General features: G+C 49.4%; 56 protein-coding genes and 1 pseudogene. 19 read left to right on the top strand and 38 right to left on the bottom strand.

Annotation, left to right across the window (positions count from 1 at the left end; genetic code table 11):
• Window positions 1-249 precede the first annotated feature (249 nt).
• Window positions 250-2,796, top strand: a complete 2,547-nt coding sequence (locus tag B157_RS0117510; RefSeq protein ID WP_020604610.1) for a histidine kinase dimerization/phosphoacceptor domain -containing protein — start codon at window positions 250-252, stop codon at window positions 2,794-2,796.
• A 137-nt stretch (window positions 2,797-2,933) separates the two neighbouring features.
• Here B157_RS0117510 and B157_RS35580 read toward each other — a convergent pair whose 3' ends face one another.
• From B157_RS35580 to B157_RS0117430, 15 genes are all read right to left on the bottom strand, one after another.
• On the bottom strand, window positions 2,934-3,164 hold the full coding sequence (locus B157_RS35580; RefSeq protein ID WP_211225006.1) for a hypothetical protein: 231 nt from the start codon (window positions 3,162-3,164) through the stop codon (window positions 2,934-2,936).
• A 144-nt stretch (window positions 3,165-3,308) separates the two neighbouring features.
• Window positions 3,309-4,160: an SDR family oxidoreductase gene (locus B157_RS0117495; protein WP_020604608.1), complete on the bottom strand. Its 852-nt coding sequence runs from the start codon at window positions 4,158-4,160 to the stop codon at window positions 3,309-3,311.
• A 13-nt stretch (window positions 4,161-4,173) separates the two neighbouring features.
• Window positions 4,174-4,722 carry a YceI family protein gene (locus B157_RS0117490; protein WP_020604607.1) on the bottom strand — a complete coding sequence of 183 codons (549 nt, stop codon included), beginning with the start codon at window positions 4,720-4,722 and terminating at the stop codon, window positions 4,174-4,176.
• Between the two features lie 26 nt (window positions 4,723-4,748).
• Complete coding sequence (locus B157_RS35575; RefSeq protein ID WP_281168482.1) at window positions 4,749-5,156, bottom strand: cupin domain-containing protein; 408 nt, start codon at window positions 5,154-5,156, stop codon at window positions 4,749-4,751.
• 11 nt (window positions 5,157-5,167) lie between these two features.
• Window positions 5,168-6,586: a YncE family protein gene (locus B157_RS0117480; protein WP_020604605.1), complete on the bottom strand. Its 1,419-nt coding sequence runs from the start codon at window positions 6,584-6,586 to the stop codon at window positions 5,168-5,170.
• 7 nt (window positions 6,587-6,593) lie between these two features.
• The gene (locus B157_RS0117475; RefSeq protein WP_084761833.1) at window positions 6,594-7,229 is read right to left on the bottom strand and encodes a DUF305 domain-containing protein; all 636 of its coding nucleotides are present in this window, start codon (window positions 7,227-7,229) and stop codon (window positions 6,594-6,596) included.
• A gap of 27 nt (window positions 7,230-7,256) precedes the next feature.
• Complete coding sequence (locus B157_RS35570) at window positions 7,257-7,589, bottom strand: DUF302 domain-containing protein (protein ID WP_063881397.1); 333 nt, start codon at window positions 7,587-7,589, stop codon at window positions 7,257-7,259.
• 146 nt (window positions 7,590-7,735) lie between these two features.
• A complete protein-coding gene (locus B157_RS0117465; RefSeq protein ID WP_020604602.1) occupies window positions 7,736-8,737 on the bottom strand; it encodes a type I glyceraldehyde-3-phosphate dehydrogenase in 1,002 nt (333 codons plus the stop codon).
• 75 nt (window positions 8,738-8,812) lie between these two features.
• On the bottom strand, window positions 8,813-9,604 hold the full coding sequence (locus tag B157_RS0117460) for an alpha/beta hydrolase (protein ID WP_020604601.1): 792 nt from the start codon (window positions 9,602-9,604) through the stop codon (window positions 8,813-8,815).
• Window positions 9,605-9,652: 48 nt separating this feature from the next.
• Window positions 9,653-10,066 carry a DUF6130 family protein gene (locus B157_RS0117455; protein WP_020604600.1) on the bottom strand — a complete coding sequence of 138 codons (414 nt, stop codon included), beginning with the start codon at window positions 10,064-10,066 and terminating at the stop codon, window positions 9,653-9,655.
• A 195-nt stretch (window positions 10,067-10,261) separates the two neighbouring features.
• Window positions 10,262-11,191: an SDR family NAD(P)-dependent oxidoreductase gene (locus B157_RS0117450; protein ID WP_020604599.1), complete on the bottom strand. Its 930-nt coding sequence runs from the start codon at window positions 11,189-11,191 to the stop codon at window positions 10,262-10,264.
• A gap of 124 nt (window positions 11,192-11,315) precedes the next feature.
• Window positions 11,316-12,326 (bottom strand): alpha/beta hydrolase, encoded by a 1,011-nt coding sequence (locus B157_RS0117445; RefSeq protein WP_020604598.1) that lies wholly within the window; start codon window positions 12,324-12,326, stop codon window positions 11,316-11,318.
• Between the two features lie 71 nt (window positions 12,327-12,397).
• Window positions 12,398-12,790: a DUF983 domain-containing protein gene (locus tag B157_RS37125; protein WP_041952161.1), complete on the bottom strand. Its 393-nt coding sequence runs from the start codon at window positions 12,788-12,790 to the stop codon at window positions 12,398-12,400.
• A 41-nt stretch (window positions 12,791-12,831) separates the two neighbouring features.
• Entirely contained in the window at window positions 12,832-14,190 is a 1,359-nt protein-coding gene (locus tag B157_RS0117435; RefSeq protein WP_020604596.1) for an FAD-dependent oxidoreductase, read from the bottom strand.
• A 62-nt stretch (window positions 14,191-14,252) separates the two neighbouring features.
• Window positions 14,253-14,828, bottom strand: coding sequence for a DsbA family protein (locus B157_RS0117430; RefSeq protein ID WP_020604595.1), 576 nt, complete (start codon window positions 14,826-14,828; stop codon window positions 14,253-14,255).
• 699 nt (window positions 14,829-15,527) lie between these two features.
• On the opposite strand from B157_RS0117430, the gene B157_RS35560 reads away from it, so the two are divergent.
• The 3 genes from B157_RS35560 (at window position 15,528) to B157_RS0117410 (ending at window position 22,804) form a co-directional block, all read left to right on the top strand.
• Window positions 15,528-17,996, top strand: coding sequence for a histidine kinase dimerization/phosphoacceptor domain -containing protein (locus tag B157_RS35560; RefSeq protein WP_169521753.1), 2,469 nt, complete (start codon window positions 15,528-15,530; stop codon window positions 17,994-17,996).
• Between the two features lie 544 nt (window positions 17,997-18,540).
• Window positions 18,541-20,841, top strand: coding sequence for a tetratricopeptide repeat-containing sensor histidine kinase (locus B157_RS36870; protein WP_020604592.1), 2,301 nt, complete (start codon window positions 18,541-18,543; stop codon window positions 20,839-20,841).
• Window positions 20,831-22,804: a sigma 54-interacting transcriptional regulator gene (locus B157_RS0117410; RefSeq protein WP_020604591.1), complete on the top strand. Its 1,974-nt coding sequence runs from the start codon at window positions 20,831-20,833 to the stop codon at window positions 22,802-22,804. The genes B157_RS36870 and B157_RS0117410 overlap by 11 nt, the downstream gene beginning before the upstream one ends.
• Before the next feature lie 54 nt (window positions 22,805-22,858).
• On the opposite strand, the gene B157_RS0117405 is transcribed toward B157_RS0117410, so the two are convergent.
• Both B157_RS0117405 and B157_RS0117400 read right to left on the bottom strand, forming a co-directional pair.
• On the bottom strand, window positions 22,859-23,278 hold the full coding sequence (locus tag B157_RS0117405) for a response regulator (protein WP_020604590.1): 420 nt from the start codon (window positions 23,276-23,278) through the stop codon (window positions 22,859-22,861).
• Between the two features lie 43 nt (window positions 23,279-23,321).
• Window positions 23,322-23,942 carry a pyridoxamine 5'-phosphate oxidase family protein gene (locus tag B157_RS0117400; protein WP_020604589.1) on the bottom strand — a complete coding sequence of 207 codons (621 nt, stop codon included), beginning with the start codon at window positions 23,940-23,942 and terminating at the stop codon, window positions 23,322-23,324.
• Between the two features lie 550 nt (window positions 23,943-24,492).
• Here B157_RS0117400 and B157_RS0117390 point away from each other — a divergent pair.
• Entirely contained in the window at window positions 24,493-24,966 is a 474-nt protein-coding gene (locus tag B157_RS0117390; RefSeq protein WP_020604587.1) for a nuclear transport factor 2 family protein, read from the top strand.
• Window positions 24,967-25,024: 58 nt separating this feature from the next.
• Window positions 25,025-25,609, top strand: a complete 585-nt coding sequence (locus B157_RS0117385; protein WP_020604586.1) for a DsbA family protein — start codon at window positions 25,025-25,027, stop codon at window positions 25,607-25,609.
• A 288-nt stretch (window positions 25,610-25,897) separates the two neighbouring features.
• Here B157_RS0117385 and B157_RS37510 read toward each other — a convergent pair whose 3' ends face one another.
• Together B157_RS37510 and B157_RS0117380 are read right to left on the bottom strand one after the other, a co-directional pair.
• Window positions 25,898-26,368, bottom strand: a complete 471-nt coding sequence (locus tag B157_RS37510; RefSeq protein ID WP_084761831.1) for an RES family NAD+ phosphorylase — start codon at window positions 26,366-26,368, stop codon at window positions 25,898-25,900.
• Between the two features lie 8 nt (window positions 26,369-26,376).
• Window positions 26,377-26,790, bottom strand: coding sequence for an antitoxin Xre-like helix-turn-helix domain-containing protein (locus tag B157_RS0117380; protein WP_020604585.1), 414 nt, complete (start codon window positions 26,788-26,790; stop codon window positions 26,377-26,379).
• Between the two features lie 366 nt (window positions 26,791-27,156).
• Between B157_RS0117380 and B157_RS40535 the strand changes: the two genes are divergently transcribed.
• Together B157_RS40535 and B157_RS0117370 are read left to right on the top strand one after the other, a co-directional pair.
• Window positions 27,157-27,330 (top strand): DUF5996 family protein, encoded by a 174-nt coding sequence (locus tag B157_RS40535; protein ID WP_425423206.1) that lies wholly within the window; start codon window positions 27,157-27,159, stop codon window positions 27,328-27,330.
• A 126-nt stretch (window positions 27,331-27,456) separates the two neighbouring features.
• Entirely contained in the window at window positions 27,457-28,149 is a 693-nt protein-coding gene (locus B157_RS0117370) for an SDR family NAD(P)-dependent oxidoreductase (protein ID WP_020604584.1), read from the top strand.
• Window positions 28,150-28,247: 98 nt separating this feature from the next.
• On the opposite strand, the gene B157_RS0117365 is transcribed toward B157_RS0117370, so the two are convergent.
• Window positions 28,248-28,649, bottom strand: a complete 402-nt coding sequence (locus tag B157_RS0117365; protein WP_020604583.1) for a response regulator — start codon at window positions 28,647-28,649, stop codon at window positions 28,248-28,250.
• Between the two features lie 608 nt (window positions 28,650-29,257).
• Between B157_RS0117365 and B157_RS0117360 the strand changes: the two genes are divergently transcribed.
• Window positions 29,258-31,321, top strand: coding sequence for a sigma 54-interacting transcriptional regulator (locus B157_RS0117360; protein ID WP_041952160.1), 2,064 nt, complete (start codon window positions 29,258-29,260; stop codon window positions 31,319-31,321).
• Window positions 31,322-31,357: 36 nt separating this feature from the next.
• Here the strand turns inward: B157_RS0117360 and B157_RS35550 are convergent, their stop codons facing one another.
• The gene (locus tag B157_RS35550; RefSeq protein ID WP_020604581.1) at window positions 31,358-31,927 is read right to left on the bottom strand and encodes a DsbA family protein; all 570 of its coding nucleotides are present in this window, start codon (window positions 31,925-31,927) and stop codon (window positions 31,358-31,360) included.
• Window positions 31,928-31,959: 32 nt separating this feature from the next.
• The gene (locus B157_RS0117350) at window positions 31,960-32,568 is read right to left on the bottom strand and encodes a nuclear transport factor 2 family protein (RefSeq protein ID WP_245565118.1); all 609 of its coding nucleotides are present in this window, start codon (window positions 32,566-32,568) and stop codon (window positions 31,960-31,962) included.
• Between the two features lie 398 nt (window positions 32,569-32,966).
• Between B157_RS0117350 and B157_RS0117345 the strand changes: the two genes are divergently transcribed.
• Both B157_RS0117345 and B157_RS0117340 read left to right on the top strand, forming a co-directional pair.
• The gene (locus B157_RS0117345) at window positions 32,967-35,225 is read left to right on the top strand and encodes a histidine kinase dimerization/phosphoacceptor domain -containing protein (RefSeq protein WP_169521751.1); all 2,259 of its coding nucleotides are present in this window, start codon (window positions 32,967-32,969) and stop codon (window positions 35,223-35,225) included.
• A gap of 21 nt (window positions 35,226-35,246) precedes the next feature.
• Window positions 35,247-35,516, top strand: coding sequence for a hypothetical protein (locus tag B157_RS0117340; protein WP_020604578.1), 270 nt, complete (start codon window positions 35,247-35,249; stop codon window positions 35,514-35,516).
• Between the two features lie 199 nt (window positions 35,517-35,715).
• On the opposite strand, the gene B157_RS0117335 is transcribed toward B157_RS0117340, so the two are convergent.
• The 3 genes from B157_RS0117335 to B157_RS0117325 form a co-directional block, all read right to left on the bottom strand.
• A complete protein-coding gene (locus B157_RS0117335; protein ID WP_020604577.1) occupies window positions 35,716-36,501 on the bottom strand; it encodes an alpha/beta fold hydrolase in 786 nt (261 codons plus the stop codon).
• A 147-nt stretch (window positions 36,502-36,648) separates the two neighbouring features.
• Window positions 36,649-37,437 carry an alpha/beta hydrolase gene (locus B157_RS0117330; RefSeq protein ID WP_020604576.1) on the bottom strand — a complete coding sequence of 263 codons (789 nt, stop codon included), beginning with the start codon at window positions 37,435-37,437 and terminating at the stop codon, window positions 36,649-36,651.
• A gap of 93 nt (window positions 37,438-37,530) precedes the next feature.
• Complete coding sequence (locus B157_RS0117325) at window positions 37,531-38,334, bottom strand: alpha/beta fold hydrolase (RefSeq protein ID WP_020604575.1); 804 nt, start codon at window positions 38,332-38,334, stop codon at window positions 37,531-37,533.
• A 572-nt stretch (window positions 38,335-38,906) separates the two neighbouring features.
• Here B157_RS0117325 and B157_RS35545 point away from each other — a divergent pair.
• On the top strand, window positions 38,907-40,700 hold the full coding sequence (locus B157_RS35545) for a tetratricopeptide repeat-containing sensor histidine kinase (RefSeq protein WP_169521749.1): 1,794 nt from the start codon (window positions 38,907-38,909) through the stop codon (window positions 40,698-40,700).
• Between the two features lie 248 nt (window positions 40,701-40,948).
• Here the strand turns inward: B157_RS35545 and B157_RS0117315 are convergent, their stop codons facing one another.
• The 5 genes from B157_RS0117315 to B157_RS0117295 all read right to left on the bottom strand — a co-directional run bounded on the left by B157_RS0117315 (window position 40,949) and on the right by B157_RS0117295 (window position 43,425).
• A complete protein-coding gene (locus B157_RS0117315; RefSeq protein WP_020604573.1) occupies window positions 40,949-41,170 on the bottom strand; it encodes a cupin domain-containing protein in 222 nt (73 codons plus the stop codon).
• Complete coding sequence (locus tag B157_RS0117310) at window positions 41,163-41,558, bottom strand: group III truncated hemoglobin (protein ID WP_020604572.1); 396 nt, start codon at window positions 41,556-41,558, stop codon at window positions 41,163-41,165. The genes B157_RS0117315 and B157_RS0117310 overlap by 8 nt, the downstream gene beginning before the upstream one ends.
• Window positions 41,559-41,647: 89 nt before the next feature.
• Window positions 41,648-42,085: a carboxymuconolactone decarboxylase family protein gene (locus B157_RS0117305; RefSeq protein WP_020604571.1), complete on the bottom strand. Its 438-nt coding sequence runs from the start codon at window positions 42,083-42,085 to the stop codon at window positions 41,648-41,650.
• Between the two features lie 95 nt (window positions 42,086-42,180).
• Complete coding sequence (locus tag B157_RS0117300; protein ID WP_020604570.1) at window positions 42,181-42,459, bottom strand: hypothetical protein; 279 nt, start codon at window positions 42,457-42,459, stop codon at window positions 42,181-42,183.
• Between the two features lie 21 nt (window positions 42,460-42,480).
• On the bottom strand, window positions 42,481-43,425 hold the full coding sequence (locus B157_RS0117295) for a catalase family peroxidase (protein WP_211225005.1): 945 nt from the start codon (window positions 43,423-43,425) through the stop codon (window positions 42,481-42,483).
• Window positions 43,426-43,900: 475 nt separating this feature from the next.
• Between B157_RS0117295 and B157_RS35540 the strand changes: the two are divergent.
• From B157_RS35540 to B157_RS0117275, 4 genes and pseudogenes are all read left to right on the top strand, one after another.
• Window positions 43,901-44,161 (top strand): annotated as a pseudogene (locus tag B157_RS35540) (hexameric tyrosine-coordinated heme protein).
• An 85-nt stretch (window positions 44,162-44,246) separates the two neighbouring features.
• Entirely contained in the window at window positions 44,247-44,858 is a 612-nt protein-coding gene (gene wrbA, locus B157_RS0117285; RefSeq protein WP_020604567.1) for an NAD(P)H:quinone oxidoreductase, read from the top strand.
• A gap of 18 nt (window positions 44,859-44,876) precedes the next feature.
• Complete coding sequence (locus B157_RS0117280; protein WP_020604566.1) at window positions 44,877-46,334, top strand: aldehyde dehydrogenase family protein; 1,458 nt, start codon at window positions 44,877-44,879, stop codon at window positions 46,332-46,334.
• Between the two features lie 83 nt (window positions 46,335-46,417).
• Window positions 46,418-46,813: a Rid family hydrolase gene (locus tag B157_RS0117275; protein WP_020604565.1), complete on the top strand. Its 396-nt coding sequence runs from the start codon at window positions 46,418-46,420 to the stop codon at window positions 46,811-46,813.
• Window positions 46,814-47,060: 247 nt separating this feature from the next.
• Here B157_RS0117275 and B157_RS0117270 read toward each other — a convergent pair whose 3' ends face one another.
• From B157_RS0117270 to B157_RS39040, 4 genes are all read right to left on the bottom strand, one after another.
• Window positions 47,061-48,368 (bottom strand): NAD(P)/FAD-dependent oxidoreductase, encoded by a 1,308-nt coding sequence (locus B157_RS0117270; RefSeq protein WP_020604564.1) that lies wholly within the window; start codon window positions 48,366-48,368, stop codon window positions 47,061-47,063.
• A gap of 599 nt (window positions 48,369-48,967) precedes the next feature.
• A complete protein-coding gene (locus B157_RS0117265) occupies window positions 48,968-49,549 on the bottom strand; it encodes an IS630 family transposase (RefSeq protein ID WP_020604563.1) in 582 nt (193 codons plus the stop codon).
• On the bottom strand, window positions 49,546-49,953 hold the full coding sequence (locus tag B157_RS35535) for a helix-turn-helix domain-containing protein (RefSeq protein WP_020604562.1): 408 nt from the start codon (window positions 49,951-49,953) through the stop codon (window positions 49,546-49,548). Before B157_RS35535 ends, B157_RS0117265 begins: the two co-directional genes overlap by 4 nt.
• Complete coding sequence (locus B157_RS39040) at window positions 49,954-50,124, bottom strand: hypothetical protein (RefSeq protein ID WP_020604561.1); 171 nt, start codon at window positions 50,122-50,124, stop codon at window positions 49,954-49,956.
• Window positions 50,125-50,572: 448 nt separating this feature from the next.
• Here B157_RS39040 and B157_RS0117250 point away from each other — a divergent pair, with 448 nt between their 5' ends.
• The 3 genes from B157_RS0117250 to B157_RS0117240 all read left to right on the top strand — a co-directional run bounded on the left by B157_RS0117250 (window position 50,573) and on the right by B157_RS0117240 (window position 53,553).
• On the top strand, window positions 50,573-51,289 hold the full coding sequence (locus tag B157_RS0117250; RefSeq protein ID WP_020604560.1) for a ferritin-like domain-containing protein: 717 nt from the start codon (window positions 50,573-50,575) through the stop codon (window positions 51,287-51,289).
• Between the two features lie 14 nt (window positions 51,290-51,303).
• Window positions 51,304-52,047 (top strand): ferritin-like domain-containing protein, encoded by a 744-nt coding sequence (locus tag B157_RS0117245; RefSeq protein ID WP_020604559.1) that lies wholly within the window; start codon window positions 51,304-51,306, stop codon window positions 52,045-52,047.
• A 147-nt stretch (window positions 52,048-52,194) separates the two neighbouring features.
• Window positions 52,195-53,553, top strand: a complete 1,359-nt coding sequence (locus B157_RS0117240; RefSeq protein ID WP_026308767.1) for a neutral/alkaline non-lysosomal ceramidase N-terminal domain-containing protein — start codon at window positions 52,195-52,197, stop codon at window positions 53,551-53,553.
• Between the two features lie 39 nt (window positions 53,554-53,592).
• Here the strand turns inward: B157_RS0117240 and B157_RS0117235 are convergent, their stop codons facing one another.
• The 4 genes from B157_RS0117235 to B157_RS35530 all read right to left on the bottom strand — a co-directional run.
• Entirely contained in the window at window positions 53,593-54,303 is a 711-nt protein-coding gene (locus B157_RS0117235; protein WP_020604557.1) for a 2-phosphosulfolactate phosphatase, read from the bottom strand.
• A gap of 92 nt (window positions 54,304-54,395) precedes the next feature.
• Window positions 54,396-55,487: a glycine cleavage system aminomethyltransferase GcvT gene (gene gcvT / locus B157_RS0117230; protein WP_020604556.1), complete on the bottom strand. Its 1,092-nt coding sequence runs from the start codon at window positions 55,485-55,487 to the stop codon at window positions 54,396-54,398.
• Window positions 55,488-55,558: 71 nt separating this feature from the next.
• Window positions 55,559-57,010 (bottom strand): TonB family protein, encoded by a 1,452-nt coding sequence (locus B157_RS0117225; protein WP_020604555.1) that lies wholly within the window; start codon window positions 57,008-57,010, stop codon window positions 55,559-55,561.
• Window positions 57,011-57,064: 54 nt separating this feature from the next.
• Window positions 57,065-57,257, bottom strand: a 193-nt coding sequence (locus B157_RS35530) for an ISAzo13-like element transposase-related protein (RefSeq protein ID WP_026309141.1), incomplete at its 5' end; no start/stop codon positions are given.

Here is a 57,257-nt window from a genome sequence, read left to right as displayed (position 1 = left end):
GATCAACCAATTGAATTCCGAGTATCCACAAAAGCCTTGTGACGGCAATTATTGTTGAATTAAGCCTTTATGAATGACCGATTCACTAGCTGGCATTTGACATAGTTGCTTTGCTGGGTCATTATTTGTGAAGGCAACTATTTGTTTGTGAATTAATTACCTTTATACTGATGAATTTTCTTATAGAATGGGCCTTAAGTAATCCATTTACTTTAGCCTTTATAAGATGTCTACCTAGCCCCGCCTACCATGCGATTCGTTTTCTCGTTCTTTTTTGGGTTGTTGGTCGGCAGCTTCCCGGCCTGGCCTTTAAATGGCCAGGCCCTCGCTGTGGCTCAGGTTAAGGCCGATAGCCTGCGGCTCATCCTGCGGACCGGGAATGCTGATACCGATCGGGTGGTGACAATGCTACGGTTGAGCGATCACTACCAGCGCCGGACCTTGAATTATGCCTATAACCTGGACACCGCTCTGACACTGGCCAATCAGGCCCATACCCTGAGCCAGCAACTCCAGTATGACAAAGGCCAGCAGGAAGCCAACTTTCAATGGGGCAAGATTTACATCAAGCAGGAGAAATCGGGTAAAGCGAAGAGCCTGCTTCCAGCCGTGAGTGGGCTAACCCGCATCAGGTTATTACTGGAACTAGGCAAGAACAAGCTCCGTCCCACTTTTTCCAAGGAAGCTAGTCTCGACAGTGCCCTGTGGTATTTTAGTCAGGCCGAAGGGCTTAGCGACCGTTTAAGCAACCAAACTTGGCGGCAGGAAAGCCAGCTACTTACGGGGGTTGCTTATGTGTTGAAAGGCGAATGTGAGCAGGGTAGGTCTTCCTTTATGCGGGTGATCCAGGCACGCCAGCGGGTGGGTGACCGGGCGGGCGAGCTACGAGCCTGGCTGCGGTGGGCAGCTACTTTAAGTAGTGAATGGAATTGCTATAACAGCTTAGACACCCTGAGTCGAGCCTTTGTCCTGGCTCATCAGCTTGGCGACAAGCCCAGGGAGGCCTTTCTGTGGTTAATGGTTGGAATGAAACACTCGATTGAAGGCAACCAGAAGCGGGCGGAGCAGGAAGGGCTGAAGGCCCTGGCCATCCAGAAAGCCATTAGCTATCCGACCTTCAACCGGGCTTTCCACGCGCTGTTGGAAGAAAACGAGTACCTGCAACATGTGTTTCTTGTCAAACTCTTAAATGCCAACGGGGTGTTAGCCCATATACTGGAAACAACTTCCAGGGTGTCTGAAGAGGTATTCTACAAATTGGAGGTGATCAAGGATCTGGAGCGCAATGGGTTGCGTGAAGACTTGGACTGGCCCTATTTCTGGCTTGGAAACAGCTACTACGAACTGGGGCAGTATGCTAAGGGAGTAGCTTACTACCAGCTATCCTTAGCCGTGAGTCATCGGAAGGGAAAAGTGGCTGTTTACGCAGGAATGATTCGACGGATGGCCGAATCGCTAACAAAAGAGGGCAAGATACACCAGGCCCTACAGTTGGTGACTAACTTTACCCACGAACACCCTCCCCTTGATAAAATAGGTAAAATAAATATTGCGGCCGCCTTTGGGCAGTGTTATGCAACCCTCAAACAAAACAAACTGGCTGAACAGTATTACCTGGAAGCTGCTGCCTGGAATGAAAAAACAGAAGGGACATTTATTGCCTGGCTACAACTTAGTAAGTTTTACTTGGCTACGAATCAATACGCTAAAGCAATTCCGTATCTTAAGCGAGTAGCAACTTATGCTGGAGCATTACCAGCTTCTGAAAAATTGCAACTGATGCAATTGCAATTCAAAGTGGATTCGGCACAGACTAACTACCCCGCTGCCCTCCACAACTACCAGCGCTACACCGCTCTAAAAGACTCCCTTCTCAACGAGACCACCCACAAACTGATGGCTGAACTCGATGTCCGCTATCAGACCCGTCAGAGAGAGCAGGCTCTCAAACTCCGCCAGAAAGACATCGCCCTGTTGACCCAGCAGAGCAAAATTCAACAAACCCAACGCAATGCTCTGATCGGAGGCACTTTGTTACTTATCTCCCTATTGGGGCTTAGCTTTAACCGCTACCGGTTGAAACAACGCAGTAACCAACGCCTGCAAGAGCAACAGGAACAGATCCACCACAAAAACCAGGCCTTGCAGCGGGTGCTGGAGGAGAAGGAGCGGCTGCTCAAGGAGATTCACCACCGGGTCAAAAACAACCTTCAGATCGTGATGAGTTTGCTTAACTCCCAGGCCGATTCGCTGCATGACCCTTCGGCCCTGTCGGCCATCCAGCAGAGCCAGCACCGGGTGCAGGCCATGGCCCTGATCCACCAGAAGCTCTACCAGAGTGAGGGCATCGCCCGCATCCCCATGGCATCGTACATCCGGGAGATGGCTGCCTACCTCCACGAGTCCTATGAGCTGCCCCAACCCATCGGCTTTGACCTACAGGTGGAATCTATCGAACTGGACGTTATCCAGGCGGTGCCGTTGGGCTTAATCATTAACGAGGCCATCACCAACGCCCTCAAGTACGCCTTTCCCGATGGGCGGGCCGGAACGGTACAGGTGGGCTTATGTAAACTAAGCAGGGGAGAGTATGAGCTGGTCATTGCGGATGACGGGGTGGGCTTACCGGCTGACTTCGCCCCCGCCCGGAGCCGGTCACTGGGCATGACGCTGATGTATGGCTTCAGTGAACAACTGGGGGGCCAGCTTCACATCAACGGGCAACCGGGGTTGAGCATTCGCCTGCGGTTTCATGATGAAAGGGATACCGTCAGCTTAGGTATAGGTACCCCCTGATAAAATCTACTGATGGCCCAGTAAGTGGCTTATACCAGTCGGCGTGAACGGATAGTGAGATGAACCACTACTTTATTGCCTGCGCAACTTTGCCAATAGTTCCGTGGAAAAGGTATCCTCAGAAGCCCCGTAACCGGTTACCAGAATCCCTTTGACACCCGATTTAGATTGGATAGCGTACACGCTTCATCGGCCGGGTCAGTGTCGCCTTCGTACCGATAGACATCCACAATGTCGAACTCATCAGGGCTAAACCTATCCGTGGGGCAAACTATTCTGCTTTCTTCCAGCCGAAAATCTGTAGTAAAGCCTTCCACCCGTAATGCTTCAATGGCGGTTGACACGGTATCATAATGAAGCTGTCCCATTGGTATGTTTTGGTTAATTCCGTTTGATAACCTGAATGGCCATCACCGGTTTTACCCCGTCGATCCGTTGTCGCAGCCGGCCAGTTTGCCAGGTTACTACAAATGAGCGACGGGGTGAATCGGGTGAGGGTACCTTTTTTTGGACTAAACAATATACTTGGCCCGCCATTTGGCTTTGAAGTCTGCCCGAGCCTTGATGAAGTCTATGTCTGTTCCTTCGGCAATAGCATCCAGAGGAAACCGAAGCGGGCGAGTTCCATCTGGCATGGCAATTAATTCGAGAATACCATCCGCTATGGTTTGTGGGTTCATATTGTGTTCCTGCATTTTGCCGAACAATCCTGCTCCAAGTACCTTGAACATTTCGCCCGCAATGGGTTCGTATGCCTCGGAAACTTCGATTCTGTCGGCATTAGTGCCCGGTTTTACGGCCATTTCCGTTGGATACACGCCGGATTGTATGGTTACGTTTTCTATGGCAAATTGCTTCAGTTCGTCCTGAAGTGCTTCCGTAATGGTTTCTACACTGAATTTTGTGGCAAAATAAAGCCCCATAAAGGGCAGCGCATGGGCACTTGCTCCAGAGGTAAGATTGATTACCAGGCCGCTCCTTGCTTGACGCATAGACGGCAATACAGCCTGATAGGTGCGGATAACGCCATAAAAGTTAACCTCAAACATCTGACGCATCTGGTCAATACTGTACGCTTCCACCAAGCCGAAGCCGGTTATTCCTGCATTGTTCACCAAAACGTCTATACTGCCGTGTCTGGCCAATGTCTGTTCAAACGCAGTGGCAACGGATTCGTCATCGGCTACATCAATCTCTACCACATCCACATTTGCCAGAGCCGCCAGTTCCCGGGCAACTGCTTCATTTTTCCCGTTGGTCCCCCGCATTCCCGCAATGACAGTATGCCCGGCCTGGGCGAGGGTGATGGTAGTCAGTTTGCCAAACCCTGTACTCGTTCCTGTAATAAAGACAGTCTTGCTCATCGTTTTGTGGTTTCTAATTCTGTTTAGCTACCTGAATGTTCATCACAAGTTTAACCTCGTCGCTCACGACAACACCCCCGGCTTCCGTCACCCCATCCCAACTCAGGCCAAACTCCTTGCGTTTGATGGTTCCGGTAACCTCAAATCCGGCCTTCGTATTTCCGTAAAAATCCTGCATCTGTCCACCGTATTCAGCCTTTAACGAGACCGGCTTTGTTACGCCATGCAGGGTTAACCGACCGTTCAGGATGTAGGTATCGGCACCGGTTCGGGTCATGCCGGTTGACTCAAACGTTAAGACCGGAAACTGCGCGGCATCGAAGAATTCAGCGGATTTCAGGTGTTCATCCCGTTGGGTATTGCCCGTACTGATACTGTCTATCTCCGCCGAAAAGGTGATTTTCGCATCGTCGAAATCGTCACCGTCCATGTCCAGTTTGCCTTCGTATCGGCCGAACAGCCCTGTTACGGTTGAAACCATCAGGTGCTTTACTTTAAACTGCACTTCGGAATGGGTGGGGTCAATGACCCAGGTCGTAGCTACTGACGTACTTGCTTCCATTTGTCGATAATCGTTTAGTTGTTTGTTTATACTATTTTCATCGCTGGCCGGGTGCCGGGCGGACCCCAAAGCACGTCGCCGATTTCTTCGGATAGTTTCAGGAACAGGCTCATTTCATTCGATTGGTCAGGTGGAATGCTGTCGAAGCTACCGGGCGTACCGACGCTCCGAATTAGTTCCGCAAAGCCACTGGGTGAAGCGACTGTGATGGCCCGGTTATCTCCCTCACCCGACCCCACAACCATATGCTGCGTGTTTATTGGGATGAAGACAGAACCACCAGGCGATAATGTAGCCACACCAGTATCTGTGTAAATAGTGAATTCACCTTCCAGGACGTAGATCAATTCCGAATATTTGGTATGAAGGTGCAGAGGGGATTCTGCACCAGCCGAAAAGCATAAGGCACCAAACATCAGTCCCGATTTCTCCAAACGAGCCAATTTCAAAACGACTCAGACGGGTTGTCCAATAAAATAACCTGCTTTGTTCTGTTGTCTGTTAGAATTACGTGCCGGTAAGGCTGTTTGTCTCGGTCAGTAGCTAGCGATTTAATTAGGCCCGTCGACTGGCCGTTGTACTTTCCGTGGCTATCCGTTTCGAATCGATTAATCTCATAATCAGACCTAAACGGAGGAACAACTGATTTTGAGAGGGCTAATGTATAAGACGCATTAGGGTGTAAGAAGGTGAAGTTTTGCTCGATTAGATCGGTGAGGCCAATACTACGCACGGAAAGTCTACCGTGTGCGTTACCTCGGTGATTTAGTCCCGTTAATACAATCACCTGGGTCGAAGCCGAATCACCTAAAGCACTTAACCAAACTATATTTTTAGGATCTGACACGGCCCGGTCAGCATAAACAACGGCTTGTGGACTTTGACCGATCTGGACAGGCCGCATAGGTTTCATCGTTTGCAGGTTAATTCTCTGAACCTGATCGCCATACTCCAGCCCGATGTACATTATTTTCCCATCGGCCGAGGGCCAGATACCGTGCGGTAAGGCACCAACCTGTATGGTATTTGTTAGTTTAAAATTTTGCCCGACATCAAATACCTTTACTTTATTTTCTCCCCCAACAGTGACCATCATCAGCAGTTTCTGATTCACGTTACTAAATGTTACGTGATTGGTGATTGGCCCCGTATTGAGTACATGAGTTACCGACATTGCTGCCGTATTAATCACAGTAACCTTACCAACATCCTTATGCGTCATGGCTATCCATTTACCGTCGGGACTGGTATAAATATTGGGTGAGAATGGGCTGGTGACCGGTATTCTTTTTATAATTCTGTAAGTTTCGGTATTGACAATATCTACTTCAGGCGTAAAGCTAGAGCAAACGTAAGCCTGCTTGCCGTCGGAGGTAAACGCAACCATACCAGGCCCATCAGCGACCGGAACCCGCCTTACTTCGGCCATCTTCGCGACATCAATCACGCTCACGTATGACTCCCCACGTACCGATACCCAGATTTGTTTGCTATCTGGCGTAAAGGTTGGCTCATGGGGCGAGCGGCCTACATAAATGGTCTTCAGTACCTGATTCGTCTCGGTAGAAACCAGCGTTACAGAATTGGAACCAATAGATATGACTACTAGCATTTTTTTCTGAGGCAAATACCGAAGGCCATGAACCAACGTCTGACCTTTGTAAAGGGGAGAGAAAATAGTAGGGAAAGGTTTACCTAGTCGAATTTCTCCCAGAAATCGATTATGCTGAGGGTCAACTACCGAAACCGTATTTGAAATTTGATTGGCAGCGTAGACACGATCATGTGAATACGGGCTTTGTCCAGCGGCAAAAAGGGAAGAAAAAACCAGCGCAATTGTAAAAGAACTTATTGCTTTTTTCATGAGTGTACTATTTCAAATAGGAAACCATTTGTTCAATTTCAATTTGCTGCGACGTAATGAGCTGGCTTGCAAAAGCACGTATGCACCGATCCTTCGTAACGTTGAGTACTGCTCTAGCCATATCGACAGCGGCCTGGTGATGCGGCTTCATGACGCTTGCAAACGCATAATCTGTATTGCGGAGCTTATCCGAGCCAGGCATCGTTGCCATCATGTGGTTCATTGCGGTATCCATGTCCCGCTGAAAACCAACTGTTGACTTCGAGATATCCGTTGATTTCTGCTTTTGCCATAATCTCATTTGCTGCACTTCGCTGGCTTGTTCAATAAGAATACTTTTTGCCAACTGGATCATACTAAAATCACGACCATGCTGAACTTCATACATGGCCATTGCCATCGCACACTCATGATGCGGTATCATTTTTTGCAAAAAGATGATACCTGCCGATTCATCTCCAGGAGCGTTGGCCATGTTAATCATCATTGTATCCATCGCAGCAAGAAACATATTGCGGTCTCCAGTTGGAATTTTAATCCCACAAACTGGTACGGCCTCTTCCTGTTGCGGGGAGGAAACTACGCTTGGAACTTCACTGATCATCACTAAGAGCAGTGCCAGAAATAAAGTAGTTGGTTTCATACCGAGTTAGACTGAAAGAGAAAATCGTTACTTATCCAAGACTTTACTAACCAGCTCATCAAGGCGTAGAAATGGGATAAACTTTGGTGAAAGTCCATAACGACCACCTATATACGTACTGTCATTGTAGGCTATCCAAACGTTAGCCTGATGATCTTCCCAGGCAATAAGTTTCAACGGCAGGTCGAGCGCGGTTACTGGTATACTGGACATAACTGGCCCACCCGCCTTTGGATTCCCGAACAGGATGAATGATAAAGGTAGTATTGTCTGCCCCACTTTTCTTAACTCGGCCTGCTGGTCAATGCGGACGTAGATCGTGATTCCATGTTGTTGCATGAAGGCCTGGAATCTATCCATTGTCTCGCTGACCGAGTAGAGGCTGGAACGAACAATGACTCCTTTTGGATTCGCTCCTGGTATATTTTCAGACGGTAACATAAGATGGAGACCAGATACAGTGATTTGCCAAATATAATCTCGTTTGTTCACTTGGGTTGAATTGACTAAATCCGTTCGGCCATGTAGGCGGCTACGTCGGCAAGCCGGTTCGAGAATCCCCATTCGTTATCATACCAGGAAGCGACCGATAAAATGTTGCCTTCTTTGGCCGTCAGGGGCAAATCAATGATGGCGGAATGGGAGTCATACACAATTCGGGACGAGGCCCATTCGCCCTCCAGCACGTCCATTACTCCCGTCAACGGCCCTTCGGCGGCTGCCAGACGAAAAGCATCATTCACCTGCTGTACCGTACATTCCTTGTCCGTAACCAGATTTAGCTCGGCAATACTACCCGTGCGGGTCGTTATGCGATAAGCCTTTCCTGTTACCTGAAGATCGGGCCAGATAAATTTCAACGCCTTGGCCGCTCCCGACGAAGACGGAATAATATTCTCGGCAGCCGCCCACGAATCGCGCCGGTCTTTCATCGGCTGGTCGGTAAGTGACTGGGAGTTGGTGTACGAATGCACCGTTGTGAAGAGACCGTACTGAATTCCGAAATTTTCCAGCAGCACCTTGATGGGTGCGGCCAGCGCGTTAGTCGTGCAACTGCCCGTACTGACAATCCGATGACTGGCCGGGTTAAAGTTTTCCAGGTTTATTCCCTTCAGAAGCACCGCATCGCAATCCGCCAGCGTTTTACTGGGCGCGCTGATCAACACGTACTTAGCCCCCCGGTCGATGTGAGCCTGTGCGCCAGTGCGGGTGGTGGCGTGACCGGTGCAATCAACAACCAGGTCGACGCTGAGCGCGGCCCAATCGGGAATTTCCTTCAGTGCATTGACGTACAGAATCTCCCGGCTTCCAATGGTTATGTGCGCGTCATCGCCCGAAACCGGTTCGGACCAACGGCCGTAGTTGGTGTCCACGGCGAACAGGGCGGCCAGCGTTTGAGCATCTTTTATGTCGGAAATGGATACGGGGACGAATAAATTACGCTGAAGGCCAATACGCAGAAACTGTCTGCCAATCCGGCCAAATCCATGTAAGGCAATACGTGTCATAGTCTGATTTGATTAAGTAGTTTGATGCCCCCATCCGTGAAAGTTTTTACAGATGGGGAGGGTAAAAAAGGCTGCTTATCGCTTGCTAACCTGCGTAGGCAGTTTGCGGGCTGCATCAATGATAAAAGTAGCTACCTCTTTAGGATGCGACAGAATCGATACGTGGCCGCTGTTAAGCTCAAGTGTCGTCGCCTTTATTCGTTTGGCCTGATCCTGTTGCAAATTCACATTCACCATTCGGTCCTGTTTATCAATGATGACCCAGGAGGGTCTGGTTTTCCAGGCAGCCTCGGATACTTTATCGCTTAATGCTTTCTTGGCCCAGGGTCCTTGGGTGGTATAGACGTTTAGCCGCTCTATGAGCGATAAATCCGGGACAAAATCTTCATTCATCCCTTTTTTGCTGAGGTACAGGAAGCCCGAAGCATCCTCGCGGGTTTCGGCACCACCGGGCGAGTCTGGATAGCCTTTTACAACATCGACCACCGCCTGACCATCGTTGGGTATCAGGGCCGAGATGTACAAAAGTCCCGCTACTTTGGGGTCATTACCCGCTTCTGTAATGACCATACCCGCCCACGAATGGCCTACCAGCAATACTGGCCCCTCCATTCGGGCAATTGCTCGTTTGGTAGCCATTGCGTCATCTTTCAGGGACGTTAGTGGAAGTTCTACCGCGATAATGTTGAAGCCCTGAGCATCCAACATGGGAATCACTTTGCTCCAACTGAAACCATCAGCGTAAGCACCGTGAACTAAAACGACATTTTTGAGGCCAGCTGATTGACCCTGGGCCGAATTCCACGAGGAAACAGCCAAAAACAGAACGGTTAGTGCGCTCAGCGCAAGTTGATTGAAACGTAACATGATTTTAGAGATTTGGGTGAAACTGATAAATTGAGGTGATAGCCTGGCTCATTTTCGCTCAGGGACAATGAAGGTGACGGATTTAGCGTCAATGATTTTGTGGGTTGGATCGGCCAACTCAATCAGAAGCTTGTGTTGACCCGGCGGAAAACCATTCAGGGTAATTGGTTCGTTACTGGCATCGAGCCAGTGCCACGGACTATCATCGACCGTTACGTGCAGATGGCCAATACGCGGGGACACATCCAGTGCTGCCGGCCCGTAGACCGGTACAATGTGCAAATTCTCCGTGCGAAACTGGACAACTACCCGGCCCAGGGTTAGTGGTTCAGCCAATGGGTCGTCAACCACCAGTTTGGCGAGTGGTTCGGAGGCCAGGGGCACAACCGGGGCGGCCCCACGAATGGCTCGGGCCGTTGTTTTATTGGCTTGTGATGAGGTTGATTGAACTTGCGTTTTCATACGTTCAGGAGTAAAAATCCGTAGCTACGCCCGGTGTTAAGAATGGTTAATCGCAGGTCGATACCGACAATCTGAAACGATTGTTGTACGTCTTTGTCGTTTTGCGTGTAGTGCTTCCAAAAGAGTAATTTGCATACGATCCTCCACAGGTTGATGCGGTGTTGCTCCGCGACGAGTACATCAAAATGTTCAGGATTACCTGGCGCGCTGGTCAAGCAAATCCACAGAGACATCCCAAAGTCGGTTCGCATTCTCAAGGTCAAGAGCGTAGGCGGCTACGCCTTCGTAATTGCTGGGTCGGCTGGTAACGGTCATTGCCTCATTACAATTTTCGAAGTAATGCCCTCCAATTCCCTCCAGCAAAGGCGACGTTGCCAGCAGCACCGACGTAGCGGCTCCTTGTTGGGGTGTTTTTTGCAGCTCGGGGGGAGTAGCCAGTTTTCCTCCGTTATGCCGCTGAAGATTGGTAGCAATCGCCCCAGGATTCAACGCATTGGCAGTGATGCCATCTTTTGCCCAGCGAGCGGTGGCTCCGACAGCAAAAAGTATGTCGGCAGTTTTAGATTGCCCATAAGCCGACCGGGGATCGTACGTGCGAAAGTTATACTGGATATCATCAAAGACGACCGGAGAAAACAGATGCCCACTGGAGGCCACCACCACAATACGGGCCGCGCCATCGGCCGCCAGAGCATCGTGTAGCCCAAGTGCCAGCGCAAAGTGCCCCAAATGGTTGGTGACGAACTGCATTTCCCATCCCTGGGGACTCCTTTGTAACTCAGGGATAGCCATGACGCCAGCATTATTAACAAGTATGTGAAGCGGACCGGTCCATTTAGTAACAAAGGAATGAACCGAATCTAAATCGGTTAAATCGAGCGAAGCAACATAAATGCGATCGTTTCCCGTTGTTGCCGTAATATCGTCGGCTACTTTGTGCCCCACTTCAACATTGCGCACAGCCATAGTAACCTCAGCGCCTGTCCTGGCCAGCGACCGGGCCGTTTCGATGCCAATTCCTGAAGCCGCACCGGTGACAATCACTCGTTTACCGGTAAGATCGATTCCCTTAGCCACTTCATCTGCCGTGGAGCTAAAGCCAAACTCTGTTGTTATAAGATCCATACAATTTAACTACGTATAGTGGCTGATTGGAGAATGATTAGTAGCGTAGGATTGCGGCAAGTCGCTTTTCCTGACAGGCTTGAGAAACGGGAGTTACCCAAGCCTGTCAGGATGTATAGTTCACTTACCCGAGGTGCTTTTTCAACTCAGCGGCTGCCTGTACAAACAACGAACGAACCTGCGGTATTTCGGCCAACCCGTTTAGCAAACCAAAATCATGAATAACCCCGTTGTAGCGGACCGTCGTAGCGATTACGCCGGCCTCATTCAGTTTGCGACCAAACGCTTCTCCTTCATCCCGTAGTACATCGTTTTCTGCCACCTGAATCAGCGTTGGCGGTAGTCCTTTGAGTTGATCAAGCGTAGCCCGCAACGGTGAGGCATGAATTTGTTTTCGATCTTCCGGGTCGGCAATGTACATATCGTACATCCACTTCATTAACGGTGTGGTCAGGAACCGGTTTTCCCCGAATCGTTTGTAGGAATCCGTTTCAAAGTCAGCATCAACGATAGGCCACATCATAACCAGCGTCTTAATGTGCGGACCACCTTTTTCCTTCGCCTGCAGTGCCGTTACCATCGTCATGTTACCGCCCACGCTATTGCCGACAACCGCCATATTTTTGCCGTCGACCTCAATTTCATCGCCGTGGTCAGCCACCCATTTCGTGGCCGCGTAAATCTCATTGATGGCCTGCGGGAAAGCCGCGTCGGGTGTGCGGGTATAATTCACAAATACACCGCAATAGCCCGTTAAAACGACCAGGTCCCGAACCATCCTCTCATGAGTTGGGAAATCGCCCAATATCCAACCACCCCCGTGGATGAATATAAACACGGGTAACGTACCCTCGACCCCGGCCGGACGAACAATGTCCAGAACAATGGTATAGCCATCGGCGGTGATGGTCTTCTGCGACTCCTCAATTCCCGACAAATCAACTTTTACGGATGCCTGTGCATTCACCAGCACCAGCTTTGCCTCCTTGGCAGGAAGCTTCTCCATCGGAGGCCCATCCCCCGAATTCAGTTCTTTCAGAAAAACCCTTACCTCAACGGATAAGTGCGGGTCTTCGGCAAAGGGAACAGGTCTAACCGCTTCTTCAACCTCCTCCAGAATTGCTGTGTTACTCATATAGATAGTTATTAAAAGGTGACAAATTCAAGTTGTCCGTTTCCAGACAGGACACTTCACTGTGGCCACGTTCAGGGCGTTTCAGCCTTAGCGCGGTATTTGTGCAGTTCGGGCTTCACGAAAAAGGTCAGCCAGGATCGACGGGCTATCCGAAAAAAATAAGGTGTTAGGATAATGAGCGATGGAATCAGACCAATCAGGTAATAATTCAGGTCAACATTAAACCCAATGACCACAGTAAAAAAGGTAGCTAAGGTCCAGATTGTAAAGAAGGCATAGCTAACGAACATGGACGCCCAGTAAAAGCCGGGTTCAGGCATGAAGTTGAGCTTGCATTTGGGACACTGGTCGTGCATATCGTCGAAGTGTCTGCTAAATGCACTGCCTGCTACAAAGAAATCGCCCTCATGGCAGCGCGGACACTTATTGACGAATACACTATACAAACGGCTGTTGTACAACATGTCATTTCATAATTTAGACCATAACCACCGTTATCGGGTTGTCATAGTTTGGCAAACAGGTCATTCAGTGCCTCACTCATCGTGGGATGGGTGTAAATAGTATCCCGCAGAACGGTAAAGTCGAGTTTTGCATTCATGGCCACCTGTACGAGATTAATCAACTCGCTGGAGTGAGCGCAGAGCAGCGTACACCCTAGAATCTGATTCGTATCAGCGTCAACGATGGCTTTCAGAAGCCCTTCCGTTTGTTTTATTATCTGGGCACGCATATTGACGGCCGCTGGTAAAGTCGCCACCCGAATCCGATAGCCCTGTCTCAATGCTTCGTGTTCGCGCAGGCCAACATGCGACAAAGGCGGGCTGATGAACAGTGATGACGGAATATTTTTTCGGTCAAGCAGGGTATGTTCACCGAACCCAAAAAACTGACTTCTGATAATCCGAAAATCATCCAATGATATGTACGTGAACTGCGGACCACCATTCACGTCGCCAATGGCCCAGATGTGGGGGACATTGGTTTGTAGTCGCTCATTTACCCGAATGAATCCTTTAGCATCCTGTTCTACCCCAGCCGCCGATAAATTCAAGCCCTCCGTATAGGGTTGTCGGCCAACCGCTACCAGAATCGCAGAAGCCTTCACTTCTTCGATTTCCCCGGCATGATTCCGAAACACAACGACATCATGCCGGGGATCGTCAGTTTCAATAGCTTCAATCGTTACACCCATTTCAATCCGAATGCCCTTGTCAGACAGTATCGACTGGATTACATCTGCCACGTCCCTATCCTCGCCCGGCAGAAAAAATGGTGATTTATCGATAAGCGTAATGTTCGACCCAAATTGAGCGTACATATTGGCGAATTCCAGCGCAATGTATCCCCCGCCGATAATCACTAATTTCTGGGGCAGTTCGGTCTGCTCAATCAGGGTGGTGCTGGTGAAGACACGTCGGCTACTATGAATGCCCGGTATTGGCGGAATACAGCCAGTAGCACCCGTATTAATCATGATTCTCTCGGCTTCAATGAGTACCTCTTCGCCCGTATCATTCAGCCGAATCGACAGTAAGTGGGGCGATATAAACGTGGCTTTACCCGTTATGACCATAGCGTTTGGCGATTCGTCGACACTGTCATAATTGCGTTGCCGAAGATTGGCGGTTAGTTGGTTTTTCTCATCAATGGCCAGCGCATAGGGCACATGCGTCTCGGCACTGTGAACCAGAAATTTAGTTGGGATACAGGCAATATTAATGCAGGTACCCCCGTACATCAACGCCGACTGCTCGACCAGCGCCACCTGCCAACCCTTATTGGCTAAGTAGGCAGCCAGTGTTTTTCCTCCCTTTCCAAAGCCGATAATCAGGGCATCGTATTTCCTTTTAATGGACTTCATCGCACGGTAAACAGCTAAAATTTAAAACTAACGCTGACTGATATACGTTGATATTTCCTCGCTTACTGGCGTGAATAAACAAGCCGTTCAGGTAGCTGAATAGGGCTTGGTCCGGGTGCAGGGTTTATCGGTCTCCGTTGACGAACCAGATGAAAGTGTACGAATGGTATTAGTCGGGACATTGAAAATTTGCCGTAGAATCGACACCCATTCGCGAAGAATGCGGGCGATTTGAAAACACCCAACCTATAACCCGCTTCCCAGTCCTGTTTGATGACATCACGTAAGCCTTCATCTGCCAGGTCATCCATGAATTGTTGCTGGTTGAATCCCAACTGAATTGCTTGTTCGATAAGCGTAGTGCAGTCAATGGTTGACGCAGTAAGAAGGGCACCATACATCGGCTGGAACTGATGTTGGCGTTTAGCCGCTTCAAGCGCAAAGGCCGCCAACAACGACTGTTTGCAATCGGGATTCGGATAATGACAATATCGATAGGTAACCTCGCCACCGTACCTGTCCACAATTACATTAATGAGCTTATGAGCCTGTTGGCTTTGAGGATTTCCAAAATCGCCGAATTCGGTTACCTGTACGCAAGCAGCGTTAGACGGGTAATTAGGTTGGAGTGAGTTCATAACAAACAGATGTATAACTTGATCAGCGGAGGATAAAACCTTTCGAGTACGAACGTTCACTTTGACCAGAGTGAAAACCGAGGAAAAGTACAGCGTTCTGAACAGGGGAGTCCGAAAAGTGTGCCAAACCAGTCAGTTGTATTCGGTACGTCGCTAAAAACGGGCTATTTGACCTAAAAATAGGTATTTACTTATCGCTCCTGCCTTAAACGGCTTTCCTGCCACTGCACGCCAGTAGTCCAATGTAGTGGAGTCTCCATCAAAAGTCTCCATGACTTTGGAGCGTTCCATATTTCCTGTAGCTTTTTGAGACAGTCAATTCAGAAACGACTTGTACCGAACACAAAGTAAAAATGCTTTCGGCTAATTGAGTAAGCATATCCCTCATCAGCTTATTCTGGAACAATAGGCTGTCTTTCAGATTTTTAACTGAAATCATCAAGGCGACAGTTTGTTTTCGGGGTCGGTCAATTTTTTTAATATATTTAGAGTGCCATGTTTTTTCTTATTTGTCTATAACATTGGTTATCAAGTTGCTACCCTGTACCTACTATGGGAAACTTCCTTACAATTCGTTTTTTGGGGGGTATGCTTGCGTTAGTCTTGTTATCATTTGGGCTTAGAGCACAACCAGGCTCTTTGATCACCGCCGAAAGCCTGAGACGAGAACTTCAAACCGCCAAGGCCGGCATCAACCAGGTGTCAGCCCTCCTTAAGTTGAGTGCTTACTACCTGAACCGAACCCTAAATCCCGTCCGGGATTTGGATAGTGCTATGGTACTTGCCGAGCGGGCCGAGCTGTTAAGCCACCGGCTTACTTTAGCCAGAGGACTGGATAGTGCCCTTTTTATGCGAGCTAAAATTTACGGTAAACAACAAAAAAACGGCACCGCACTGCGTCTATTCAAACGTCTGAGCGACACCAGTCGCGTCAAGCTGCTGCTGGAATTGGGAAAGAATCAGCTCCGCCCAACGTACAACCAGGATGCGAATCGGGATAGCGCCATTGATTTTTTCCGTCAGGCAGAAACGTTCAGCGAACGCATTGGCAATCAGAAATGGAAGGAAGAAAGTCAGTGTCTGCTGGGGATTGGTTATCTGCTTAACAAGGATTGGCCACGGGGCAAAGCGTACTTTACGAAAGTCATCGAAGCCCGGCAAGAAGCAAGCGATAAAGCTGGTGAGATCAAGGCTTTGCTGAGAATGGCAACCACAACATTCTGTGACGATTGCCGGGGAAATATGGACGTTTTAGCCAGAGCACTGGCCCTTTCCCGTCAACTTGGTAATCAGTCTCAGGAAATGCTCATTCTGATGGAAATGGGCTATGAGTACTTCCAGTTGGATGGAGGGAACACCGAGCGGGCCGAACGAAAAGCGCTTCAGGTATTGGCAATACAAAAATCCATTGGTTTCACACCTTTGGTGCAGGCGTACCATGCACTGGCCGAGGAAAGCGTTTATAAGCTACCAGGCGAGTATGGTTATTTATCCAACGCTTACTTCTTCATGTCTGACCTAAGCCAGGCTAAAGGAGATTTGAATCAAAAATTATTTTACGTCCTCAAGGTTGTTAACGGTATAGAGAAAAGTGGGCTGACCGACGAACTGGAATATGCCTATTTCAGGCTTGGAAACGCTTATTATGAATTGGGCCTGTTTGATGAAAGCATGAAGTATCATCAGAAGTCCTTGGCTATCAGCCACCAAAAAGGAAAGCTATTTGTTCAGGTAGGAATGGCCAGTCGAATAGTCGTGACCTTGCTTAAACAGGGAAAAGCCCCGCAAGCTTTACAGTTTTTGCAGGATGTGGCGAGTAAAAACCTGTCTCTTACCTACGACGATAAACTGCTTTTAGCACAAAGTTTTGGCGCGTGTTATAGTGCCCTAAAGCGGTACGGGCTGGCCGAGAAATACTATCTGGAGAGTGTTGCCCTGAGTAAACAGGTCGCATCGCAGTTTCAACAGGTCGCCTGGCAGCGCATAAGTCAATTTTACGTAGAAAATTCCCAATACGCGAAAGCCGATCCGTATTTGAGGATGCTCCTGATGGCTTCCCCCAAAATAATACCCAGTCATCTGTTAAACGTTCACTTGATGCTATTCAAGGTTGATTCGGCGCGGGGCAACTATCCAACGGCTATTCGACATTACCAGCAATATAAAGCCCTCACCGATTCGATTTTTAATGAAAAAAAATTTAAGCAGATTGCCCGCTTAAGTATCCAGTACGAAACGGATAAAAAAGAACAGGTCCTTCAATTAAAAGAAAGAGACATCGCTTTGCTTACCGAGCAGGGTAAAGCCCAGAGAACCCAGCGGAACGCGCTGATTGGAGGAGCCGCCCTGCTACTGGCTCTATTGCTGTTGAGCTACAACCGGTACCGCCTTAAACAGCAGAATAACCAGCAGCTAAAGGCCCAGCAATTGGTGCTCCAGGAACGGCAGGAGGAGATTAATCGTAAAAATACTACGTTGCAATTCTTGCTGACCGAGAAGGAGTGGCTGTTGAAAGAGATTCACCACCGGGTTAAAAATAATCTCCAGGTCGTCATGAGCTTACTCAACACCCAGGCCAGCTATCTCTCTGATACGGCTGCCCTGTCGGCTATTAAGGAAAGTCAGCACCGGGTGCAGGCCATGGCCCTGATTCATCAGAAACTCTATCAGACCGAAGGCGTGGCTCGCATTTCGATGGCTGTGTACATTGCCGAACTCGTAGCTTACCTGCGGGACTCCTACGACCTGCCTCAATCCATCCACTTTGACCTACAGGTAGAACCCATCGAATTGGACTTGACTCAGGCTGTACCCCTGGGCATGGTTATCAACGAGGCTATAACCAACTCCCTCAAGTACGCCTTTCCTCAAGGTCGATCAGGTACCATATCAATACGTTTACTCCAGAAAAAGAGGGGTACTTATCAGCTTATCATGGCCGACGATGGAGTTGGCCTACCAGTCGGGTACGTCCCTGAACAGAGCCGTTCACTCGGCATGACACTTATGCATGGATTTAGTGATCAATTAGGTGGAGTATTACAGATTAGCAATGGCTCCGGACTGACAATCAGTTTACTGTTTAGCAACGAGGTTTTTAATCAGAGCTCATTGAAGGATGAAGGATCGCTTCATTCGTGGTCGGCTTATCAGGATAAAAATGCCTGACGGTTTATCGAATTGCCATACTACTACCTGATCGGGTTGAAGGAAACTCCAATCATATGGAGTTTTTCGATGGAGACTCCATATGATTGGAGGTAGATGCATGTTTTATAACTGAGATATTACTTATCCTACCCGACAGGACATAGGGTATCCATTTTAAATTGTACTGATTTTTGGGTATAAATAACTGCTCTGTCATAACCGGCTACTCTTGATCAATAATCTATAAATCAGCATTTTGCTGCAAAATAGAGGGCTTTTGCCTATTACCTGTAATGCCCCACTCCACCTTACCTCGTTGAACGTAGTAACCTTTCTTAATTAAGCGATAATTGTGGCTCTCAAGTTGCTGCCCCGTTCTTGCTATGAGGGTGCTTCCTGTCCATCCAATTCCTGTCAATTATACGCCTGGCCGCCCTATTCTCGCCTATGATTGGGAGTCAGTGGGTCGCTCTGGCCGACAGTCTGATGTGGGTACTCCTGTCCGATAGTGCCGATATTCGACTGGTATCAGTACTTTTTAAGTTGGGCACTTAATGCAGTTATGCGACAAATTATCAATACAGGCTTCCTACTCTGGTTCATTGGTCTGACCTTGTTGGTTGGCCCGGTTGAAGCGCAGTCGAACCAGCCAATTGGGGGCGATAGCTTGAAAAAATTACTTTTGTTATCAAAGCCTGATACCAGCCAGATCATACAGTTAGTGGCATTGAGTCATAAGTATGTAATCAAACCCGGAGAATCTGTTCCTGATCTTGATACGGCATTACTGCTCAGTGAGCAGGCTTATAAGCACAGTCGCTCCCTGGGTTATGTAAGGGGGCAGGGGTTGAGTTACCTGGTCGCGGCACAGGCGAACCGTGAAAAAGGCAACAGGCATTTGGGCATGCGGTTGAATCAGCAAGCAGGCAATCTTCTAATGAAAGTTGGCACTCCAGAAGATCAGGCGGATACCTTCATCGAAAAGGCCGCTTATTACTCCGTTTCCAGTGAAGACCTTATTCAGCAAGTCTGTCTTTACGAGAGAGCGGTTGCTCTCCTACAGCGATCAGGAAATAAATTAAAACTGGCTGATGCGTTGATGTATCGGGGCGACTTATACCAATTACAAAGTAATAATACGAAGGCCTTAAAAGACCTCCTCCAGGCGTTGTCGCTTTACCGTTCAACTGGCTACGATCACCTACAGGAAATATATGATTTACTTGGATTTGTGTTCAGTAAAATGGGGGATTATGAGGAAGGAATTAAGTACGGCTTACTCGCCATGCAAACCGTGGAGGCTGCCAGAGATACGGTTAAATTAGCTAAAGTTTATAGCCGACTTGGTAAAACCTATCATGAACTAAACCAACCCGATAAAGCGCTCATCTATTATAATAAATCCTTACATAGCGCCCAAACACAACATCGCAGAAGTACGATAATTGCGCTGGCAACTACAATTAGTGCTATACTGGATAACTTCACCGGGGAAACTGTAAAAGACCTGCGAATAGAAGAAGCGCTGGCTTATTTAAAGGAAATTATTAAAAGACGGCCAGCCGATAAAGATGACATTGACTGCCGCATGGCTATAGCGACCTGTTACGTAAATTATTACAGCAAATTTACGCATGAATATGCCAAAGCGCAGCACTACTGTGGCCAACTGGAAGCCATGCTTCAAACCAACCTTGGGCAGGATTATCACCTCTATATGTATCGGACCCTGATTCCATTTTACATAAGCAACAAACAATATGAAAAAGCTCGTTTAACGTTGAATGTAAACGAAAAACTGTGTCAGCAGGCACATTATACGAAGGAGCTGGCTATTAATCATTTGTGGTGGTTTAAACTGGATTCTGCGGAGGTTAATTATGCCTCGGCTATCAGACACTACCAGCGATACAATACCTTAACAGATTCATTAATTAATGAAACGACAAAACAGCGAACGGCTCTGTTCGAGGTTCAATACGAAACCCAGGAAAAAGAAAAAAAGATTGTTGGGTTGCGGCAGGAAAGTAGGTTGCAGGAAATGAAAATACAGAAAGCGGAATCGACCCGTAACTTTATTATAACCGGAGCCATTATGTTAAGCCTATTGTTGGGATTAAGTTATAACCGATACCGCTTGAAGCAGCGCAGTAACCGGCAACTCCAGGAACGGCAGGAAGAAATAAACCTTAAAAACACCACTCTTCAGTTATTACTGACGGAAAAAGAATGGCTACTGAAAGAAATTCACCACCGGGTCAAGAACAACCTTCAGGTGGTGATGAGCCTGCTCAACTCTCAGGCCAGTTATCTATCGGATCTAACGGCCCTTTCGGCCATTCAAGAGAGTCAGCACCGGGTGCAGGCCATGGCCCTGATTCATCAGAAACTCTACCAGTCTGAGCAGGTAGCCCGGATTGCGATGCCGGCATACATTCAGGAAATGGTGGCTTACCTGCGGGACTCCTATGACCTACCCCAGCCAATCCATTTTGTGCTGGACGTAGAACCCATCGAACTGGATGTGACCCAGGCAGTACCCTTAGGGCTAATCATCAATGAGGCCGTTACCAACACCCTCAAATACGCTTTCCCGGATGGTCGTTCCGGGAGGGTGAGCCTCTCGCTGCGTCAGTTGAAGCAGAGTGTACACGAACTTATAATAGTAGACGATGGAGTCGGCTTACCAGCGGGCTATAATCCCATGAACAGTAACTCACTGGGTATGACGCTTATGCGGGGTTTCAGTGAGCAATTGGGGGGCGAGTTGCAGGTAAGCAGTAACCCCGGATTAACAATTACGTTAGCGTTTGGCGACGAGCATCTAAATCCAACTTCTACCGGTACAAATTATGCCTATTGACACAACGAACCTCCAGGGATCTACGCAAACCATTCTGATTGTAGAAGATGAGTTCGCCGTAGCCAATGATTTGCGCCTTATTCTGGAAAGAGCGGGCTACAGGGTAAGCGGGACTGCTCTTTCGGTAGCCAGGGCGTTGGAAATTAACCGTCAGCAACGACCGGATCTGGTTCTGGTCGATATTCACCTGAAGGGTGCCGAAACGGGTATTGATCTAGCCCGCCAGCTTAATGCTGATAACATTCCTTTCGTCTATTTATCAGCGAACACCAATGCCAGTATTTTAGAGGAAGCCAAAGCGACCAAACCCTACGGCTTCCTGGTCAAACCCTTCCGCGAAAAGGATGTGCTGATAGCCCTGGAAATTGCTCACTATCGCCATGCGCATAGTATGGAGGTTCAGATACGCCAGGAACAGGCTTTGCAAATCGACCTGACCGATGCGCTTTCGGAGCCAGGAGATTGGGAACATCGACTGTTGAAAGTCACCCGGCTTTTTCAGGCCCATATTCCCTTCGACTATATTATTTTGGGATTAGAGAACGATAAAAACCTCAATACCTTCCGTTCTTGTAGTTTCTTCCGGACGGGTTATGATGAATACCAGACCATCTGGACAAATAACTTTCTGGAAATGACCGGCATGTCTTTGGAGAAGTATCGTCAGATTCGTGGTCAGGTTGCCTACGATGGTCCGAGTATCTACGTTGGCGATGCCTTCGAGGCTGTTTGTCGCCAGAATCCCCTCAAAAAACTCATCGCCAGAACATTTCGGTTACAATCGAATGTGATTATGCCCTTTCAAACGGCCCAAAACGGTCGATTTTTTCTTAATTTTTTCAGCCGTCAGCCAGCTACGTACCAGCCCTATCACTTAATGCTACTGGAGCGGTTAAAACACTCATTGACCCTGACGGTGGACCGTTTACTGGCTTTTGACAAGATTGAACAACTCAGTGAGCAATTGCGTCAGGAAAATACGTACCTACTCGAAGAGGTAAAGACGGGGGCTAACTTTGAGGAAATTATCGGAACAAGTCCTGCTTTATGGAATGTCTTTAAAAGTATTGAACAGGTTGCGCCAACGGATTATACCGTCCTGATTCAGGGCGAAACGGGCACGGGTAAGGAATTGATTGCCCGGGCGGTTCACAATCGCTCAACCCGCAGCACGAAACCATTGATCAAGCTAAATTGTGCCGCATTACCCGCTAATTTAATCGAATCGGAGTTATTTGGTCACGAGAAAGGTGCTTTTACAGGTGCTTCCGATAAGCGGATTGGTAAGTTTGAATTAGCGAATGGAGGTACTATTTTCTTGGATGAAATCGGTGAATTACCCCTGGAACTGCAACCTAAACTGTTGCGTGTTTTGCAGGAGAAAGAGATTGAACGCGTTGGCGGCAAGGGGCCTATTCAGTGTGATGTACGGGTTATTGCGGCCACCAATCGTAATCTTCAACAGGAAGCCGTTGCTGGCAATTTCCGTCAGGACCTCTATTATCGATTAAATGTTTTCCCTATTAATCTGCCTCCACTTCGCGAACGACGGGAGGATATAACTCTGCTGAGTACTTACTTCCTGCGAAAGATTGCTAAAAAACTGGGTAAGAAACTCGTAGGAATTTCGGACATTTCGTTACGCCAGATGAATGACTACCACTGGCCGGGTAATATACGGGAGTTGGAACATTTACTGGAGCGGGCCGCCATCATGAGTACCACGCCTGAAGTTTCCCTGATTGAACCCCTTACTCCCATCTCCACAGTGGTTGATTATCCCAGCCAGTCGGTCGCTGCAGTCAAACCTTTTGACCAGGCCGAACGGGAAAATATTCTGGCGGCTTTGCAACAAGCCAGGTACCGAATTCGTGGCAAAGGCGGAGCCGCTGAATTATTGAATGTGAAACCCACAACGCTGGAAGCTAAAATGGTCAGGATGAATATTAAGAAGAGTGAGTAAAGATGGCTGTTGAGCGGGAATCTCCTCACTCAACTAAATGGTACGGATATAGGATTAAGAGCGCGATGAACCGAGCCAGATTTGAATACAGGAATGGAGCAGCTTAGTCACCTCGGAGAAGTCGCCCGGTTTAACGATGAAAGCGTTGGCCCCTGCCCGGTAGCACCGCTCCCGGTCTTCTTGTGCCTGAGAGGTTGTCAATACAACCACGGGTATATCGCGGTAATGGGTTGACTGTTTGAGCAGGTTTAATAACTCAAAACCATTTAGGCAGGGCATGTTTAAATCAGTGATAAGCAGAGACGGTGGCCGCTGGCACTTCTGTAAATAAGTCAGCACATCCCGGGCATCTGAAACCGTAACTACGTTCAAATTTAAGGGTAATTGGTCAATAGCATAATCCATTAAAAAGCGGTCATCCTCGTCGTCGTCCACGATTACAACATCGGCAAATAGGTTGGTGCCTGTTTTCATAGCAGATAGAATTAGGTGGTGGGTAAATTACAACTGATGGGTGCTATAAGCTCTCAGTTGCTTTCTGTCGATATCGAGCCAGTTCCGTTTCCAGACTCCGAACATATTCATCCCGGTCGAGCATGGCTGCCGCAATATCCTCAGCTGTGTACCGGGGAGTAATGTGTTGCGGGCAGTTCCAGTCGTAGGCTTGCACAGTCAGGACCATCATTCGCTCGGGGCGGTGCGGGTAGTCGGCTGGGTCAAGTAAATCAAATAAATCCGATTGGTCAATTAACTCGACTATGGCTGCTTCAGCATAAAACTTCAACCGGGCACGCCGGGGGTAATCCACCATAATCAGCGAGACCTTCGGATGAGTGAGGATGTTGCCAACGGAAATGTATTGACGGTTACCGACAAAATCGACAAACCCGATATGGTCATTATCAATAACTTTCACAAATCCCTTAGGACCACCTCTGTGCTGAATATACGGAAACCCGTTCTCTCCGATACTCGCCATATAAAAGCTATCGCGTTCGGCGATAAATCTTATTTCCTGATCGGTCAGGCCATCAAGGAAACTATAGTTCTCCTGACGGGCATAGGCACTACGGCTGCCAAAACGTTCCTGAAGTTTTCTAACTGGATCGGTAAAAGCCAGGGTTGCGTAATTCTGCATGGGGAGTGGAATTAACTGGTTTATATAAACGGAAACTGACCGAGCAAATCAGCCGAAACGGGGGCTAAATCCATTATTATAGATAGCTTCCTGAGTCGACAGCTTGAAAAAAGGGTGCCAGAATGCTCAGTGCTTAACAAGATTGGGCCAAAACCACGTTGAACGGCATGAAATGGCCAAGAAGTTATTGCTGGCCATTAATAGATTGTTGTAACAATCGAACAAAAACTCTACATTATTGGAGACTCCATTAATCCATCTCCATCCTTGTAGAGTTTTCGTCAGTAAATAGAAGCAGGAAATAGCGTACGCTTAGCTTAGAAAAGTTTTTTAACAGAATAAAAGAATAGTATTTCAATGGCAAGGCATAGTTAGTAATCCCGATATTAATTGATTAAGCTACTGAAAATTAAGTAGTTGAAAAATAATGTTGCCAACAATCATGTTGACCAATGATTTTATCGTGGGGTAAAGTTTTTCCTCGGTCGTTCCCCCGGATACACTGGCCCCGCTGTTGCTATATGCTGGTAATACGTTAAAACCATTTACCATGAAATTACTGGTCGACTTTCTCCGCAGCCTATTTGGCCCTTCTTTTTCTACCCTGGTCGAAAATCTCCATATTCGTTTACTTAACGACTGGCTTGTCGAACGCGGTGTCTCATTTGTTCACCCTCGCTGTCTTTGGAAAGTAGCTAATGGTCATCCCTGCGAAGGTGTTTTTGTAGGTCAGGACTTCTATAGCCAATACATCCGGGAGATCAATAACACCTACTCCGATTGGCATGAGATTGTCAACGATATTATCGGCTCCCGGATTGGCGGTATCGTTGTTGGTGAGTATCAGTTTCGTTGTAAAGAAAATGACTTCTGGTACACAGCCCCATTTACCCATTTTTACCGGATTCATCAGGGAAAGATCGTTGGCGTCCGCTATTGTATGGGCGAGGTAAGTATCCGGCTTCACTGTTCCCAAGAACACATGAACGTATCAACCCTTTTCGCCTTTCACTCGCTCAATTAGTAATCCTATCTACTCCTTTCTGTTCATTATCCAGCGTTACAAACGGCATTTTTATAGTATGAATTCTCGATCCAACCACTTCTTTACTAACGCCGGCCCCCTGGCAGACACCATTGAGTTAATGGAGTTTGGTGACTTCGCCTGTTCGCAATGCCGAAGCATCAGACAACACATTATCACGGTTTTCGACGCGTTTAATGATCGACTCACCTACACTTTCTATCATTTTCCTAATCATCTAAGTGAATCTTCAGTTCTGGCTGCTTTGGCTGCTGAAGCGGCTCGTCGGCAAGGTTGTTTTTGGCCTATGTTCCAAGCGTTATTCACCCAGCCAACTATCAATCGCACCACCCTTTCCATCTTGGCCGTCTATTTAGGAATGAATCACAATCAATTCCTTGACGATTTAGATGACGAACATTTACAGTTACGTATTGAAACCGATCAACAGGAAGGTCATCGACTTGGGGTGATCAAAACGCCGACTCTTTTTGTGGGTGGGCAACAATTTCACGGAAAATTGACCCAGTCCAGTTTGAGTTCAATTATACGTTCTCAATTAAGTCGAAATCGTCAGCCTATTCTGAGCAAAGTTGACTCCGAAAGTGGTACGATTTATTGGGGTAAAAGTGAATGGGGCTAAGTTATCAATACCATTTTCAAGGCGGACCCAATCAACCCTACACTATATGAGTTCCATAGTCAGATTAATGGATCCACTCATGACTCTTTCCCGAATAGACTGATTGTTTAGGCACAGTCGGCTAGAGTCGGATGGTAGCGGCTAACCGCCCGCGACGGCGTATCGTGCCGAACCTAAGGAAGAAAAACCTACTCCATCCCCCTTTCACACCCTGGCCAGCTCTGGACGGATTCGGAGGTTTTCATGAACGATAGAATAAGTAGGAGGAAAGAAGCAAACCTAAAGACTCTAAACGGATGATCGCCAAAGTCGACGATCGACGGGCTGAATCTCTTGGCCCACAATTTGAATCGTATCAAACAACGGATGAGCCGGGTGGAGAAGCACATTGTAAGACAGGGGTACCAGTACCGATGGTAAGGCAACGCCCAATTGGTCGGGCATAGCTAACCAGTCTTTTAACCAAGTTTGGGTTCGCTCATAGGTCTCGTCTTGCCAATAGTCAGGTAGCTGGTCTCGGCTATAGTAGCGGATAGCATCGGGAACTTCCAACGAAAACACCCAGTATGTAGGCAAATCCTCGTAGCGGACGCCTGGAGCATGAGCTAAGGTCTCCACTAAACCTAACTCAGGCGTTGAGGTTGCATATAACACGCCAGTACCTTTAGGATTCCAGCGGCCACCAAATAAGCGGCTACCGACTACCGATAAGGGTTCATGTCGATACTTGTCCCGGATGATGCGATACAGAAGTCCCATAAGGCCAATCAGGCAGGCAACCCGTAATCTAAACGGCCCAGCACATCATCGGCCAGGCCAAAGCCTGTTACCGTATCGAGCAGTTGTAAAGGAGCTTGACTAGCCAATTCCCGAATAGGGGTTCGCAGCCATTGCAAAACGGTCGGCCTGCGACCCTCAAAGGTATCTAAGGCATGGATTAGCAGATTCTTCATTAATAGCAGTCGCTCAGAAGCATCCACACTAAAGCGTTGCTCATTCTTGAGTCGGTGTAGATTACGGGGCGTCATATTGAGCGCATACGCCATCTCTCGGTCTGTCAGCCCCACTAAAGCGGCTACCTCATCAACTTGGGAACGTAGGACTCCTTGGCGTGATGAATTAATAACACCAAAGGGCGAAGATCGAATCGAATGTGCAGATTGATGAACTGGGCTTTCCATGGGAAGGGTGAATTACGTCACAAATGTAAGTGAAATAAGTCATCCTGACAAGCTCTTTCTTTTGCTATCGAAACAGCAATACGTCCGAATGATTTTGAGACAAGACATTTTGTATCGTCCGAATCAAACTGGGGCTGGTCAAGAAGTGAATGGGGAATAAAAAGGAAGACTCTTACCCCCCTTTCCAACCGACAGTACCGAAAAATCATCCCCGCAAAAAGCCATGCTAGCAGAAGCTGAACACGGCTTTTTTATTCGGCTTACTGTGCTGGCTTAATCAACTGATTGTTTCAGAATCATTACCCTACACCACCGGACTTTGGTCAGCAATCCATTAAACCTACTGAAGCGTTTTTTAGTCCCTAAATGGGCGAGTTTTTGTTACCTTATGATGTCGTACGGAAGGCTGTTAACCCGGAACAGGTGTTGCTATCTTTCCTGAATACAACGGACGCAGTTGTCGCCCAAACAGGACACTGGTCCCGAACTGAACTTGAATGCGACCTTACCTCTTTTGAAACCAGGGCGGGCCGTTTGTAATCAACGCGAATCAGAATGATATGGCTAACTACGTAGTCCTGAAAATCATCTTGCTCAATACCAGGCATTTAATTTGCGTAATGCTCACGGACATCAACACAAACACTCAATTAAGAGAACGTATACATGGAAACACCTGCATCCATCCTTGTTACCGGAGCCGCCGGGCATCTGGGAACCAGTGTAGTTCATGAACTGCACCAGCTTGGCTACCGAGTACTGGCTGTAGTAGGCTCGAAGAAAGACATTAGCATATTCGAGCACCTCGAACGGGTAACGAGCTATGCTGTCGACCTGCTAGACCCGTCCGGGGTCGCTGATTTTATGGATACGATTCGTCCGCAGTCGCCCCGTGCAGCCGTTTTGTTAGTCGGCGGATTTACTGCGGGGGGATTTGCCGAAACGAACGTCGAAGCCTTAGAAGCCATGTTCCGGCTTAATTTCCTGACGGCTTACAACATGGTACAGCCAATGCTGCCCGTTTTTGACGCCAGGGGCGGTGGACAATTTATTCTGGTGGGAGCTAAACCCGCACTAATGCCGGATGTGGGAAAAGGGCTGGTTGCCTATTCGCTCAGCAAATCCTTAGTGTTTGACCTGGCCCAACTTATCAATGCCTACGGACAAGGTAAAGCTATTTCAGCCACGGTTATCGTACCCGGTACGATAGATACTCCGCCTAACCGAAAAGCCATGCCGGATGTGGACCCCGCCATATGGGTTACGCCCGAAGCTATTGGTAAAACGATTGCCTTTGTGCTGTCAGACACAGGCCAGATGATGCGTGAACCGATTTTGAAACTCTATAATCGGTCCTGATGGAATACCTTAGTTGGTGGAACTACCCTGGGTTCTTAGGGAGAAATTGACATTATCAAGCCCAGTTCACACCGTGTAGACATCACCAATACCTATTACTAATGATCCCAAACCCTGACTAAGCAACGAATCAGTTCAGTCAGGTCGGTTAAGCAGTTGGGTTTGGTGATAAACGCATTTGCCCCTGCTGCGTAACAACGGCACCGGTCATTGGGGGACGCCGACGTAGTGCAGACGATGACCGGAACCGATTGGTAGCGAGGTTGAAACCGTAACTGCTCGACCAGCTCCACGCCGTTCATGCGGGGCATGTTCAAATCAGTAATGATGAACAGAGGAACCGGAACGATTTGCAGGTAATCAAATGCTTCTTCACCGTCGCAGGCCAGCACCTGCTGAATCTGCGGACACGCCCGCTCGAACGCCTGGGTCATTAGCCAACGGTCGTCTTCATCGTCGTCAACGATGAGTACGCAAGCAGGATTAGAGAAATTCTTCATACGGGTCGGTTAAGGACAAGCCAGACGCTGGCATCCTGACTATCTACCGGCGATTTTGGGGCCAAGTGGCAGAATTTCACCTTATATCTCACGAACCCCCGTACGGGCCGATAAATCCACTATTTCCCCATTAAATACTCTTGAATACGATTGATTAAACTCCAGAAATTTGGGCTTTTAGGTAAATTCTCCGGTACAACTGGAGGCTGTTCTCCTATCAGTTATCAGCCCCGCTTCGGCTTTCTAAACGCCGTAGCGATGCCGTAAAAAGCAATTGATAGCGTTACCCCAGGAGCTTGGAGGTCTCCAGAAAAACTGGATTTATCAAAAAAACCTGGAGTCCCTTTCCCGGTTACCCCGCGTGCCGATGGTACAAAAAAGTAACTGAGAGAAAAAAAAGGGCAGAATGAAATTTTTTTTTAGCCCGTACTTATCCTGATGTTTATTAAATTAGCTATGAGTTTGGGACTTCGAATGTTCAAAAAAGATCGTCGCCTGATGAATAAGGTTCACCTGATACATGCCCGGCTCCAAACGGGTGTAATTCTTGATAGCTAAGTGGTAGTACATCGACGTATTTTCTCCTCCTTCTTCTTAACGCTCATGTAATGCATCACCCCACCCATCCGGCCCTTGCTTCACCGTCTTCCTGTCAGGTGCTGATTGTCGAAGATGAATACATTATTGCCAATGACCTGGAGCTTATCCTCCACGAAGCGGGCTACATCGTTACGGGCGTAGCCGACTCCGTCCCTGAAGCCCGGACGCTGATTGACCAGCAACGGCCCGATATGGTGCTGCTCGATATTTATCTGAAAGGTAAGGAAACCGGTATTGACCTGGCCCGGCACCTGGAGAGCGAAGCCATCCCGTTCATTTACATTTCCGCCAACGACAATCAGAGTGTGCTGGAAGCGGTAAAGGCTACCCAGCCGAGCGGCTATGTTGTAAAGCCGTTTCGGGAAAAAGATGTACTCACCACTTTGGAAATTGGTCGGTACCGCTACGCGCACAGTGTTGAGATGAAACTGCGCGAGGAAAAAGCACTGCAAATTGCGCTTACCGATGCCCTGTCGGAAGCCGGTAGCTGGGAAGAGAAACTGCTTAAAGCGGCCATGCTACTACAGGAGCACATACCATTCGATTTTCTGGCCATCCAGTTTTGCCGACAACAGACACAGCGCAGTTACAACTTCTACCGGGTTGGTTTCGAGGAGTATCAGGTGCTTGGAGTAGACGATATTCAGCCGCTCAGCCGCGTTTCAGCCAGTCAGTTACTGGCCATGCAGGCGAAAGCGACCCACCACGACGCTCAGCGGTATACCGAATCGTCGTTCGCCGACTTTTGCCGGACAAATCCTTTCGGGCAGGTCCTGGCGCAGACGTTTCGGCTGGAATCCGCTCTGGTTATGCCGCTAAAAATCAACATTAATGATTCATTCGTAATATCCTTTCTGAGCCGTAAACCCGATACGTATCAGTTTCGGCATCTGAGTTTGCTGGAACGCTTAGAACAGCCCATCGTGCTGATGCTGGAACGGGTGCTGGCCTTCGATGAAGTGGCCCGGCTCAGCGAACAGCTTCAGCGCGAAAAGACCTATCTGCTGGAAGAAGTCAAAACGTCGGCCAATTTTGACGAGATTATCGGTCGGAGTCAGTCCCTGTTGCGGGTGTTCGACCAGGTCTCGCAGGTGGCTTATACTGACACGACCGTACTGGTGCTGGGCGAAAGCGGTACGGGGAAAGAACTCATTGCGCGGGCCATTCATAATCTGTCGGGCCGAAAAGACCGGATTCTGGTCAAGGTCAACTGTGCGGCCTTACCCGCTAATTTGATCGAATCGGAGTTATTTGGTCACGAGAAGGGCGCGTTTACGGGGGCCTTGGAGAAGCGCACCGGCAAGTTTGAACTGGCCCAGGGCGGCACGATTTTTCTGGACGAAATTGGGGAGATGCCCCTCGAACTCCAGGCTAAGCTGCTGCGGGTATTGCAGGAGAAAGAGATTGAGCGCGTAGGTGGCAAGACGCTCATTAAAATCGACGTGCGCGTGATTGCCGCCACCAACCGGCAGTTGGAAAAAGAGGTATCCGAAGGTCGTTTCCGGATGGATTTATACTTTCGGCTGGCTACGTTTCCGATCACGCTGCCCCCGCTACGCGAACGCATGGAAGACATTCCACCCCTGGCCCAGTTTTTCGCCCAGAAATCGGCCCGGAAAATTGGTCGGTCGCTGCGGGGTATCAGTCAGGGTATGCTGGCCGAACTGCTCACGTACTCCTGGCCGGGCAATATCCGGGAGTTGGAAAACGTCATGGAGCAGGCCGTCATTATCAGCGATGGTCAAACGCCCCTGGAACTGGGTCGTCCGTTGGTCGGCAATCTGTTTGCCCTGAATTTATTTGCTACCGGGCCAGACACCCGGACCGGACAGCCGGGGCAACAAACCACTACTACGCCACCCAAAGACCTACACGATGTCCGGCAGATTCAGCAGCAAACCGAGCGTGAGTACATTATGGCGGTGCTCCAACAAACCAATGGGCGCATTCGGGGCAGTGGCGGAGCGGCTGAGTTGCTGAACCTGAAACCAACCACGCTGGAGTACCGTCTGGAGAAGCTGGGCATCCGAAAAACAATGACTGTGCAACCGACCTCATTTGACAGCGACTGACCGATTCTGACTGGTATTTCGGCCTGGCTGGTCTGATTATATCCAGTCGCCCCGCCCCCAATTAACTGCGCCCGTAGCCGGGTCCACTTTGCTTAGAACCGGTTGACTAAGGCAATCTACGTGCCGGTGCAGGATGGGAGCCAGCCGTGAGTGGGTCAGCTTGCCATGAAACTGCTGCCCATTTATAAAGAAGGTCGGTGTCGTCACTACCCCCAGCCGATGGCCCTCATGGCGGTCCGTCTCTACGTAGTGGCGGAGTTCTTCATCCTGTATATCCTGGTGAAACTGCTCGTAATCCAGCCCCACATACAACGCCAGAATAGACAGGATGGACTGACTGATAACGGGTTGTTTAAAAATTGCGTTATACATCGGCCAGAAATAACCCTGTCGTCGGGCGGCTTCGGCGGCCACGGCGGTCAGCATCGAGAGTTCATTCTGCCGGGCCGGAAAATAGCGGTAGGTGTAGGTAACCAGCCCATCGAACGTGCGCAGAATACCACTCAATACGTCCCGGCTTTGACGGCACCGGAGACATCCGAAGTCGCCGAATTCGACGAGTTCGACAGTGCCCGAAGGTAAGTCTGTGTTGGCTAATAAGTCCATAACTTTATTGACATAAAAAGAGGAAGAAGGTATCAATTGAGTGAACAAAAAGAAGTCAGACTAACTAAATCATTTGTGGATTGGACACTTGGCAACTGCATGCGTACATCACCCATGTAAAAGCGTACACCGACAATTTTCCCCTGGTGAATGCGGTAAAAATGGCTGAATGGAGCCGCGTGCCAGAGGCCACTTGCTGTGTGTCGGAATTGATATTCACCCGTAACGATGCCGCCTGATGCTGAGCCGATCACCTCATTAACTACCTGATGCCAGGCCGAATACGAATCGGCCAGATAGCAGGTGTAGTGGTCATATACATACTGGCCTTCGTAGACGCCCTGGTGAGGATGGCCGTTGTTCAGTATCCAGACGCAGTGTGGGTGAATGAAGGTAGGGTCTGGTGTTATAAGCCAGTCGTTCAGCAGTCGAATGTGTAACGCGTCGATGAGTTGGGCGGTTGGCGGGCCAATGAGCCTACGGAGAAAAAGGATGATGGCTTGCATGACAGTTGATTCAGGACTAAAACCGGATGGCCTTTGTGTACAGTGAGTCAATTGCTGTGCCATGCGTTGTAAATCGGGATGGGAAACGGAGAAGCTGCCGTGAATCAACGCAGACGAAGCTTTTAGTTTATTCATCTCGTTTGACGCAAGAGAACGCCCCCCGAAGACCTCCAGCTATTTGGAGGGTAGATACGGAGAACTCCAAAAAAATCAGTACGTAGCGCATCGATGCCGAGTGAGCCAGACTCTCTCTCTATATATGTGTGCCGCTGGAATCAGGTCTTGTTTTTGCTAGAGGGTCATGAACCTGTGATGGCTAGCTATTATGTCCTACCCTCGTAACCAAGTTAATTTTGATAAAGTCGTTGCTCATATTCATGCGTTTGCCTCCCGTTCTATGCCGTTCCAGCAACAAGGCGAATAATCGGCCTGTTCACTGGGCATCGGTATCAGCAGGACGGTTTTGTTGGCTGTTGGCCTTGCTGGTAACGACCTGTTTTCTTTCGGTTAATGGGCAGGGTCTAAATCGGCAAATGGTTAATCAGATACTGTCACAATTGCCCGGCACAAAGGCTGATACCAGCCGAATAAGACTGTTGATTGATGTTGGCAAATTTCACCTGCACAAGCCCGGCGGAGTCGAAGCCGACTTAGATAGCAGCCGGACGTATTTACTGGCCGCCAAACGCCTGAGTGATTCCCTGCGGGTGCCGACTTGGCAGCGCGAAGCGGAAACGTTGCTGGTCATCAACTGCCTAGAGGGGGGTGATAGCCCGCTCGCTCACCGCCTTTTTACGCAGTTAATCAACCGGTGCCGACAGACCCACGACAAAGCGTCTGAAGCGAACGCTCGCTTTGCCTTCGGCTATTGCATGAACTTTACGACCAAAGATTTCCCCGAAATATTCGCTAATTATAAGCAGGCGATTATCCTATATCGGCAGCTTCATGATGATGAAAAAGAGATTGGTGTCTTGAAAGAAATGGCTTCTATCCACACCAATCAGGGACAACTTGCTTTGGCCGACAGCGAGTTTCATGAGGTGCTGAGCCGCTACAAAGCCATTCATTACCCCAAACTTCATTACACCTACAATTGGTTGGCCACGATTAGTCGGTTGCGGGGCGATTTTAATAAAAGTCTGTACTATTCGCTGCAATGCATCGAGAGCATGAAACGGACGCAGGATACCGTGTCGGCCGCCAGTTTTTATGGGAACCTCGCTCAAATGTATCTGGAGTTGGGTAGGCAGCCGCAGGCCGTTGCCTGGTATAAAAAGACGCTGACCAGATGGCGGCAGGATAAATTACCCAATTTCGGGATGTACAGTGCGGCTAATGTGGTGGTTAGTGAATTGATTCGTCAGCATAAAGCCCCGGAAGCCCTGAAGCTGATTAACGGGTTAGTGACCGAAATTCCCACCATCAATTTCATTCAGAAAGGGTCCGTAGCCCAGAGTCTCGCTTACTGCTACGACGCGCTGAACGACGAGAGTCTGGCTGAAAAATACTACGTGGAGGCCATGCAGTACTACAAAGAAGCCAACCACGATTTCGAAATGTCGCGCCGGGCACAATTGGAGGTGGGGAAGTTTTATCTGAAACATAACCAGTTCAAAAAAGCTGATTTTTACGTCAGGCCGCTGCTAATTGATTCAACCCAGAAAAACTCGCTCGCCAGCCTGAAAGACATTCATTATATACTCTTTAAAATCGACTCGTCGGAGCGCAACTACCTGTCGGCCATCCAGCATTTTACCCGCCACAAAGCTCTGAATGATTCTATTTTCAACGTAACCAAAAGTCGGCAGTTTGCCCAGGTAGAAGTGCAATACGAAACGCAGAAAAACAAACAGAACATTGCCCTGCTGCGGAAGCAAAGCAAACTACAGAGGAGTGAATTGAAGCAGGCCCAAACCACCCGTAACGGCATCGTGGCGGGTATCGTTTTACTGACTGGTTTGCTGGCCGTGAGCTACAATCGCTACCGGATTAAGCAACGCAGCAACCGGCTACTGGAGGCCAAACAGCTTGAGATCAATCAGAAAAACCAGTCCTTAGCTCAGAGTAACCGACTATTGGAAGCCAAACAACTTGAAATTAACCAGACTAACCAGGCTCTGCAACGACTTTTACAGGCCCAGAATCAACTTTTGGCCGAAAAGGAATGGATGCTCCGGGAGATTCATCACCGGGTCAAAAACAACCTCCAGGTTATCACCAGCCTGCTCCACTCCCAGGGCCTGTACCTCAAAGACGAAGTGGCCAGCGCGGCCATTCGTGAAAGTCAGAACCGGGTACATACCATGGCCCTGATTCACCAGAAACTCTACCAATCCGACCGCCTGGCAGCCATCCCGATGGGCGAGTACGTGACCGAAATTATCGACTACCTCTTGGATTCGTTCGATAGAGCGGATACGGTCAGCAAGCAAACGGATGTAGTGGCGGTGGAGTTGGACGTAACATTAGCGGTGCCACTGGGCCTGATTATTAACGAAGCGGTGACTAACTCGCTCAAGTATGCTTTCTTGAATCAGCAACGGGGTACCCTTAGCGTTCAGGTGGTTCGGTTAGACAACGCCACCTACCGGCTGACCATCAGCGATGATGGCGTTGGTTTACCCACCCATTTCAACCCACGCACCAGCCGCACAATGGGCATGAATCTGATACGGGGCCTGAGCAAACAACTCGGCGCAGACCTGACCATCAACTCCGACGCGGGCGTACAAATCAGGCTGGACTTTACGGAAGAAGCTGTGAGCCGGGACTACGTGAAAGAAATCTAAACCTGTTTAGCCAATCCGTCCATGAAAACGTTTTTCGTTCTGGCCTTTTGGTTTCTGCTTTCGCTGCCCGCCCCGGCGCAATCAATGCCCCCGATTGATAGTCTGTGGCACCGGCTGGCCCACGCACCCGCCAATACCAATAGCAGCCGGGTTAAGCAACTGCTGGCTTTTGCGCATCTATATGTGTCTAAAATGAGCGAGTTAACGCCTGATTTAGATTGGGCGCTACTTCTGACTCAGCAGGCTTACCCGCTGAGTGGTTTATTATGCCGTTGTGAGTACATAAGTTGATCGTAATCAGTGTACCCAAAAAAATTAGCCCGAACCTAAAATAGTCCGGGCTAACTAGTTAGTCCACATTCACTACTACGAATCTGTCGGCTGCATCGTGCTAATTCTCATAAGGTATCCCGTTGGTAAAGATGTACTGCCAACCCTGGAACGGCAGTCAATAGCTTTCATCCGAATTGGCAGGCTATCCTAATGGCCACTATTGGCTGCTTATTTTCCGGGCCGCGTCAATAATAAAGGTGGCTACTTTATCCGGTTGGGCCAGCATGGGTACATGACTGGTTTTAACTTCCAGCGTGGTGGCTTTCATTGTCCTGGCAAACTGACGTTCCAGCTCCGGGCTGATCATCCTATCTTCAGCGGCTACGATATACCAGGAGGGTTTAACTTTCCAAGCTGCCTGGCTAACCTTATCGGTAGTACAAACAGCCGCCCAGGGACCTTGTGTCGCCAGCACAAGTTTTCGCTCTGCCAGGGGTAAGTCCTGACAAAAGTCCTCAAGTATACCCTTGGGCGTTAAGGACAAAAAGCCGGAAGCGTCCGGTTTTGCTTCGCTAAGACCGGGTGTGGGCGGAAAGCCCCTCGAGGCATCGACCAGCGATTGGTTGTCATCAGGGGCAAAAGCCGCTACGTAAACCAGCCCCGCCACTTTGGGGTCAGTACCCGCTTCGGAAATGACGACCCCTCCCCACGAATGACCAACCAACAGGACCGGTCCATCCGTTAGGGCAATGGCCCGTTTTGCAGCCGATACATCGTCGGCTAAGGAACTGAGCGGATTCTGTACTGCCACCACGTGCAGGCCTCTGGCTTCCAGCAGGGGAATAACCTTGGCCCAGCTCGATCCGTCGGCAAAGGCTCCGTGAACAAGAACAATGTTTTTCACTCCGGTTGGGGTGACCTGAGCGGCTATCTCCTGGATTTGGGAAAGAGTCATACTGATACTGAGTAGTGCGCCAAGAATGGCGCGGCTGAGACTACACATGGTTGATTATTGTTTAGTTAGCGGATTGATTGAGATGATTTTCGTTGGATTGCCCCGGCCAGTACAAATAAATAGCGCACCTACGGTGGCTCGACGAAGCCCTTTAACAGCCCGAAATCGGGAATCCTTGTCACTAAAATAGTCGAACTAAACAGTCGTGCTCTCCAGCCAATTCCGGATATAATCGGCATCTTCGCGCCAGGTAGGTTGCCCCAGTACAAAATGATTACGACCCTCAAATTCCTTATAGTCGGTCACGGATCGGCTGTCTTTATACTTCTCGTAGTTGGTATGATTCAGCGAAGCCGGAATGATGTGGTCGGTGCTGCCCGACGTAATGAGCAGCGGAGGGTGATATTTATGGAAATCGATGTGGGCCGCGTCGGTCAGGCCATCCCGTGATACTTTTTTCGACTCCGGCACGACAAACTTGTCGTAAGCTTCGCGCTGCGCTTTCAGCGGCATTCCGTTCGTGAAAATGTACTGCCAGTCCTCAAAGGACATCAAGTAACTCTCATCCGAGTCGGTGAATAGGCCTAACGGGTGCCAGGTGGATTTATAGAACGACAGTTCCAGCGTGATAACCCCCTGCGGAGGCACCGGGTGAATGGCGACTCCCGCCGTTCCCAAATCGCGCTGGAGCAGCAATTGTACCATCAACCCGCCAATAGAATGCCCAATCAGGATAGGTTTCTCCCCGTAGCTCCGGGCAATCAGCGCGTAGTAATCGGTTAGTTGCGCCAGCCGAATGGCCGCAATGTCCGGGTCGGGCTGTCGGCTACGGAGTACGGCGGGCGGAGCATCCTTGTGGGGCCAGGGGGGCGCACTGCACGCATACCCGTGGCTGGTGAAATAAGCAATCCACTCGTCCCAGCAGTTATTACCCACGAAGGCACCCGTGATGAAAAGTATAGGTCGTTTTTTGGTCGTTTCCATGTTCGTTAAATTGAGATTATTCCTGAATTTGGCAACTTGATTTGAAAATGAACGGTAATAGCTATACGTAGTCAACTTACAACTGAATTTTCATCAGTTGGCCATAGTTAGCAGCGCGTTTGTTACCTGGTCGGGGATGGACAGAAAGGGGCAGTGACTACTGTTGAGCGTGACCGTGTTTTTTATGCCGGCCGCAGCCACCATCCGCTTCTGAAGTGGTAATCCCACCGCCTGATCCTGCGTGGTGTAGATGTAGTACTTATTTACCCGACCGAAATTAGCCGGGGTTATGGAAACGGGATTCGTAAACGGAATAGCGGGTTCGGGTCGGTAATTATCCACTACTAATTTCTTCACCGCATCCGAGCCATCCGCAATGAAAACCGGCACAACCCGGTCGGGTTTAAGTCCCAGAGTAAGTTGGTCGGCAGAGGGAACCAGGGCGGTGCCAAGCTGCGACGTACTGTCGGTACTCGCCAGGGCCAGCAGTGATTGACCATTGGCGGGCAGAAACGCACCGATGTACACCAGCTTGTCGATACGGTCCGGAATTTTTTCGGCCGTTGCCGTTATGACCATGCCCCCCAGGCTGTGACCTACCAGAACGACATTACCGGTAATGCTATTGATGGCTGTTACGACTTTGTCTCGGTACGCGTCAATCGTCAATGTAACGGGCGGGGTCATATCCGATCCGTGACCGGGCAATTCGACCACGACGACCTTCTGGCCTTTCTGCTCTAACTGGCTTTTGACGAATTGCCAGGCGTAGGGAGCCTGCCATGCACCATGAACCAGTACGAAGGTTTTGGCGGGAGCCGGATTGTCGTTATCCGAACAGGATTCAATTGCCAGCAACGTGCAAGCAACTAATACGGAAAAAATAAGCTTTTTCATGCGTTTCGATTTTTGGTTTGACATTAACAGGTAATGCAATCCTTACCGAGCCAATTGCGATTCACGTGCCAGGAGTGCTAGTAGCCAGGGCATTGGTATAAATAGGCGATTTAGGCCACGTGGGCCATTTTTTGCCTGTTGGATAGTTTTGCTGCTTCATTCAGACAACTCCAAAAAGTTTAGAGCCAGGTGTAAATCTCCAGAAATGCTGGAGTCAATTTGGGAAGTTGGTAACGTTAATACGTATCAACTTTGGCCGTATCTTTAGACTACTCATTTAGCCAGAAAACCCATTGAAAATTAGTTGTTCAGCTATCTCAACCGCGATACTTCCCGCCGGAACAAGCTGGGCAAGGTTCTTATTAACTATAGTCGCATTACTGTGTACTGGGCCGTTAGCTACTGCTCAACCGGACACACTGCTCAACGAACTAAGCCGGTTAGTAGCATCCAACAATACTGATACCAGCCAGAGACAGGCGTTTGTGGATTTGAAGCGGGTCGTTGAATCGGGTGAACGTACACACGATAGAGCGGCAGAAAGCAGGGCCTGGTTTAGGATGGGGGCCAGCATGACCCGAAGTAATTTATATTACATACCTATTCTGGGCTGCTATAATCAGGCCCTCTTGCTGATCCGCCAAATTAACGATACCCAGCAGGAAGCTCTCGTTTTGTTGGCCAGGGGCGAACTCTACTGCATCCAGGGTGATCTGAAACGGGGTGAAGGCGAAATTCTTAAGGCGGTGTCCATTCAACAGACCCATCAGTATCCAGCCCTCTACCAGGCTTATTTGCAGTTAGCTGATGTCAATATGTACCGAGCTGATTTCAACAAAGCCCTTTCTTATGTACTTAACGCAATCAAAATCAAGGAAAATAACCATCAAATTGATGGGCTGGCTGCTGCCTATAAAAAGTTGGGCGACATCTACTTTGAACTGGGGCAATTTGATAAAAGCATCAATGCCTATAAAGATGCTCTGGCCATTGACCGACAAAATGGCCAGACGATAATTGATACCTCTATTGCCAAGAAATTAGCCCGGGCGTTAATTAAGTTGAACAGGGTCCCCGAAGCACTGCGCTTTCTGCTGGGTCTGTCCCCAGAAAATTCTAATCCAGAAGCTAGATATGCCTCTCTGATGGAAATCAATGAAAGTATTGGCGAGTGCTACGCGGCACTGAAACAATACAAGCGGGCAGAACTATTTTACCGAAAAAGTATTTTGGCGGCTAAAAACGTGCCGGATTGGGGGGCTCGGGTGGCTGACCTGGGTATCAGCCGATTTTACGTAACAAGCGGGCAATACCAGAAGGCAACACCCCACCTGCGGCAACTGATTGAGGCACCTGAAGGACAGGTTCCGCTCAATGTTCTGATGGAAGTTCACTGGATGAGTTTCAAAGTGGATTCGGCAGCGGGTAGGTATGTGGCCGCTATCACCCACTTCCGGCAGCATAAGGCCTTAAGTGACTCTATTTTCAGCGAAGCCAGAAGCCGCCAGCTAAGCGAATTACAGGTCCGATACGAGACCCGTAAAAAAGAGCAGCAGATTAAGTTGTTGATAGAAAAAGAGCAACGGGAGAAAACCACCCGGAATAGCTTTATAGTCGGGGCCATTCTGCTGACGGCTTTACTCGGCGTAAGTTACAACCGCTACCGATTGAAGCAGCGCAGCAATTATCAGCTACAGATTCAGCAAAACGAAATTACCCGGCAAAATCAATCGCTTCAAAAGCTTGTCGGTGAGAAAGAGTGGATGCTCAAAGAGATTCATCATCGGGTTAAAAACAACCTTCAGATAATCACTAGCCTACTTCACTCGCAGGGTCTTTACCTTAAAGACCCGGTGGCGATGGCCGCCATTCGCGAAAGTCAGAACCGGGTCCACGCTATGGCCCTGATTCACCAGAAACTCTACCAGTCGGACCGGTTGGCGGCCATTCCCATGCGTGATTATGTCAACGAAATCGTTGATTACCTGATTGGCTCCTTCGACCGGGCGGACATCATTACGAAACAGATTACGGTTGCGCCAGTAGATCTGGATGCTACGCTTGCCGTACCGCTGGGCCTAATCATAAACGAAGCCGTCACTAACTCGCTCAAGTACGCTTTTGACCCCGGTCAGCGGGGTGCCCTAAGCGTTGGGCTGTCGGTGCTGGACAGCCGAAGGTATCTACTGGTCATCCAGGACGACGGGAAGGGAATGCCTCCTACCTTTAACCCCGTCAAAAGCAAGACGCTGGGCATGAGCCTGATGAGGGGATTAAGCAAACAGATCGGAGGAACGCTACAAATTGAGCAGCAGGAAGGTGTACAGATACGGCTGGAATTCGCCGAAGCCCTCGCTACTCAGTAGAAACGCACAATGATTCCGCATGAGCCAACTCCAGGGATTCTGTAGTTGGTTGACATTTCCGGTTTGTCGTCCAGTTATTTCGGAGGGGGGTATGATGATAAACGGCCCGAACGAGTCAGAATGGTCCTTTGTCAATTGATGCTACTCCCGGCATAAGCTTTGCAAACGTCCATCGGGTAACCCTCAAAACTTAATGGACATGGCATACCGTAATCAAGTTATTTATAACCATAAAACCGGGCAGGAGATTACCTTTCACCCGGCTGAAAGCGCAGCGTCTCGTCGGCCATTGTAATGTCGATTTGTCCGTTGAGGACCAGCACGAACACATCATTGGGGGCGTGGTGGGGCGGCATCCGGTCGCCGGTGCGGAAGGTTTTGGCGAACACTTTCTTACCACCCAAATCGGCCAGTAATAACATAGCGGCTTTACCGGTGGGCGGGGTCGGGGGCAGGCTGTATTTAGTCATGATGAGCCGGTGTTTGGGCAAGCGTATGCAGTTTGGCCTGTAAGACCATCGACATCGTGCGGGCGCGGGTTTTGGCATTTTCGGCCATCGGACCGGCAAAGAGTTTGTCAATGGTCAGGCAGAACAGGCTTGTCCACCGCTCAAACTGAGCCGGTTGCAACGCCTGCTTCAGGTGCAGGTCAACGTGTTTCAGGATGACGTTGCCGTGGTAACGGTTCTGCCCGAAGAGGATGGTTTCCCAGAAATCACCTAACAGCGGAAAATGCGTTTCGGGCTTTACCTGGGCAACGAGCGTAAAAATCGGACCAATCAGTTCGTCGCTGAAAACCCGGCCGTAGAAGGTCTCGACCAACTGGTCGATGTCCGCGCGGTTGCGTATGTCGTGCATGATGATGTCGTTTATCGTTCAATCCCAAAGGTCCCATCCCCGCATGGACCGGGCTTATCACTTATGTTATAAGCCCGGTTGTTTTTATTTCAGACGGGCGTCATCCGGGTGGCGATGCCAATGCGGTTCCAGGCGTTGATGCTAATGATGGCCATGATGAGATTGGCCGTTTCTTTCTCGCCGAAGAGGGCCACGACCTGCTCGTAGGTTTCGTCGGATACCCGCCTGTCGCGGATGAGCGTAACCTCTTCCGTCAGGGCCAGTATTGCCCGCTCGTCATCAGTAAAATAAGAGCTTTCCTCCCAGGCATCGAGGGCGTAAATGCGTTTTTCGGTCTCCCCGTGCGCCCGGGCGTCTTTCGTGTGTGACTGTATGCAGTAGGCGCAGCCGTTGATTTGCGAAGCCCGGATTTTGAGCAGGTCGATTTGGGCGGTTGTCAGACCCGACTCAGCAATATGCTTGTCTATTGCCGTGAGCATCGTATAAAACGTGGGGTCAATCAAACCAATTTTGATGCGCTTTTTCATGCTTATTGTGGTTTTTTTTACGTTTCTTTTGCTGCGTTCTCCAATAGCCCTGACCGCTCCGAAAACGGGGTGATAGCGGGCAAAAACGCTGGATTTTATTCGCGTAGTGTCTGGGCCAGGTCGGCGGCAGGGGTGTCCGCATAGACGCCGTAGGCATTAATCAAAACGCCCTTGATGTGGAACTTGTTCGACGAAATGGCGTACAGTATAGATGCGTCGGCGGGGTCAGTTGGCCCCTCAAAACGATACACGGCATCAATCTGAAAGGCACCCGGTTCCGTCCAGATTACCGAACGGGGGCAGTTCAAATCGGCCCCGTACCCCCGTTGGCCCAACTCCATAATGAGCCAGGAAAGTGTTTCGACTGATTCCATGACGCGGGTGCCGATTGGTGGTTACTGACGATGCTGTACCGAAATAGGATACGCCCTGGACCGGTCGATTAACATAGGGTCGACCAGACTGATGCCGCTGGGAATGCGGTTGGGCATGAACGCCAGTGACCGGTCCTCGGCGGTGGTGTTTGGCGCGAGTTTGTTCAGGGTAATCCGGCCCAGCAACACCCGCTTCCGGGTAGCGGGCCAGGCAATGGATGGATCGTCGGCTTTATCGTCCGGTTCGGCGATCTGCGCGTATAGCCCGAATGAAATTGGCGTTGTTTTCACCCGCTCTTTAATCTCACCACTCAGGTAATTTGGCCCTGCCGATTTTAGCTGTTCCGCTGAGAGAAACTGCTCACCTGCTTCGGGAATAAACTGGTAGCGAATGATGGCCGACTTCCCGGCCTTGTTGGTGAATTTAAAAGCGTTGACCCCGAAATAGGACAGGGTTGCGTAGCTCACCGACGGCGGTTTCTGGGTTGTCACGAAGGTTTTGGCGATGGGGTGAGCCGCCAGAAACTGTTCGATGGGCGTAGGGTGAGCGGCCGTTGAACCACTGGACCCGATAGCCAGCAGGAAAGCTCTGAACTCATCGGTTGTGGCCACCGGAAACCCGTCGAAACTATGCGCTACAATGTCCGTTGCCGAGCCATCCGGCAACTGAAACTTGATGGCCAGCCCCCTCGGATTGGAATCGCCAATGGTGTCGGGAATATCGGGAATGCCCGTAAAGTCCGAGAAACGAACGATAACCGGCACCGTCGTTTTCTGCAGGTGCGGAGCCATCGTAAGCGTACCGGCTCCCGGTGCCGGAGTAAAACTACCCGTCAGAATAATGCCTTTAGCGTGTACTGCGCGGGCATGTTCGTGTTGACCAAATGCCGAGTGCAGGGCATCGACCATCTGGCCGGGCGTAGCTTTCGTGTTTGTTTCCTGGGCTGTTGCGGTTATCGGTATCATAGCGATAAAGAATAAGAGGTTGAAAAATGAGCTGGTACCATGAGCGGTAATTGGTTGGGGTACTTGTAAGTGTTTCATGGGAATGTTTGTATTGATTCAGCCTACATCTGCCAAACCACGTGCCGAACCCGCAGGGAAATTTAGTAACTGGCCAAACACGGCTGGATGGGTCGAGAAGGCTTTTTTCGTCTATTGAACCGCTCAACTCGGTATAAATCGGCTCCAGTTCGATTGGACTTATCGCGAACCGCTCCAGATTTTCTGGACTACCGCTGGACCCATGTTGGCCCCCACAGTCTGTCAGTTTTGATAAAACAGGCCTGATTATCCATCTAATGTAGTTTTCAACTATTGCCCGTCTGTGTGCCCTCTTCGGCACAGTGTTTGGCTTGGGGGTTAACGAGCCGGTTAAGGTGTCATACGCATCTTTCAGATCCTTAGAACCGATTTTCAAGAATCATTTCTATCAAGAATTATGAACCCAACAGCGTTAATTCCTGCCAACAGCCTGCTCACGGTTACGCCCGAAGCAGGTCGTCAGTTAGCGGTTAAAATGCCCAGACTTACTATCTGGGTCACTCAGCCCGACGCGTAGGTTCGGGAGAATTTGCGTGCAGTGTATGCTAATGATGCCATAATACTGATCGTAATTGGGCAAACGGTGGCTATTGAATTTGCTACCATTGCCGCTGCCAACAACTATTGGCGTGAGTATTCTGCAAACAACGTATCCTGAGCTGGATACAGACTACTAGTTTTTAAGACAGCCTGTCTTTATTCTCTGCTCTTTCATTTCCAATCAACCAAAAATCAAACCTGTCATGGCAAAAATTGTGGTTATCTACTATAGTGCGACTGGAACGACGTACAAAATGGCACTCGCTGTTAAAGAGGGAGCTGAAAAAACAGGAGCCGAAGTACGACTTCGGAAAGTACGGGAACTGGCTCCCGATGAAGCGGTTGCCTCGAATGAAGGCTGGTCGAATCACCGGCTTGAGACGCAAAACGTATTGGAAGCAACACTATCCGATCTGGAGTGGGCCGATGCTATTATTCTTGGCGCACCAACGCGCTACGGTGTTCCGGCAGCTCAGCTTAAACAGTTTATTGATACGACCGGCCCGCTCTGGGCACAGGGAAAATTAGTAAACAAAATTGGGTCATCCTTTACGAGCGCAGCAACGACACATGGTGGCCATGAAAGCACGATTCTGGCATTGAACAACACATTTTATCACTGGGGCTGTCTGATCGTCGGACCTGGATACGCCGACCCAATTCAGTTCCAGTCGGGCAATCCCTATGGTACTTCGTTTACGAGTCAAAATGGCACAGTCCCGCCGGATGAGGTAACGTTGAGTGCGGCCCGGTTTCAGGGTCAGCGTGTCGCCGATGTGGCGGCCATGTTCGGACACCAAAAACAGCATAGTTAACGTAAAACAGCTATCGACATGACTCCGTACACCGAGTTGAACAGGCAATTTATCAATGGCAAATGGATTGATGGTAGCACCACGGCTGAGATGCAAAACCTGAATCCCTTTACCGGCAAGGTCATTCACGAACTCCCCTCGGCATCGACAGCCGACGTTGATACGGCTTTCGTTGCAGCCAAACAAGCTTGTGGCTCGTGGGCAGTTACCAACCCACTGGTTCGTCGGGATCTACTGCTCAACGCAGCCCGGATTATTTCTGAACGTCAGGAGGAGTTCATTGACTGGTTGGCTAAGGAAGCGGGTAGTACCTACATAAAAGGGGTCATTGAGGTACAACAGGCCCATGACATCCTAATTGAAGCGGCTTCGTTTCCCACCCGGATGCATGGCCGCACAATGGCATCGACCATCGATGGGAAGGAGTCGTACGTATATAGAAAGCCGTTGGGCGTAGTCAGCCTGATAAGCCCCTGGAATTTTCCGCTGTACCTGTCGATGCGCACCATTGCGCCAGCCCTGGCTGTCGGCAATACGATGGTTGTCAAGCCTTCAGCCGAATCGCTGGTTACAGGAGGGACGATTATTGCCAAGCTGCTGGAAGAAGCCGGTTTTCCCACCGGGGTGTTTAACGTAGTCGTCGGCAAGTCGGACTTGATCGGCGATTATTTCACGGGGCATCCTATCTCGAAAATGGTCTCGTTTACCGGCTCTACGTCAGTGGGGAGAGGTATTGGTCGGATTGCGGGTGAGAACGCAAAAAAGTCAGCCCTTGAACTGGGCGGCAACAACGCCTTTATTGTACTGGACGATGCCGACGTCGATCAGGCCGTTGCCGGAGCCATTTTTGGGCGTTTTCTGCATCAGGGCCAGGTATGTATGGCCACCAACCGAATTCTGATTCACCAGTCGATTTACGAAGAATTCAAAACCAAGTTTGTCGCCCACGCCCGGCAACTGCCTTACGGCGATCCCACCGACAAACAAACGATAATTGGTCCGCTAATTGACAACAAAGCTATCCTGCGTATTCAGTCCATGATTGATGAGTCGATAAAGCAGGGAGCGGTCGTTGAAACGGGTAATCTGGTTCAGGGAAATGTGCTTCAACCCACCGTTTTATCGGGTATGACGATTGATATGCCTATTTTCAAAGACGAGATTTTTGGCCCGGCCGTCGGCATCATGTCGTTCGCAACCGATGAGGAAGCGATCGCGCTGGCCAATGCGACCGACTATGGGCTGAGTGGTGCGCTGCATACCCGCGATGTGTACCGGGGAATGAAGCTTGCCCGTACGGTTGAAACGGGTATGATTCATATCAACGACCAATCGGATAACGACGAAGTGCACGCGCCGTTCGGCGGTGAAAAATTGTCAGGTACCGGACGCTTCGGGGGTGACTTTATTTTAGAGGAAATGACGACCGTTCAGTGGGTAAGCGTCGCCCATGAACCCAGACAGTATCCATTCTAACGAGAACTATTGCACGGCTGCACGTTGAGGAGTAACGGACCTATTTAACGAGTTTACATCATCCATTTTAACCGGTAGAGAATATGAAAACGCACAACAAAGAAGCGCAAAGCCTGGGAATGACCTGGGAAACGGAATACGGATATGCCCAGGCGGTAAAAGCTGGAGAAACGGTTTGGCTGGCGGGGCAAGTGGGCCATGATGATAAGGGGGAGCTTGCTCAGGGAATGGAAGCTCAGATGGTACAGGCCTACGCCAATATCAAAAAACTACTGACGGGATTCGACATGACCATGGATGACGTAACCGAAGAAGTGTTGTATGTTCTAAATGGTCAGGATGCGTATGTGGCCCGAACGAAGCATGGCCGGGAGTTCTATAAAGATCCAATGCAGGTAGCCAGTACGCTAATTACAGTCAACGGATTGGTCTTGCCCAACCAGGTGATTGAAATAAAGATAGTGGCTGTAAAACGCTAAGGAACAGGATTACAACCTCACTGGCTGGCGTAATAATTGCTCACTTTTAGGGGGGCAGTAGACAAGACTAAAATACTGACTCCCAGATTGAAGCCAGCAGGCCACTAACCCTTCCGGGTAATTAGGTACCTGCTCTGTGTATTGCCCAGCAAGCCACTATAACATAGAATCCGCTCCGGCCCACAAATTTAGAGGCTGGAGCGGATTCATTCTAAACTCTATAGTAGGGGAAAGCGGCTATTGTAGACTATGGCCGGGAGACGCTTGTCACTGATTCGACGGGACTATTCTGAAATCGGGCAATCAACCGGGAAGCCCGGCTATAACTGAAATAATTGACTGCCCAGTTAAGCACCGTAGCGGACTTATTACGGAAGCCAACCAGCAAAAGCAGGTGTACGCCCATCCAGAGAAGCCAGGCTATAAAACCCTGGGTGTGCCAGAAGGGCAACTCGACAACCGCTCGGTTCCGCCCAATGACCGCCATAACCCCCTTATTGACATAGCGAAATGGTTGAAGTGGTTGTTTACGATTGAGAGCAACCAGGTTTCTGGCCAGTTGCTGGCCTTGTTGAATAGAGACTGGAGCTAAACCAGGCAGGCCGTGAGGATATGCTGGCATCATTTGCAGTGCATTATCGCCAATCGCAAAAATAGTAGGATAGCCTTCTACCTGATTAAACGCATTGACGATATACCGATTCCCTTTTCCAACACTGGTAGCCGATAAACCCGGAATGATAACTCCTTCAACCCCAGCTGTCCAAAATAAGGTTTTAGCTGGATGGCTCTCGCCGTTGCTGAGCGTTACGACCGTTCCTTCGTAGGATTGGACCAGGGTTTTCAGATGAACAGTTACGCCCATACTACGCAGAAAATGGTATGCTTTCCTGGACGAATCTTCAGCCATGGTGTTCAACAGACGACTGTTTGCCTCAACCAGGTGAATATGCATCTGCTTAATGGGAAGTTCGGGATAATCTTTGGCCAGGACGATATCGCGTAGCTCGGCGATGGCCCCGGCCAATTCGACTCCCGTTGGGCCACCTCCGGCAATGACGATATTGAGTTGCTCCATCTGTTGCTGCTTGTCCAGAAGCTCCAGTGCTCGTTCGCCATTTTCTAATAGGTGACTTCTTAGTGCCAGCGCGTTTCTCACCGTCTTCATGGGTAGCGCATGTCGTGTCAATTCTTCATTCCCATAAAAATTAGCCTGCGAACCACTTGCCAGTATCAGGTAGTCGTACCGTAATAGCCCGATGGTGGTTTCAAGTTGATTCTGTTGGGGATCAATGCGTAGCACCTCCGCCATTCGGAAAAAGAAATTCCGTTGCTCGCTAAAGATTTCGCGCACGGGTTCCGCGATGGCATCCGGTTCCAGCCCAGCCGTCGCTACCTGGTAAAGCAGGGGTAAGAACGTATGGTAATTGTTCTTATCGAGTAACACCAGCTGAAATGGTTTTCCTTTCAGGGACTTAGCCAGTTGTATGCCCCCAAAACCACTGCCAACAATGACAACGCGGGGTAAAATAGACTTTGGAAGATTAATATCCATCACCGGATTTAGTTTTGCGTGAGGAAACTCTTTATTAGTACCTAAGGCCAGTTGTAAACGCGGTCACATGCACTGATCCGCTACACTGGGGTCATTGCGATAATTGTGCTGTTCCATGAAGTGACCGCTTGACAAAATGGGACTATCCTGCAAAGCAATTGTTCGTCTGGCGGACGCCACGACATCAAGTCGGTTTTGAACAGCGACAACATAAATGCCCTTTGCTTCCAGCAGGGGAACGACTTTGGCCAGCTTGACCCATCACCGAAGGCCCCGTGAACGAGAACTATCTTTTTCATGCCAGATAGTCTTGATTTAATTTGTATTCCTTCGGCTGTTGGGAGCGGTGTGCGAAGTGATACGCGTAGCGCGATGCGGTTGGAGGTAAACATGTCTTCTGGATCTAGTCAACTATCCATTGACGATTTTTATGCCAATACCACTTCTTCACCAAGAATCACTGAAAAAGACTTATTTGTGTGTCTCAAGACTCTTTTGCATTGTCTGTACGAGAACAATGGCACTTTACAAGCGTCTAACTCTTTTGGATATGTGGATAAACTCTCCAAAATTTTCGAAGGTTAAGTACTTGGACATAATTAATTAAATGCAACCCGAAACGTATCCCCAAAACCCGCCCATATTTCAGCTAATGCCGCTTTTAAGGTTGCTAAATCGGCATAGTCAGTCGGCTTTAGCCATCGTTGCTTGGCTTTTAGCCACAACCGTTCAATTCGATTCAAGTGAGGACTGTAGGCAGGCAAAAAAAATACATATAGGTTCTCCGATTCCCAACCGGCCAAACAATCCTTGACAAGTTTAGAGTGATGAATCCGGGCATTATCCAGCACTAAAACTGTCGGTTTCCTCAGGCCCCTGCGCCAGGAATTGATTGCTTCGACAACAAACTCAGCCTTCATGGTGCCTTCTTTAGAAACAGTGTGAACCTGATCGCCGGTCGATTTCATGAACCCCAAAACATTTACTTGCTTGCCCCGTTGGGGTAAAATTCGAATCGGTTCATCGGCAAATTGCCAACCATATGGTACATTCATATTCAGCGGAAATCCGGCTTCATCACCAAAATATAAATCAATGTGATCCTGATTATCAAGTTCATACAGGTAAGCCAAGCGGTCAACTTTGTCGGTATACTCTAGGGAATCCTGCTTGCTTTTCAAGCACTTGCGCCACCGTCGCCAAGAGGCCTTACCGCCCGGCGGCCCGGCAAACTTTTTAAAAATCGTTTTAAGGTCTTTTCTGAGAATTCTTTGGCTAATTCGGCCTTCAACTCGGTTCGTACGAGTTTCAAATGTTGGGGGTTAAGTTGTACTTTAGCTTTAATAAGTGCAAAATCAGTTGAGACCAGAATCGCCTTACGACCTTGTCCGGCTTGGTTTCGTAAGCCGACAATACACTTGGTTTCCCACGCTGTGAGCCAGTTACTAATGGTGGCATGAGAAACATTAAAAATAGTTTTTAGCGCTGCCATGTCCTGGCCTTGATGGCTCACGGCGTGCTGTCTTTTATTTTCAACGTGGTCATCATTGCGCTCACCATCAGCAGCCTTTCTAACTAACGGCAATCAGCGCGCCGATTTATCAGGGCGAGCCTGTTTTTTCGCCTGTTCCTGCTCATAGGCTTCGCGCTGACGCTTGTCGGCGATGAGGTTACGGTATAATCCGTTCAGAACGTATAAATCATCGACTTCGTCGATTAATCGGTGAAGATGTTCACGCACCTGCGTAATATTCATGGCATTGGGTAAATTTATTTCAGTACTCCGTACCGTTGGGGCTACCCTGCAAAAAAACTGTGTACACGGATGTTTTGCGGGGTAGCCCCTGAAAACGGTTGGGAGACCACTTGTTCAAAAACGATAACACAACGCAATGTGCCTGATATAGTTCTTTTACAGGCTGATTTTTTGTTCTATTCTGACGCTTTACGACACGCGTATCTGCCTGGTTTGACTGGGCTGCTGGATGTTTATTTGGCACAAAAAGGTTACGAAAGCTTTCTTTGCTTCGACTCACAACTGTTAACTGTCAACCATAAAACGGTGCCGCAGAGAATTGCTATTCCATCTCCCGGCGAATTTTCCGACCATCTGGTTCCATTTTTTATTCCGGTTGAAAATCTAAAATTCCGGGATTACCGTAAGTGTACCGAACGCTTGGCTGTTCAAAACCGAATTATCCTGTATGAAAAAGCAACAAGAAGAAGTAAGCCTGGGCATGTTGCCGGGTCAATTAGAGCCGGTACGAGTAGGGCGCCGGCTATTCCTGCGCTACGCTGGTGCCTTTGCAACCGGTGGTGCTATTCTGGCTTCCTGCAAGAATGGTGAAGAAAACCCAACTACGGTAATGGCTCCGGTTGATTTAGGTTCGGGGGATGTTAGTATTCTGAATTATGCCTACGCACTGGAACAACTGGAAGCGGCTTTCTATACGCAGGTAATCGCTACACCTTACAGTGGCATGACGGATGCGGAGAAAACGCTCCTGACCGATATTCGCAATCACGAAATTATCCACCGTGAGTTTTTCAAGGCTGCTCTTGGCGCCAATGCTATTGCTGCCCTGACCCCAAACTTCACGACCATTACGTTTACTGACCGGTCAAGTGTACTCAATACAGCCAAAGCCTTTGAAGATTTAGGCGTATCGGCATACAACGGTGCGGGTTCTTTGATCAAAGATGTGAACTACCTGGCATTAGCCGGAAAGATCGTATCGGTAGAAGCCCGTCACGCAGCAGCCATCCGCGATCTGCTGAATCCGAAATCAGCTGATTTCGCTGGTGACGATATTGTAGCACCTGCAACGGGTCTTGATAAAGCAGATGCCCCGTCTGTTGTGCTACCCATTGCTCAAACGTATGTAAAAACGCAGATTACCGCCACTAACCTTCCGAAGTAAACCTGAACAACGCTATGAATTTATTTAAGATAATCTCTGATATAGAGCAGATTGACCCGGAAGTTAGTGAGCGTTACAGCTTTTACTCACGTCGGAATCTTCTCAAGTTTGGCTCCAATCTGGTAGCCGCTGGTATTCCGGCTATCGTTGCAGGCAGCCTGAACAAAGCACTGGCTCAGTCGGGTGCTCCTTCTGCAGCCGCTGTCGCTACATTACAGTTTGCTCTTACACTGGAGTACCTGGAAGACGAATTTTACCGCATGGGTCTGGCCGCTTCCGGTCTTATCCCGGCTGCCGATACAAAAGTAATTGCCCAGATCAGCAAGCACGAGGCTGCCCACGTAGCCTTGTTGAAAGGTGCGCTGGGAACAGCAGCCCCAGCCAAGCCAACGTTTAAGTACCCAACCGGTACCTTCACCAGTTATGCCACGTTTCTGGCCACAGCCCGCGCGCTGGAAGATACGGGTGTAGCCGCTTACAAAGGACAGGCGGGTGAACTGATCAACGATAAAGCCATCCTGACAACAGCCCTGCAAATCCACTCGGTCGAAGCGCGCCATGCGTCGGAAGTCCGTCGGATACTGGGCCTGAAAGGCTGGGTTTCTGATCCGGCTCAAACAACATTTACTCAGGGAGGGGTTGCTTTAAAAACGTTGCCAAACACAACTGGCTTCACCGATGATTCATTCCGGGAAGCATTTGACGAGCCTTTGACCAAAGCTGCGGTTTTGGCCATTGCGGCCCCATTTCTTGGGTAGTAGTATATAATAGGGAGACCGGGAAACCGGTAGGGTGACGGAAGGCATCGGGGATTTTCCCTGGTGCCTTTTTTTGTCCCCTACTTTTCCAATCCGTCGCTTTTTTCGTTGCTTGCGTTAAAATTCGCCATCTCTGGCGGCTCCGGCATGAAATTCCTTCGTATTTTCCTGAAAGTGCTGTTAGCACTATTTGTCTTAATCCTGGTGTTCCTGGCAGTTAGCCTGGCCCCGGTTGATGATACGCCTTATCAGCAAATGGCGTATTACCAGCAAACAAAACAACGCCTGGAACAACTGCCTGCACCACCACCCGCAACGGAGCCGTTGCGGGCGGGCTGGGCGAAAATGAACATTACACCCCCTTACACTACGCCTACCGGTGGTTACGGTGCCCGCCGGGGTAAGCATTGGCACATCGTCAGCGATTCCATTTTTGTCCGGGCTATTGTGTTAACTAACGGTAGTATGAAGGTGGCGATTGTTGGTTTGGACCTGCTGATTACTCCGCCCACGGTGGTTGCATCGTTGAAAAAACGACTGCCGGAAGTAGGGCTTCGGTGGGAGAACATGTACATGGGCGCCATCCATTCGCATAACAGCATTGGCGGTTGGGCACCGGGGCTGGTCGGCGAATTGATTGCTGGTGAATACGACGAAAAAATCGTGACCCGCATTACCGACGGGGTGTTGAATGCCATTCGCGAGGCTCAAAAAACGATGGCTCCCGTACAGGTTGGTTTTGGACAGACGGATGCAACGGATCATATCTATAACCGACTTGGAAACTCCGGCCCGACCCGCCCGCTTGACGGGCTGATCCGGCTATTAAAACTACAGAAGACTACCACGGGCGAATCGGCCCTGCTTTGTACGTTTGCGGGTCATGCCACGCTGTTTGAGGATAGTATGTGGAACTACCTCAGTCGCGATTACCCCGGTTCGCTGGTTGATCGTCTGGAAAAGAAATCGGCGGATTTTGCTGTCTTTCTGGCAGGGGCAGTGGGTAGTACCGGACCCGAAGCAAAGGGGAATACCGATTTTGCCGAAATTCGGAATTACGCCGGTGACCTAGCCAACCGCATTGAGCGAACCGTACCTACTATCCAGACTCAGTCCGACAGTAGTCTGGCCATTCTGACGCTGCCGCTGGATTTGCGCGAACCCCACCCGCGGGTCATTGGCAACTGGCGGGTGAGGCCCTGGTTGTTTTACAGCGTATACGGCGATTATCCATCCGATCTGAAAGCTCTGCGCGTTGGCCAGACCGTACTATTGGGAACTCCCTGCGATTTTTCGGGGGAGTTTGTGGCAGATTTTACCCCATTGGCCAAAAAGAAAGCGGTCAATCTGATGATTACCAGTTTTGAAGGAGGCTACATTGGCTATGTAACGCCCGATGCCTACTATAACCGCTCAACCTACGAAGTGCGCGACATGAACTGGTTCGGCCCCTACAACGGGGCTTATTTTGAGGAAATGATGATGGGGCTGCTGAAAAAAATATAGCCGTTCCTGGAACAGGAACGGCTATATACGCACCGAATATCAGGCATTCATCTTCACCAGCGCATTGCCTCTAAGCACTGGAACAACATCGTAGAGGTTGTGCTGGAGGCAGTAAGGAATATCTTTCTGGATTCCTAGCCGCTGGAGCCTGCGAATGTGGGACGCATTGGCCATGTAAGTCATCAGATTGCTCTTGCCCTCACTATATAACCGCCAGGCCATAATGGCGCTGTCTTCGGCCATGGCATAGCTGTCTTTCAGGCGTTCGACCAACGCACCGGCAAACAGGGTATCTTCCAGATTGACGCGGCCTTTCCAGCCCGCACAAAGCACCATGACATCGTATCCTTCGGTTTTGAGGTAACGGACAATAGCGTCCAGATTCAGGAACGACCCCACCAGTACTTTCACTGCCGACCGGGAGCGGGTTATGGCCAGTGTACCGTTGGTGGTGGTCATGGCCACGTTGGCCCCCCGGATGCGCTGGTCCATGTACGTGAACGGTGAATTATCCAGTTCAAATCCATCAACTTTCTTTGCATTACGTTCGGCAGCGGCCAGATAGCCCCGTTCCTGCCACTGGCGGCATTCCTCAACGGTGGCCACCGGAATAATACTATTCACGCCATACGCAAAGGCCGTTACCATACACGAAGTAGCCCGAAATACATCGGCAACCACAACAATCGTGTTTTCGATGGTATGCAGGTGCAATAGGTCGGGAGTTAAGCAAACGTCAATTTGTTTCATAGGAGCTGAACCGGGATTTTAGCAAGATTCAAATGATTTACAGGATGCTGGGAAAATCTTGTCTAATCGTTTAAATCCCGCTAAAATCCTGGTTATTTTTTCACGAAGGGAAGTTTAACGACCTGGGCTTTGAGCAATTTGCCCCGGACATTTACAAAAATTTCGGAGCCGGGTTTGCTGAAGGCCGTTTGCACGTAACCCAGTCCAACACCTTTGCCCAGCGTGGGCGACTGGGTGCCGGACGTTACCTCACCAATGGGAGTGCCCTCGGCATCGGTCAGTTCGTAATGTCCACGCGGAACACCCCGGTCCAGTAGCTGGAAGCCAACCAGTTTACGCGGTACACCCTGTTCTTTTTGCGCTTTCAGCGCATCGGCATCAATGAACGGATGGGTGAACTTGGTAACCCAGCCCAGACCCGCTTCAATGGGTGATGTTTCGTCGGTGATGTCGTTGCCGTACAGGTTGTAGCCCATTTCGAGCCGCAGCGTGTCGCGGGCACCGAGGCCGATGGGCTTGATACCGTAGGGCTCGCCCGCCTGCATGATGGCCTTCCAGACGATTTCTGCCTGGTGGCTGGACACGTAAATTTCAAAGCCCCCCGCGCCCGTGTACCCCGTTGCGGATACAATGACATTGGCGCATCCGGCGAAATCGGTTTTCTCGAAGGTATAATATGCCATCGAATCCAGATCGGCTTCGGTGAGGGATTGTAACGCTTTAGCAGCCAGTGGTCCCTGCACGGCAAACAAACACATATCGTCCGATACATTGACCATTGTCAAGATGTAATCCGATGCGTGCTGACTGATCCAGTTCCAGTCTTTTTCGATATTGGATGCGTTTACGACGAGCATATATTCCAGCTCATTGATGCGGTACACCAGCAGGTCATCCACAATGCCGCCCCGGCCATTAGGCAGGTAGCTATATTGTACTTTGCCATCGAACAATACACTGGCATCGTTGGCCGAAACGCGCTGAATCAAATCCAGGGCTCCTTCCCCTTTGAGGATAAACTCGCCCATGTGTGAGACATCGAAAATGCCGACACTATTCCGGACGGTATTGTGTTCGTCGAGGTCGGAGGAGTAGCGAACGGGCATCTGGAAACCCGCGAACGGCACAATTTTAGCGCCTGCCTGTTGGTGAATGTGATGAAGGGGAACCTGCTTTAGCGACATGTATACGGATATTATCGGGCAAAAATACAAACGTATCCACGGGTTTCAACTTGTATGCCTCATGAAATCCATCAGTACAGACTGAAGTTGATCGGCAGGTTGTATTTAACCCGTACCTTTTGCCCCCGCTGTACCCCCGGTTTCCAGCGTCCGCTCATCTTTTTGACCACCCGAAGGGCTTCCTGATCCACATCGGGGTGGACGCCCTTCAAAACGGTATAATCGCACAGGGTACCATCCGTACACACCACGAAGCTGACAAATACTTTCCCCTGCACACCCGCTTTCTGGGCGTTAACGGGATACTGAAGGTTTTCGCTCAGGAACTTTCCCAAGCCGGCCATACCTTCCGGAAATTCCGGTTGCTGCTCAATAACACCGTAGAATACAGTGTCAGCCTGACCCGTGCGGTTTTTACCACCCTTAAACGCACCATCCCAGTACGTCTCTTTGTAGAAATAAGAGCCATCGGCGTACCGACCAGACCAGTCACCGTGTTTAAGTCCGTTTTTGAAGCTCCCCTGTTCAATGAAATTCGTGTACTGGATGGTGTCATTGCACGATTTTCGGCGGGCTATAAACGTAGCTTGTCCATTTCCATCGGCTACCAGTTGCTTTCCGGTATTATCCCAGAACGCAATGACCTTATCCTGTTGGGGAGCCCCAATTTGCTTATCCCTGGCTCCGGTCCGGATTTCTTTAATTTGTCCATTCGGGTACCAGGATGTTAACGCATCAGTAGAATCCAGAGATTCAATTTTACGGGCTACCATGCCAACTGGGTAATAGACGAACTCATCGTCAACCCGTTTCCCATTTTTGTAGTAGGCCTGACGAAAGCGGTTTCCATCTTCATCAGTTTCAACCAGCAGGCCTTCCCACCGTAAATCCGCGTTTTGATGGCCTACCTGATGCACCCACTTTCCGGCATCATTCTGATACGATTTTAATTTACGGATAAGTGGCGACCGGTTAATTTCCTTCCAGGATTTTCCCTTCTGTTCGTACAGGACAATATAACCCGCCGGCTGGCCTTCGGCACTAATCAACGTGCTCTGTTTGTAACGGGCCTGTGTACTGTCTACGAGTTTGGAGTCCGCATCGAAGTACAGGATTTTTGCTCCGTTCTGGTAAACGAAGGGCGTGTTTTTGGCGAACGCGACGGGTATAACCGTTTGCTGCCGCACGACCTGTCCTCCTTTTTTGGCGGGTTTCCAGGCCTGAAAAAGTGAAACAGCCCGCACGGCTTCACGGTCCAGATCGGGGTGCAGGCCTTTTAGCACGGTAACCGACGATAAGCGTCCATCCGGTTCCACAACGGCACTCAGGATCGCGCGACCTCCTATACCCTCGGCTTCAATGGGGGTGGGTTTACGAAGATTGGTCTGGAGATACGTGTTCAGAAATGACATACCCCCGCGTGGCTGTGCAGTGCTGTCTACTTCAAATTCTTTGTAAACAGGCTGCTGGGCAAAAGAAGGAAAACAAAACAGCAACAGGAGTGGAAGCAAACGAACGTTCATAGTGGAATAGTTTTTACCCCACAATAAGTAATGCTGATAAAATAAGGTGACATTTTAAGCAAGTACGAGATAGGTAAGTTGTGGATTGATTGGATGAGGGCGAATGCGGGTCAGGTCAATTTCCGACCGCGCCGTTTTTAGTCCCTTTTCGTATTGCTTTTCCACTATTCGTACCACTACCGACAATCCTGTTTGAGTGGAAGTCTGGCTAATCAGGTTGCGGACCGTTTCGTAATCCCATAAAATT

Origin of the sequence: Spirosoma spitsbergense DSM 19989, from assembly GCF_000374085.1 — a bacterium.
Taxonomy (GTDB): Bacteria; Bacteroidota; Bacteroidia; order Cytophagales; family Spirosomataceae; genus Spirosoma; species Spirosoma spitsbergense.
Note: the sequence above shows the minus strand (reverse complement) of the source record. Positions and strands in the feature narration are given on the sequence as shown.

Excerpts from the sequence above, each read along its gene's own strand:
- B157_RS0117410 (WP_020604591.1), top strand. The coding sequence starts at position 20,831 with ATGCCTATTGACACAACGAACCTCCAGGGATCTACGCAAACCATTCTG.
- B157_RS0117435 (WP_020604596.1), bottom strand. The coding sequence starts at position 14,190 with ATGAAGTCCATTAAAAGGAAATACGATGCCCTGATTATCGGCTTTGGA.
- B157_RS37125 (WP_041952161.1), bottom strand. The coding sequence starts at position 12,790 with ATGTTGTACAACAGCCGTTTGTATAGTGTATTCGTCAATAAGTGTCCG.
- B157_RS0117495 (WP_020604608.1), bottom strand. The coding sequence starts at position 4,160 with ATGAGCAAGACTGTCTTTATTACAGGAACGAGTACAGGGTTTGGCAAA.
- B157_RS0117335 (WP_020604577.1), bottom strand. The coding sequence starts at position 36,501 with ATGTGTAGTCTCAGCCGCGCCATTCTTGGCGCACTACTCAGTATCAGT.
- B157_RS0117390 (WP_020604587.1), top strand. The coding sequence starts at position 24,493 with ATGAAATTACTGGTCGACTTTCTCCGCAGCCTATTTGGCCCTTCTTTT.
- B157_RS0117340 (WP_020604578.1), top strand. The coding sequence starts at position 35,247 with ATGAAAACGTTTTTCGTTCTGGCCTTTTGGTTTCTGCTTTCGCTGCCC.
- B157_RS0117325 (WP_020604575.1), bottom strand. The coding sequence starts at position 38,334 with ATGAAAAAGCTTATTTTTTCCGTATTAGTTGCTTGCACGTTGCTGGCA.
- B157_RS35550 (WP_020604581.1), bottom strand. The coding sequence starts at position 31,927 with ATGGACTTATTAGCCAACACAGACTTACCTTCGGGCACTGTCGAACTC.
- B157_RS0117385 (WP_020604586.1), top strand. The coding sequence starts at position 25,025 with ATGAATTCTCGATCCAACCACTTCTTTACTAACGCCGGCCCCCTGGCA.
- B157_RS0117365 (WP_020604583.1), bottom strand. The coding sequence starts at position 28,649 with ATGAAGAATTTCTCTAATCCTGCTTGCGTACTCATCGTTGACGACGAT.
- B157_RS35545 (WP_169521749.1), top strand. The coding sequence starts at position 38,907 with ATGACCCGAAGTAATTTATATTACATACCTATTCTGGGCTGCTATAAT.
- B157_RS0117305 (WP_020604571.1), bottom strand. The coding sequence starts at position 42,085 with ATGAAAAAGCGCATCAAAATTGGTTTGATTGACCCCACGTTTTATACG.
- B157_RS0117430 (WP_020604595.1), bottom strand. The coding sequence starts at position 14,828 with ATGAACTCACTCCAACCTAATTACCCGTCTAACGCTGCTTGCGTACAG.
- wrbA (WP_020604567.1), top strand. The coding sequence starts at position 44,247 with ATGGCAAAAATTGTGGTTATCTACTATAGTGCGACTGGAACGACGTAC.
- B157_RS0117405 (WP_020604590.1), bottom strand. The coding sequence starts at position 23,278 with ATGAAAACAGGCACCAACCTATTTGCCGATGTTGTAATCGTGGACGAC.
- B157_RS0117350 (WP_245565118.1), bottom strand. The coding sequence starts at position 32,568 with ATGAATAAACTAAAAGCTTCGTCTGCGTTGATTCACGGCAGCTTCTCC.
- B157_RS0117345 (WP_169521751.1), top strand. The coding sequence starts at position 32,967 with ATGGTTAATCAGATACTGTCACAATTGCCCGGCACAAAGGCTGATACC.
- B157_RS0117225 (WP_020604555.1), bottom strand. The coding sequence starts at position 57,010 with ATGAACGTTCGTTTGCTTCCACTCCTGTTGCTGTTTTGTTTTCCTTCT.
- B157_RS0117280 (WP_020604566.1), top strand. The coding sequence starts at position 44,877 with ATGACTCCGTACACCGAGTTGAACAGGCAATTTATCAATGGCAAATGG.
- B157_RS0117480 (WP_020604605.1), bottom strand. The coding sequence starts at position 6,586 with ATGAAAAAAGCAATAAGTTCTTTTACAATTGCGCTGGTTTTTTCTTCC.
- B157_RS0117400 (WP_020604589.1), bottom strand. The coding sequence starts at position 23,942 with ATGCAGAATTACGCAACCCTGGCTTTTACCGATCCAGTTAGAAAACTT.
- B157_RS0117475 (WP_084761833.1), bottom strand. The coding sequence starts at position 7,229 with ATGAAACCAACTACTTTATTTCTGGCACTGCTCTTAGTGATGATCAGT.
- B157_RS0117315 (WP_020604573.1), bottom strand. The coding sequence starts at position 41,170 with ATGACTAAATACAGCCTGCCCCCGACCCCGCCCACCGGTAAAGCCGCT.
- B157_RS35580 (WP_211225006.1), bottom strand. The coding sequence starts at position 3,164 with ATGGGACAGCTTCATTATGATACCGTGTCAACCGCCATTGAAGCATTA.
- B157_RS0117235 (WP_020604557.1), bottom strand. The coding sequence starts at position 54,303 with ATGAAACAAATTGACGTTTGCTTAACTCCCGACCTATTGCACCTGCAT.
- B157_RS39040 (WP_020604561.1), bottom strand. The coding sequence starts at position 50,124 with ATGAATATTACGCAGGTGCGTGAACATCTTCACCGATTAATCGACGAA.
- B157_RS0117380 (WP_020604585.1), bottom strand. The coding sequence starts at position 26,790 with ATGGAAAGCCCAGTTCATCAATCTGCACATTCGATTCGATCTTCGCCC.
- B157_RS0117240 (WP_026308767.1), top strand. The coding sequence starts at position 52,195 with ATGAAATTCCTTCGTATTTTCCTGAAAGTGCTGTTAGCACTATTTGTC.
- B157_RS35570 (WP_063881397.1), bottom strand. The coding sequence starts at position 7,589 with ATGGATAGATTCCAGGCCTTCATGCAACAACATGGAATCACGATCTAC.
- B157_RS0117510 (WP_020604610.1), top strand. The coding sequence starts at position 250 with ATGCGATTCGTTTTCTCGTTCTTTTTTGGGTTGTTGGTCGGCAGCTTC.
- B157_RS0117455 (WP_020604600.1), bottom strand. The coding sequence starts at position 10,066 with ATGAAAACGCAAGTTCAATCAACCTCATCACAAGCCAATAAAACAACG.
- B157_RS37510 (WP_084761831.1), bottom strand. The coding sequence starts at position 26,368 with ATGGGACTTCTGTATCGCATCATCCGGGACAAGTATCGACATGAACCC.
- B157_RS0117245 (WP_020604559.1), top strand. The coding sequence starts at position 51,304 with ATGAATTTATTTAAGATAATCTCTGATATAGAGCAGATTGACCCGGAA.
- B157_RS36870 (WP_020604592.1), top strand. The coding sequence starts at position 18,541 with ATGCGACAAATTATCAATACAGGCTTCCTACTCTGGTTCATTGGTCTG.
- B157_RS0117445 (WP_020604598.1), bottom strand. The coding sequence starts at position 12,326 with ATGAGTAACACAGCAATTCTGGAGGAGGTTGAAGAAGCGGTTAGACCT.
- B157_RS0117330 (WP_020604576.1), bottom strand. The coding sequence starts at position 37,437 with ATGGAAACGACCAAAAAACGACCTATACTTTTCATCACGGGTGCCTTC.
- B157_RS0117490 (WP_020604607.1), bottom strand. The coding sequence starts at position 4,722 with ATGGAAGCAAGTACGTCAGTAGCTACGACCTGGGTCATTGACCCCACC.
- B157_RS0117270 (WP_020604564.1), bottom strand. The coding sequence starts at position 48,368 with ATGGATATTAATCTTCCAAAGTCTATTTTACCCCGCGTTGTCATTGTT.
- B157_RS0117360 (WP_041952160.1), top strand. The coding sequence starts at position 29,258 with ATGCATCACCCCACCCATCCGGCCCTTGCTTCACCGTCTTCCTGTCAG.
- B157_RS0117460 (WP_020604601.1), bottom strand. The coding sequence starts at position 9,604 with ATGTTACGTTTCAATCAACTTGCGCTGAGCGCACTAACCGTTCTGTTT.
- B157_RS0117310 (WP_020604572.1), bottom strand. The coding sequence starts at position 41,558 with ATGCACGACATACGCAACCGCGCGGACATCGACCAGTTGGTCGAGACC.
- B157_RS0117275 (WP_020604565.1), top strand. The coding sequence starts at position 46,418 with ATGAAAACGCACAACAAAGAAGCGCAAAGCCTGGGAATGACCTGGGAA.
- B157_RS0117370 (WP_020604584.1), top strand. The coding sequence starts at position 27,457 with ATGGAAACACCTGCATCCATCCTTGTTACCGGAGCCGCCGGGCATCTG.
- B157_RS40535 (WP_425423206.1), top strand. The coding sequence starts at position 27,157 with ATGGGCGAGTTTTTGTTACCTTATGATGTCGTACGGAAGGCTGTTAAC.
- gcvT (WP_020604556.1), bottom strand. The coding sequence starts at position 55,487 with ATGTCGCTAAAGCAGGTTCCCCTTCATCACATTCACCAACAGGCAGGC.
- B157_RS0117295 (WP_211225005.1), bottom strand. The coding sequence starts at position 43,425 with ATGATACCGATAACCGCAACAGCCCAGGAAACAAACACGAAAGCTACG.
- B157_RS0117250 (WP_020604560.1), top strand. The coding sequence starts at position 50,573 with ATGAAAAAGCAACAAGAAGAAGTAAGCCTGGGCATGTTGCCGGGTCAA.
- B157_RS0117300 (WP_020604570.1), bottom strand. The coding sequence starts at position 42,459 with ATGGAATCAGTCGAAACACTTTCCTGGCTCATTATGGAGTTGGGCCAA.
- B157_RS0117465 (WP_020604602.1), bottom strand. The coding sequence starts at position 8,737 with ATGACACGTATTGCCTTACATGGATTTGGCCGGATTGGCAGACAGTTT.
- B157_RS0117450 (WP_020604599.1), bottom strand. The coding sequence starts at position 11,191 with ATGGATCTTATAACAACAGAGTTTGGCTTTAGCTCCACGGCAGATGAA.